The organism is Sphingobium sp. Ant17, from assembly GCF_000588875.1.
Lineage (GTDB): Bacteria > Pseudomonadota > Alphaproteobacteria > Sphingomonadales > Sphingomonadaceae > Sphingobium.
Map to the genome: position 1 here is coordinate 1 of NZ_JEMV01000005.1, position 55,235 is coordinate 55,235.

At 59.3% G+C, this 55,235-nt stretch carries 58 protein-coding genes and 7 pseudogenes (1 of these 65 running past the window's edge); 34 read left to right on the forward strand and 31 right to left on the reverse strand.

The window, feature by feature from the left end; genetic code table 11:
- Positions 1–517 (reverse strand): phage terminase large subunit (locus BF95_RS03550; RefSeq protein ID WP_200866872.1); only part of this gene is annotated, 517 nt, incomplete at its 3' end.
- Between the two features lie 330 nt (positions 518–847).
- Here BF95_RS03550 and BF95_RS03555 point away from each other — a divergent pair.
- The 7 genes from BF95_RS03555 to BF95_RS03585 all read left to right on the forward strand — a co-directional run bounded on the left by BF95_RS03555 (position 848) and on the right by BF95_RS03585 (position 5,573).
- Positions 848–1,207, forward strand: coding sequence for a hypothetical protein (locus tag BF95_RS03555; protein WP_043149424.1), 360 nt, complete (start codon positions 848–850; stop codon positions 1,205–1,207).
- Positions 1,208–1,310: 103 nt separating this feature from the next.
- Complete coding sequence (locus BF95_RS03560; protein WP_043149425.1) at positions 1,311–1,643, forward strand: endodeoxyribonuclease; 333 nt, start codon at positions 1,311–1,313, stop codon at positions 1,641–1,643.
- A gap of 373 nt (positions 1,644–2,016) precedes the next feature.
- On the forward strand, positions 2,017–2,955 hold the full coding sequence (locus BF95_RS03565; RefSeq protein ID WP_152542539.1) for a hypothetical protein: 939 nt from the start codon (positions 2,017–2,019) through the stop codon (positions 2,953–2,955).
- Positions 2,956–3,009: 54 nt separating this feature from the next.
- On the forward strand, positions 3,010–3,573 hold the full coding sequence (locus BF95_RS03570; RefSeq protein WP_043149427.1) for a hypothetical protein: 564 nt from the start codon (positions 3,010–3,012) through the stop codon (positions 3,571–3,573).
- A gap of 92 nt (positions 3,574–3,665) precedes the next feature.
- Positions 3,666–3,998, forward strand: a complete 333-nt coding sequence (locus tag BF95_RS27220; RefSeq protein ID WP_152542540.1) for a hypothetical protein — start codon at positions 3,666–3,668, stop codon at positions 3,996–3,998.
- A gap of 649 nt (positions 3,999–4,647) precedes the next feature.
- Entirely contained in the window at positions 4,648–5,262 is a 615-nt protein-coding gene (locus tag BF95_RS03580) for a hypothetical protein (RefSeq protein WP_043149431.1), read from the forward strand.
- Positions 5,263–5,306: 44 nt separating this feature from the next.
- Entirely contained in the window at positions 5,307–5,573 is a 267-nt protein-coding gene (locus BF95_RS03585) for a hypothetical protein (protein WP_152542541.1), read from the forward strand.
- 548 nt (positions 5,574–6,121) lie between these two features.
- On the opposite strand, the gene BF95_RS03600 is transcribed toward BF95_RS03585, so the two are convergent.
- Together BF95_RS03600 and BF95_RS03605 are read right to left on the reverse strand one after the other, a co-directional pair.
- Positions 6,122–6,598, reverse strand: a complete 477-nt coding sequence (locus BF95_RS03600; RefSeq protein ID WP_152542542.1) for a hypothetical protein — start codon at positions 6,596–6,598, stop codon at positions 6,122–6,124.
- Between the two features lie 176 nt (positions 6,599–6,774).
- A complete protein-coding gene (locus tag BF95_RS03605) occupies positions 6,775–6,981 on the reverse strand; it encodes a hypothetical protein (protein ID WP_043149438.1) in 207 nt (68 codons plus the stop codon).
- 911 nt (positions 6,982–7,892) lie between these two features.
- Here BF95_RS03605 and BF95_RS03610 point away from each other — a divergent pair.
- The gene (locus BF95_RS03610; protein ID WP_043149440.1) at positions 7,893–8,090 is read left to right on the forward strand and encodes a hypothetical protein; all 198 of its coding nucleotides are present in this window, start codon (positions 7,893–7,895) and stop codon (positions 8,088–8,090) included.
- Here BF95_RS03610 and BF95_RS03615 read toward each other — a convergent pair.
- A complete protein-coding gene (locus tag BF95_RS03615; protein ID WP_043149441.1) occupies positions 8,087–9,595 on the reverse strand; it encodes a KAP family P-loop NTPase fold protein in 1,509 nt (502 codons plus the stop codon). The two genes, BF95_RS03610 and BF95_RS03615, sit on opposite strands and share 4 nt — an antisense overlap.
- A gap of 102 nt (positions 9,596–9,697) precedes the next feature.
- Between BF95_RS03615 and BF95_RS03620 the strand changes: the two genes are divergently transcribed.
- The 3 genes from BF95_RS03620 to BF95_RS03625 are packed head-to-tail and all read left to right on the forward strand — an operon-like array spanning position 9,698 to position 10,540.
- Positions 9,698–10,033 (forward strand): hypothetical protein, encoded by a 336-nt coding sequence (locus BF95_RS03620; RefSeq protein ID WP_152542543.1) that lies wholly within the window; start codon positions 9,698–9,700, stop codon positions 10,031–10,033.
- A complete protein-coding gene (locus BF95_RS27830) occupies positions 10,030–10,203 on the forward strand; it encodes a hypothetical protein (RefSeq protein ID WP_161774209.1) in 174 nt (57 codons plus the stop codon). Before BF95_RS03620 ends, BF95_RS27830 begins: the two co-directional genes overlap by 4 nt.
- Positions 10,154–10,540, forward strand: coding sequence for a hypothetical protein (locus BF95_RS03625; protein ID WP_161774211.1), 387 nt, complete (start codon positions 10,154–10,156; stop codon positions 10,538–10,540). The genes BF95_RS27830 and BF95_RS03625 overlap by 50 nt, the downstream gene beginning before the upstream one ends.
- Before the next feature lie 246 nt (positions 10,541–10,786).
- Here the strand turns inward: BF95_RS03625 and BF95_RS03630 are convergent, their stop codons facing one another.
- From BF95_RS03630 to BF95_RS03650, 4 genes are all read right to left on the reverse strand, one after another.
- On the reverse strand, positions 10,787–11,335 hold the full coding sequence (locus tag BF95_RS03630; RefSeq protein ID WP_043149446.1) for a recombinase family protein: 549 nt from the start codon (positions 11,333–11,335) through the stop codon (positions 10,787–10,789).
- A 462-nt stretch (positions 11,336–11,797) separates the two neighbouring features.
- Positions 11,798–12,295, reverse strand: coding sequence for a hypothetical protein (locus BF95_RS03635; RefSeq protein WP_043149447.1), 498 nt, complete (start codon positions 12,293–12,295; stop codon positions 11,798–11,800).
- A 220-nt stretch (positions 12,296–12,515) separates the two neighbouring features.
- On the reverse strand, positions 12,516–12,884 hold the full coding sequence (locus BF95_RS03640; RefSeq protein WP_043149448.1) for a hypothetical protein: 369 nt from the start codon (positions 12,882–12,884) through the stop codon (positions 12,516–12,518).
- A gap of 458 nt (positions 12,885–13,342) precedes the next feature.
- Positions 13,343–15,151 (reverse strand): recombinase family protein, encoded by a 1,809-nt coding sequence (locus tag BF95_RS03650; protein ID WP_043149451.1) that lies wholly within the window; start codon positions 15,149–15,151, stop codon positions 13,343–13,345.
- A gap of 58 nt (positions 15,152–15,209) precedes the next feature.
- Here BF95_RS03650 and BF95_RS03655 point away from each other — a divergent pair.
- Together BF95_RS03655 and BF95_RS03660 are read left to right on the forward strand one after the other, a co-directional pair.
- A pseudogene (locus tag BF95_RS03655) lies at positions 15,210–15,410 on the forward strand (DedA family protein); the annotation flags it as partial.
- 61 nt (positions 15,411–15,471) lie between these two features.
- Entirely contained in the window at positions 15,472–15,861 is a 390-nt protein-coding gene (locus BF95_RS03660) for a BA14K family protein (RefSeq protein ID WP_051519834.1), read from the forward strand.
- Positions 15,862–15,868: 7 nt separating this feature from the next.
- On the opposite strand, the gene BF95_RS03665 is transcribed toward BF95_RS03660, so the two are convergent.
- Positions 15,869–16,762 (reverse strand): tyrosine recombinase XerC, encoded by an 894-nt coding sequence (locus tag BF95_RS03665; protein WP_043149579.1) that lies wholly within the window; start codon positions 16,760–16,762, stop codon positions 15,869–15,871.
- 221 nt (positions 16,763–16,983) lie between these two features.
- On the opposite strand from BF95_RS03665, the gene BF95_RS03670 reads away from it, so the two are divergent.
- From BF95_RS03670 to BF95_RS03695, 6 genes are read left to right on the forward strand one after another with little or no spacing between them, the layout of a single operon-like run.
- On the forward strand, positions 16,984–17,859 hold the full coding sequence (locus BF95_RS03670) for an MBL fold metallo-hydrolase (protein WP_043149454.1): 876 nt from the start codon (positions 16,984–16,986) through the stop codon (positions 17,857–17,859).
- Positions 17,844–18,563, forward strand: a complete 720-nt coding sequence (locus BF95_RS03675) for a DUF4230 domain-containing protein (RefSeq protein WP_043149455.1) — start codon at positions 17,844–17,846, stop codon at positions 18,561–18,563. Before BF95_RS03670 ends, BF95_RS03675 begins: the two co-directional genes overlap by 16 nt.
- Positions 18,564–18,593: 30 nt before the next feature.
- On the forward strand, positions 18,594–19,580 hold the full coding sequence (gene nadA / locus BF95_RS03680; RefSeq protein WP_043149457.1) for a quinolinate synthase NadA: 987 nt from the start codon (positions 18,594–18,596) through the stop codon (positions 19,578–19,580).
- Between the two features lie 28 nt (positions 19,581–19,608).
- Positions 19,609–20,928, forward strand: coding sequence for a DUF2254 domain-containing protein (locus BF95_RS03685; RefSeq protein WP_043149460.1), 1,320 nt, complete (start codon positions 19,609–19,611; stop codon positions 20,926–20,928).
- On the forward strand, positions 20,909–21,760 hold the full coding sequence (nadC, locus tag BF95_RS03690; protein WP_043149462.1) for a carboxylating nicotinate-nucleotide diphosphorylase: 852 nt from the start codon (positions 20,909–20,911) through the stop codon (positions 21,758–21,760). The genes BF95_RS03685 and nadC overlap by 20 nt, the downstream gene beginning before the upstream one ends.
- Positions 21,753–22,550 carry a ribonuclease T2 family protein gene (locus BF95_RS03695; protein ID WP_081764021.1) on the forward strand — a complete coding sequence of 266 codons (798 nt, stop codon included), beginning with the start codon at positions 21,753–21,755 and terminating at the stop codon, positions 22,548–22,550. Before nadC ends, BF95_RS03695 begins: the two co-directional genes overlap by 8 nt.
- A 3-nt stretch (positions 22,551–22,553) precedes the next feature.
- Here BF95_RS03695 and BF95_RS03700 read toward each other — a convergent pair whose 3' ends face one another.
- The 5 genes from BF95_RS03700 to rplJ all read right to left on the reverse strand — a co-directional run bounded on the left by BF95_RS03700 (position 22,554) and on the right by rplJ (position 26,328).
- Positions 22,554–22,976, reverse strand: coding sequence for a DUF4112 domain-containing protein (locus BF95_RS03700; RefSeq protein WP_043149463.1), 423 nt, complete (start codon positions 22,974–22,976; stop codon positions 22,554–22,556).
- 19 nt (positions 22,977–22,995) lie between these two features.
- A complete protein-coding gene (locus BF95_RS03705; protein ID WP_043149466.1) occupies positions 22,996–24,492 on the reverse strand; it encodes an ABC transporter substrate-binding protein in 1,497 nt (498 codons plus the stop codon).
- A gap of 347 nt (positions 24,493–24,839) precedes the next feature.
- Positions 24,840–25,190, reverse strand: a complete 351-nt coding sequence (locus tag BF95_RS25460; protein WP_051519835.1) for a hypothetical protein — start codon at positions 25,188–25,190, stop codon at positions 24,840–24,842.
- 174 nt (positions 25,191–25,364) lie between these two features.
- Positions 25,365–25,736, reverse strand: coding sequence for a 50S ribosomal protein L7/L12 (gene rplL, locus BF95_RS03715; RefSeq protein WP_043149469.1), 372 nt, complete (start codon positions 25,734–25,736; stop codon positions 25,365–25,367).
- A 76-nt stretch (positions 25,737–25,812) separates the two neighbouring features.
- Positions 25,813–26,328: a 50S ribosomal protein L10 gene (rplJ, locus tag BF95_RS03720; protein WP_043149471.1), complete on the reverse strand. Its 516-nt coding sequence runs from the start codon at positions 26,326–26,328 to the stop codon at positions 25,813–25,815.
- Between the two features lie 422 nt (positions 26,329–26,750).
- Between rplJ and BF95_RS03725 the strand changes: the two genes are divergently transcribed.
- A complete protein-coding gene (locus tag BF95_RS03725) occupies positions 26,751–28,235 on the forward strand; it encodes a DUF1593 domain-containing protein (protein WP_200866873.1) in 1,485 nt (494 codons plus the stop codon).
- A gap of 15 nt (positions 28,236–28,250) precedes the next feature.
- Here the strand turns inward: BF95_RS03725 and BF95_RS03730 are convergent, their stop codons facing one another.
- On the reverse strand, positions 28,251–30,356 hold the full coding sequence (locus tag BF95_RS03730; RefSeq protein WP_043149473.1) for a RelA/SpoT family protein: 2,106 nt from the start codon (positions 30,354–30,356) through the stop codon (positions 28,251–28,253).
- A 109-nt stretch (positions 30,357–30,465) separates the two neighbouring features.
- Between BF95_RS03730 and BF95_RS03735 the strand changes: the two genes are divergently transcribed.
- The 3 genes from BF95_RS03735 to BF95_RS03745 are packed head-to-tail and all read left to right on the forward strand — an operon-like array spanning position 30,466 to position 32,899.
- The gene (locus BF95_RS03735; protein ID WP_043149587.1) at positions 30,466–30,948 is read left to right on the forward strand and encodes a winged helix-turn-helix transcriptional regulator; all 483 of its coding nucleotides are present in this window, start codon (positions 30,466–30,468) and stop codon (positions 30,946–30,948) included.
- A gap of 44 nt (positions 30,949–30,992) precedes the next feature.
- A complete protein-coding gene (locus tag BF95_RS03740) occupies positions 30,993–32,099 on the forward strand; it encodes a sensor histidine kinase (protein WP_043149475.1) in 1,107 nt (368 codons plus the stop codon).
- Positions 32,096–32,899: a LytR/AlgR family response regulator transcription factor gene (locus BF95_RS03745; protein WP_043149477.1), complete on the forward strand. Its 804-nt coding sequence runs from the start codon at positions 32,096–32,098 to the stop codon at positions 32,897–32,899. The genes BF95_RS03740 and BF95_RS03745 overlap by 4 nt, the downstream gene beginning before the upstream one ends.
- 130 nt (positions 32,900–33,029) lie before the next feature.
- On the opposite strand, the pseudogene BF95_RS03750 reads toward BF95_RS03745, so the two are convergent.
- Positions 33,030–34,246: pseudogene (locus BF95_RS03750) on the reverse strand (dipeptidase).
- Positions 34,247–34,351: 105 nt separating this feature from the next.
- Between BF95_RS03750 and aat the strand changes: the two are divergent.
- Positions 34,352–35,101 carry a leucyl/phenylalanyl-tRNA--protein transferase gene (gene aat, locus BF95_RS03755; protein ID WP_043149479.1) on the forward strand — a complete coding sequence of 250 codons (750 nt, stop codon included), beginning with the start codon at positions 34,352–34,354 and terminating at the stop codon, positions 35,099–35,101.
- A 35-nt stretch (positions 35,102–35,136) separates the two neighbouring features.
- Here aat and BF95_RS30585 read toward each other — a convergent pair.
- From BF95_RS30585 to BF95_RS03780, 6 genes and pseudogenes are all read right to left on the reverse strand, one after another.
- Positions 35,137–35,544: pseudogene (locus BF95_RS30585) on the reverse strand (DUF2155 domain-containing protein); the annotation flags it as partial.
- A pseudogene (locus BF95_RS03765) lies at positions 35,541–35,938 on the reverse strand (NADH:ubiquinone oxidoreductase subunit NDUFA12). The pseudogenes BF95_RS03765 and BF95_RS30585, both read right to left, overlap by 4 nt.
- A 198-nt stretch (positions 35,939–36,136) precedes the next feature.
- Positions 36,137–36,661, reverse strand: coding sequence for a DUF192 domain-containing protein (locus BF95_RS03770; protein ID WP_043149482.1), 525 nt, complete (start codon positions 36,659–36,661; stop codon positions 36,137–36,139).
- A gap of 473 nt (positions 36,662–37,134) precedes the next feature.
- Positions 37,135–37,692: a hypothetical protein gene (locus BF95_RS03775; protein ID WP_043149484.1), complete on the reverse strand. Its 558-nt coding sequence runs from the start codon at positions 37,690–37,692 to the stop codon at positions 37,135–37,137.
- A 118-nt stretch (positions 37,693–37,810) separates the two neighbouring features.
- Positions 37,811–37,945, reverse strand: a complete 135-nt coding sequence (locus BF95_RS30280; protein WP_268747142.1) for a hypothetical protein — start codon at positions 37,943–37,945, stop codon at positions 37,811–37,813.
- Between the two features lie 302 nt (positions 37,946–38,247).
- The gene (locus BF95_RS03780) at positions 38,248–38,775 is read right to left on the reverse strand and encodes a regulatory protein RecX (RefSeq protein WP_043149588.1); all 528 of its coding nucleotides are present in this window, start codon (positions 38,773–38,775) and stop codon (positions 38,248–38,250) included.
- A gap of 185 nt (positions 38,776–38,960) precedes the next feature.
- Here BF95_RS03780 and BF95_RS03785 point away from each other — a divergent pair, with 185 nt between their 5' ends.
- Positions 38,961–40,697, forward strand: a complete 1,737-nt coding sequence (locus BF95_RS03785; RefSeq protein ID WP_051519842.1) for a fatty acyl-AMP ligase — start codon at positions 38,961–38,963, stop codon at positions 40,695–40,697.
- A gap of 117 nt (positions 40,698–40,814) precedes the next feature.
- On the forward strand, positions 40,815–43,112 hold the full coding sequence (locus tag BF95_RS03790; protein WP_043149589.1) for a putative bifunctional diguanylate cyclase/phosphodiesterase: 2,298 nt from the start codon (positions 40,815–40,817) through the stop codon (positions 43,110–43,112).
- Here BF95_RS03790 and BF95_RS03795 read toward each other — a convergent pair whose 3' ends face one another.
- On the reverse strand, positions 43,113–43,862 hold the full coding sequence (locus BF95_RS03795; protein ID WP_043149487.1) for a ParA family protein: 750 nt from the start codon (positions 43,860–43,862) through the stop codon (positions 43,113–43,115). It lies immediately after the preceding gene.
- 409 nt (positions 43,863–44,271) lie between these two features.
- Between BF95_RS03795 and BF95_RS28700 the strand changes: the two are divergent.
- The 4 genes and pseudogenes from BF95_RS28700 to BF95_RS27835 form a co-directional block, all read left to right on the forward strand.
- Positions 44,272–44,469 (forward strand): annotated as a pseudogene (locus tag BF95_RS28700) (TonB-dependent receptor plug domain-containing protein); the annotation flags it as partial.
- A 356-nt stretch (positions 44,470–44,825) separates the two neighbouring features.
- Complete coding sequence (locus tag BF95_RS28705; protein ID WP_235209553.1) at positions 44,826–45,449, forward strand: TonB-dependent receptor domain-containing protein; 624 nt, start codon at positions 44,826–44,828, stop codon at positions 45,447–45,449.
- A gap of 417 nt (positions 45,450–45,866) precedes the next feature.
- Complete coding sequence (locus BF95_RS03810) at positions 45,867–46,181, forward strand: hypothetical protein (RefSeq protein ID WP_043149491.1); 315 nt, start codon at positions 45,867–45,869, stop codon at positions 46,179–46,181.
- Positions 46,174–46,329 carry a hypothetical protein gene (locus BF95_RS27835; RefSeq protein WP_161774213.1) on the forward strand — a complete coding sequence of 52 codons (156 nt, stop codon included), beginning with the start codon at positions 46,174–46,176 and terminating at the stop codon, positions 46,327–46,329. Before BF95_RS03810 ends, BF95_RS27835 begins: the two co-directional genes overlap by 8 nt.
- Here the strand turns inward: BF95_RS27835 and BF95_RS03815 are convergent.
- The 4 genes from BF95_RS03815 to BF95_RS03830 all read right to left on the reverse strand — a co-directional run bounded on the left by BF95_RS03815 (position 46,326) and on the right by BF95_RS03830 (position 49,148).
- On the reverse strand, positions 46,326–47,201 hold the full coding sequence (locus BF95_RS03815; RefSeq protein ID WP_081764023.1) for an IS1 family transposase: 876 nt from the start codon (positions 47,199–47,201) through the stop codon (positions 46,326–46,328). The two genes, BF95_RS27835 and BF95_RS03815, sit on opposite strands and share 4 nt — an antisense overlap.
- A 44-nt stretch (positions 47,202–47,245) precedes the next feature.
- Entirely contained in the window at positions 47,246–48,307 is a 1,062-nt protein-coding gene (locus tag BF95_RS03820) for an XRE family transcriptional regulator (protein WP_043149493.1), read from the reverse strand.
- A gap of 34 nt (positions 48,308–48,341) precedes the next feature.
- Positions 48,342–48,887 (reverse strand): hypothetical protein, encoded by a 546-nt coding sequence (locus BF95_RS03825; RefSeq protein WP_152542546.1) that lies wholly within the window; start codon positions 48,885–48,887, stop codon positions 48,342–48,344.
- A 72-nt stretch (positions 48,888–48,959) separates the two neighbouring features.
- Positions 48,960–49,148: a hypothetical protein gene (locus BF95_RS03830; protein ID WP_200866874.1), complete on the reverse strand. Its 189-nt coding sequence runs from the start codon at positions 49,146–49,148 to the stop codon at positions 48,960–48,962.
- Between the two features lie 370 nt (positions 49,149–49,518).
- Here BF95_RS03830 and BF95_RS03840 point away from each other — a divergent pair, with 370 nt between their 5' ends.
- A complete protein-coding gene (locus tag BF95_RS03840) occupies positions 49,519–50,241 on the forward strand; it encodes a TonB-dependent siderophore receptor (RefSeq protein ID WP_043149500.1) in 723 nt (240 codons plus the stop codon).
- A gap of 42 nt (positions 50,242–50,283) precedes the next feature.
- Here BF95_RS03840 and arsC read toward each other — a convergent pair whose 3' ends face one another.
- The 4 genes and pseudogenes from arsC to aroQ all read right to left on the reverse strand — a co-directional run bounded on the left by arsC (position 50,284) and on the right by aroQ (position 53,028).
- Positions 50,284–50,628, reverse strand: a complete 345-nt coding sequence (arsC, locus tag BF95_RS03845) for an arsenate reductase (glutaredoxin) (RefSeq protein WP_043149591.1) — start codon at positions 50,626–50,628, stop codon at positions 50,284–50,286.
- Positions 50,625–51,976 (reverse strand): annotated as a pseudogene (gene accC, locus BF95_RS03850) (acetyl-CoA carboxylase biotin carboxylase subunit). Before accC ends, arsC begins: the two are co-directional and overlap by 4 nt.
- Positions 51,977–51,990: 14 nt before the next feature.
- Positions 51,991–52,470, reverse strand: a complete 480-nt coding sequence (gene accB, locus BF95_RS03855) for an acetyl-CoA carboxylase biotin carboxyl carrier protein (protein WP_043149501.1) — start codon at positions 52,468–52,470, stop codon at positions 51,991–51,993.
- Positions 52,471–52,587: 117 nt separating this feature from the next.
- Positions 52,588–53,028 carry a type II 3-dehydroquinate dehydratase gene (gene aroQ, locus BF95_RS03860; RefSeq protein WP_043149502.1) on the reverse strand — a complete coding sequence of 147 codons (441 nt, stop codon included), beginning with the start codon at positions 53,026–53,028 and terminating at the stop codon, positions 52,588–52,590.
- A 123-nt stretch (positions 53,029–53,151) separates the two neighbouring features.
- Between aroQ and thiS the strand changes: the two genes are divergently transcribed.
- The 3 genes and pseudogenes from thiS to BF95_RS03875 all read left to right on the forward strand — a co-directional run.
- Positions 53,152–54,153: a sulfur carrier protein ThiS gene (gene thiS / locus BF95_RS03865; RefSeq protein WP_081764025.1), complete on the forward strand. Its 1,002-nt coding sequence runs from the start codon at positions 53,152–53,154 to the stop codon at positions 54,151–54,153.
- Between the two features lie 82 nt (positions 54,154–54,235).
- Positions 54,236–54,945 (forward strand): annotated as a pseudogene (locus BF95_RS03870) (CoA transferase subunit A).
- 140 nt (positions 54,946–55,085) lie between these two features.
- On the forward strand, positions 55,086–55,235 hold the 5' portion of the coding sequence (locus BF95_RS03875) for a 5'-nucleotidase, lipoprotein e(P4) family (protein WP_043149503.1). Its footprint extends 693 nt past the window's final position; 150 of the gene's 843 nt are visible here — the first part of the coding sequence; the start codon lies at positions 55,086–55,088; its stop codon lies beyond the right edge, outside the window.

Sequence of the window (55,235 nt, forward strand, 5' to 3'; positions counted from 1 at the left end):
ATACTCCCTGATCGTCAGTGATCATCTGATGATAGGCATAATCCTCAGGGTGCTGTAATGGTGCCTTCGTGAGTGGATGAATGCCCAGCACGAACAGCTTGTAATCCCAGTCATCAAACGTGTCTGGGTTACAGTCGAAGAGCATACGATGCTTGAGTGGTATGCCGGTGGTTTGTGGTGGTRTCTCGCCATAGAGACGACCTCTAAGGAACTCTACGTCCTGATATTCGAACTCACTGACTTCGTTCATCCATATTGACTGATATTCACTTCCCAGTTCACGATCTCGGTTGTGTTCATCAAGGCCACCAAAGGATATCACAGAGCCGTTGGGGAACGTCACAGACAGCGCAGACTTGTCGATGCTCTTGCTGAGATAGCCCGATAGCCCAAGGGCATTCATGGCTTGGAATAGCGTCAGCTTGAACAGGTTACGTTCGCAGGCATTTCGATTGCGACGGAAAACGCCATGGCGGCTACCCGGATATTCCTCGCAGAGCAGCAAGATATAGATCATGTAGAGCCACGATTTGCCTACACGACTGGACCCGGCGGCAAGCACATTCGGGACGTTGCTCTGTAGCAGTTTGAGCAAACCCTCTTGAGGCTTTCTCAGTGTGAATGTCGGTGCCGCTGGTGCGGATGATGTCGCGGGCTTCGCGGTCTTTGTCGTTCTTGCCATCGGGTATTTACCGAGAGCAATGTGTCGTTCTGGATGCCTCCAAAGACTGTTAGTCTGTCAACATCAAAGAGGTGATATGTCTGGCGATAAATTGGATGATTGCCGCGTCAGACGACGCAATACAGTGTGGGCAGCGAGGTGCTGCTACACATTGGAGTAGATCAAATGACCAACTGGAAGCAGATCGTTAAGGCGGTAGATGGTTCGGACTTTTCCTCGTCGAACAAGGCCACACCCCGCGAACGCTTTATCGGCAATCTGCGCTCACAGCTTGCCCTCTTCAAAGATAGCGCGAAGGCCGGTAAGCGGCATTTCGATATCAAGGGCGAGAAGATCAAGTTCAGCGCTCGTATGGGAAACATGGCCGTCGAATTGCTGCCCGGCAAGCGCGAGGTCGTGATGGAGAAGAAGGAATTTGCCGCAGTGATCGAGGCGGTCATTGCCGATGTCGAGAAGGGAGATTTCGACACCCAGTTAAATCGCATTGCTGAGAATTATGCGGGGCGGCGTAAAGCGGCCAAATAAGCCCGCTAGACCACCAACCTACACGAGGGCGCCAACGTGCGCCCTCCTTTGTGACTACGCGACACGGGCATCAGAGGGGCGCTGTCGGCCCTGTAAATATGCGATGACCAAATATCGAAACACCTATGAGGCGCGCTGCGCTGCCCAGCTTGGCCCGGAATTCGCTTATGAGCCGTTGAAGCTGACCTACACGATCACCCATACCTATTTGCCGGATTTCGTCCATGTTGAAGACAAGCGCATCGTGGAAGCGAAGGGTTATTGGGACGCCGATGGCAGGCGGCTCATTCGCGCAGTCATGGCGCAGAACCCCGATTATAATCTGGAAATGTGGTTTCAGAACCCCGACCTGAAAATCAGCAAGGGCAGCGCCACGACATACGGGGATTGGTGCGACCGGCACGGCATCGCTTGGCGGAAAGGACCGGCCAAGTAGAGTAAAGCATCAGTCCATATTATGTGGAGTGGCACGATGCCGATATCTATTGGTAGAACGCAGCGCGGCATCTTGTCGTGTTAACCATAGATATTTGAAATCAGCAGTATTTCGTCATTTTTCCTGTTGACATGGGCGGTCTATTAGGTCATATGCCCCTTCACCGCAGAAACAGCGGCGCTCTTTTACATCGTCAGATAAGAAACAGCCGACTTACACAACCTGTAAGTCATGGCGTCGCGGCCTCGCGGGACTTTTTGCGGTCACTCCATCGCATCAGTCTAAACGGTTGAACTCCGTTTCTCGCCACCGATCGGCAAAAGTGCCGACATTCGGGTTTAGCAGAGCCTTATCTGCCGGAGTTCATGTTCAAATGCGTATTTGTAATCTCGCACAGGCAAGTCAGGCTGTTTCTTCCGCCCACCAATCCTATCTCGATTATCTGAGCAACGAGGAGGGGCATAGCAAGACATGGGCAGATGATAGCCGCACTCGGCGGTTTGCCATGCTCGGCGCACTTTATGCGACTTGCCTTGCGCTGGTCGATGATCGCGATTTGCTTGCCCAGTTGTGCGTCAAGGAAGGCGTTCAGGTTCCAGACGCGACGGAAAATCCGTTTGCGCCCACGATCCGTCTCGTTTGCCGCACCAAGGATAAAAAGGGAAAGCTCGTAGCTGCGAAAAACAGCACTTGGATCTATTCCAAGTATTTTCGTGCCGCGCAGTTTTTGGGTTGGGCATCTGATGAATTCGCTACCAACGTGGCGACCTACGAATTCGATGGCAAAGCGAAAAAGCAAAAGTGGTTGGCGGGCCTTGCTGCGCTCGACACGAAGGAATTTCCATCGCCCACATTCGATTTCGAAGCCCGAAAGGTCGAAGCCGCACGTATCTGGACTTCGCAGCTCGCCCCACATGACGGCACGGTCCAAGGCTTAAAGAGCGTCGAGGCACCGAAGCACGGTCAGATGATCGGCTTGATTGCCGAATGGAACGCCAAGTTATCTGTCTGGATCGTTCGTGGCGTCCATCAGGCCGACGACAAAAAAGCCTTTGCGCTGATCTCCAAAGTCCTCACCAAGGATTTCGAGAAGCATATCGCGGATGAAGCGGTGCTTGAGCAAGAAGCCTATTTGGCCAATAATCCGATTTTCACGGATGAAGCCGCACTACTCGATGCTGTCGCGGAACAGAACCGTGAGCAAGGCTTGGCCAATGACGGCACTAACGATCCTCACTTCCAGCGGATCGTCGTCGCCAAAGCCGGTCAGTCGAGTGCTGACACCTTCAACGCCGTTCAGGCAGCACAGTAAGGCTTGAGGCGCTGGGCAGGATAATTTCTGCCCAGCTTGCCCTTGGAGATATCCATGACATCGAAAAACAAAGACGCGGGGCTGCTGGCCCTGCTTGACCTCGCTCGTGCCAATAAGGTCCGACAGAGCCATGACGCCTTGCTGAAATCGAGCCTGAGCGTCGATGCGTTCGCGCGATACCGTGTTTTGCTTTCCAGTATCGCAGAAACGCAATTCAACCCGCGATACACCGAAGCGGTTAAGAAGGTGCCTGTTCCAAAAGAGGTGGACGCCTATGGCGCAGCGTTGGGGCGGGCTATGAAGGCCTATGACAAGGCTAAAGGCAAACGCGGCGTTCTACGGAAGCGACTGGAAAAAGCGGAAGCTATGGTGCGGTACGCCCAAGAGGAAATCGACAGCAACGACGCGGTGATCACCAGAGGCAAGCAACCCATGTGGGATCAGTTCGCGGCGCTCTCGCCGGAAGCTGTTGAATGGATCGTTCCCGGTTCTGGTGAGACAGGCTGGCCCGACAAGCGCATGGAGAAGCCTCCGATTGAGCAGGTTTTCCCCGGCGAGATGCTGCCGTGGTCACTAGCCCTCGCTGTCGTGGTCGAAGAGCTGCTCGGCGAACGCTGATCCACTCCACATCATGTGGAGTGGCCAAATGATCAATTTGAATATCGGAGCCGGGGCGACGCGTGTCGTCCTGGCCCTAAGGGCGTAGGAATATGAAGAAGAGCAATCTGCTACCCGGCACCTATCATGTCCACCTTAAGGGTCTTGATGAAAACACTGAAAATCCTTTGGTTTGGATCAAGGAAAATATCGATGGGCGGGTTGATGTATTCTGGCACCAGTCTGACGATCCGACCGAACACGTTCATTTCAGAGCAGTGGTGAGGGGCAATATCTCAGCGAACGCATTTTACTCCCTGTCAGACGACAACATGTTTGATTGGGAGGACGACCGAGACGATCCGGCATCCAACTGTACCGACCTCTATGCGTTCGAAAATCGCACGGAAGCCCTCCGGTTTAAGGTGATATTCGGCGGGGTCTAGGACGCCCGTGGAAGCCCTCTCAGCAGTTCCGTATCTCAGGGTTAGCTTGAGTGCGAAGATGTCGGGGTGGGCTTCCATGGGGCTGTGCGGGCAGGGCAGGGCGGGCCTCCCTCGGCGCAGCCAGTCCACTTCTTCATTTGTCCTGAGCGAAGCGAAGGGGACGAGCGGAGCGCTGGCTGTCGCAGACATCTGGGCCGACGGAGGCATCTGGGCCGTCGGAGACATCTGACTGAAAGAGCGGAGCGACCTGACTTCATGGAACTCGTCAGAGCAGATCATGTCGCTCATGATTTCATTTCATTTCCATTCATTTCATTGCGTCTCTGAGGCGCGCTCTCAGAGCGACTTACAAGGGTCTAGAGTGTGAAAACGGGATGAAAACGGGATGAAACAGGGATGAAAACGGGATGAAACAGGGATGAAAAATCTCTGTCACTTTCATCCCTTTTTCACACCCTGAATAATGACGCGGCCTTATCAGGGCTGTTATTACAGTATTTGATAAATAGGTATGAAGCATAGGCAGGGTTCGCAAGCTGCCGCTTCGGCAGTGGAATCCTGAATGCTTCGCTCCAACGCGAAAGAACTTGAACCCGCTGTCCAATGCGAACCCGGACAGCGGGTTCTTTCGTATATGGAGATTTAAATTATGTGGTTCAAAAAGATCAATGCGGTCCTCGCCACCATCGGCGGCGAATACGGCAAGGTGCCGGACAAGATGACCTACAACGTCATGGCGCGTGTCGTGAAGGACTTGATGGCAGGTAAAAGCATCGGCGGCACCCTTGCTACCAGCCTCGTCCAGAACATCGCAATCAGGGTCGGCCCCAGTGACTTCGCTTTTGAAGGCCCGATCAGCATCACCAAAAATCAGCGCAAATATGCCCGTAAGATGGGTTGGGGGACAATCGCTCCCTTCGAAGCCCTATACGGCCAGCCACAGTCTTCTGAGACGCATGATGCCGACTTTGCCCTACATGGCTTCTCCGACGACGACAGCGCGGTTGTGAGGGGCTTCCTCACCAAAGCGACAGCGGCGCAGCGCCAGCAACTTGTCGCGTGGATCAAGGCTCAGGACGAAGCGCCAACTGAGGAACTGGTCGAAACAGCGCCCGCGCCGGTGGCCACTGGGAAAGCGCCACGGATGCAGGACGCACTCACGATCTGGGTCAAGGAGAAGGCAGGCAAGATCAGGCAACCGGCAATCTCGACATTGCTGGCCAGAAGTTCAGCCTCATTTTCTCAGACTTCCATAGCGCGCTAGATCGCATCCCAGATACAGAGGACAGCAGGTCATGGCGCGCAATCATGGCGGGCGAGGTCGCAAACACGATCTTGCCCGTTGAACGAAATTCTGAGGGGATTGCTGCGCGTTCGACAATGAGCGGCCTTTTCGCAGCCGATGACACCAACGGATATAAGTCGCCGATCCGTTCCAGCACGGCGGTCATTCTGGAATGGGACGGCGCGAAACCAGTTTGCGCGCATGTCTATGACGGGTCAGACTACACCGCCGTTTCCATGGATCAGCAGACAAACGACCGCTTCAAGGGCGTGGTGAGGTTCGCAGCATGAAGCCCGCGAAGCCACGCCGACGCTTTACCGAGACCGAGGATGCCCAGTTGGAGAAATTGCGTGTAGCGGGGCTGTCCTTGGCCCAAATCGCCAATCAGATGGGCAGGGCCAGGTCGAGCATACAGATGCGGCTCGTCACGCTGGCCAGGTACGACGACGATGACGATGAGCGCTTTCCAATATGACGCTCAGGGGAATAGACCGGCTTTTCGGTCCATTCCTTTATTAATTTGCGGGCTGTCACTCATCTCGAATTTCGAGAGCACCAGATCCGAGGATCAGCATATTCCGCCGCATTGTCCGCACTTTCTATTTCCTCAAAGCCCGCACGAACGCACGATTGATAAGGCGAAAAATATAGGTGAACACCGAATATGAATATGATCGCACCAGCGAAAATAAGCGCGATCTTGACGCTATCCCTCATGTCTAAGTTCTCCAGCATCGTATCTTATCGACAGCCAAGGAAGCGATGCGATGATGACGTGCGCTTTCTAATATGACGCCCATGAAAATGGCCCGGAACGATGCTTCCGGGCCATTTTCCTTTATAGCGAGATTGCGTCCGCCTTGGTGTAGCTGAGTTCCCAACTGGACTTGCCCAGACCGCCGCCGCCGAACGCGCCGTTCTCGAACTTCTTAAAACGCATCGACACACCATCGGGGCGACCCCATACGGCGACCTTGCCCTGACGAGCCAATATGCTGCCGCCACTGCTATCCCAATTTGCGGGCTGGCCATACTTGGCAGACAGCGAGGTCAGGACATCATTGGAGCAGCGGCCACCCATTGAGGGGTTCCCAGCGATCATGACTTCCCGAACCAGCCCGGCATCATCGAACCGGATATTCGCTTCGGCGGCACATTTCTCGGTGATCTGAATGTCGCTGATTTCGATATTCTTGGGCTGATGGCTTACGCCTTTGCCCTTGGGATACAAGGCTTCAACTTGTGCGCGGGTCATGCCGAATTCGATGTTCTTCCAAACCGGTTCCGCGTTGGCCTGAGTTGCGATGCCCATCAAGAGCGCCGCCGCAATATACTTCTTCATTATTTCCTCCCTGTGGATGGAACCACGGCATAAAGTCGTTGGCCCTAACAGTCATCCTTATAAGCGACTGACAATGAGGAATTCTGAAACAGTAATTCCGGCACTGGACCACTCATGGGAATGGACCGACAAGCCGGTCCATTCCTTTTTCAGTTTGAGGGTAGGCCAGCCCGTTCAAGCAATTCGGGCGTTGCCCCTTCAAGCATTAGCGCAGCGGTGCGCAAGCAAGACAACATACCCTCTTGCTCATGCTCAGAGAGCGCGTCGAACGCCTCTACATCATCCTCCATCGAACCGATACACTGGTTCATGTCCTGTGCGGTGTTTTCCCACTTACAGTAGCTCATGTTTGCCATTCTCTAAACTCCTTCTGCGTTGTTCGCACAATCACAGTGCTGCCATTCAACTAGGCAGTCATCCAATCAATGACGCCTAGAGCGCCTTTCTGAACTTGACAGTCGAAGGCAGTGGATGGGCAGTTCTATAAATATGAGAAACATAAAAAGAGGCTGGATAGCGGCCCATAGGAGTAGCAGTGGCGAGAACAGTGAATGGCGTATGCCGAGATAACAAACCGGAATGGCAGGCTTGGAACAACGCGCGTCATCGCTGCCTGAGCACTAATAACCCGTTCTATCCCAAGTATGGCGGTCAGGGCATCACGATCTGTAACGAGTGGGCAGATGACTTTGCGACATTTCTCACGGATATGGGCAAGCGTCCTAGCCCCAAGCATGAACTTGGCCGCCTTGATAGCAAGCTGGGATATAACCCCTCCAATTGCGCTTGGATGACCCGTCAACAGATCATGCTGCGTCAACCACCTAGAACGAAACCCAATAGGCCCAATCGACCTCCCATCACATACAAGGGAGTGACCCGCAGTTTGAGGGACTGGGCAAAGCATCTGGGCATTGGCGAGACGGCTCTAGGGCATCGACTGTCAACTTACGGATGGACACTAGATGAGGCACTGGGTGGACAGCCGCGTTCGGTCAGTCGTGGATATCCCAAGAAGCACTACGTGGAGTGGAAGGGTGAGACACGGCATGTCAGTGAATGGGCAGAGCAAGCCGGTATATCGCGCTGTTGTCTCTTAGGTCGCATATTTCGTCTGGGTTGGACGATGGATCGAGCAATGACTGAACCCAAAGGGCAATACCACAGAAAGGCAAAGCCAGAAAAGTCACCAGAAGATCAATGAGTGGATGACGCGGCAGTCAGATGGCTATTGATAGAGCGGCACGAACTTGATGGAGTAAGTGCTATGTTTGTTGCCCTAGATGATCTCGTAGATGACCTGACCCGCTTTGTTGAACTCGACGCAGATCATTGGAGATCGCAAGAGGGCAGTTTCCAGTTCAATGACCTCGCGCTCTTCTACCGCAAGTTCGATGATGTCATTGAGTTTGAATGCGAGGGTGTCGTGATCGAAGCAGAGCGCTATGTTCTCATGCTTTGCTAGAGTGACACAGATTCCCTATTTCCGTCTTGATCCACCACCTCAACAAATCTCATTAACTCCCTCACGCGGTTACGGTATTCCGACCACGTTGGTAGCTGTTCTGTCGATCCGATACGATGGCTGCGATTGAAGCGAACTTGATACTCGTCTCCCAGAGTACGCGTCATGTAACCGTATAAGCCGTGATCTTCATTGTTACGGGATATCTGGTCAAGCGAGTTCTTAAACCCACGCTGATAAATTGGGAATAGCTCAGTGGATGTATGCTTGGTCACATTCCCTTCCCCGTCGCTGTCATACATTAAGAAGCGCAATTCAGGTGGGCCTAGGGTATCAACATGCGGTTCAAGCTCGTTGCCTCTGACGAGATTCAAAAGGAGGGCGAGAAGGAGGGGAAGTTCAATAGGAACTCGACCGTGATCCCAATTTGAGATAAAAAGTCGTAACGCATCTACTACAGCCTGCGCCTCTCTCGGCGTAGCCCTCCATTCGGACAGCAATAGCCCAGTGGCCTGCTCTGGTGTCAAAATCACGTGCTTGCCATCGACTTCAACGTCAGGGAAACTGAACTTAACCTCACTTGGAGGTATGTCGCCAAATAGGCCAATGACCAGTTCCGAAATCGACAGCCGCCTCAGTTCATAGTGTCTAGTAAAAAACCTGCGAAGGTATGCGGTGGCATCGAATTTAGCACCATATACTGCTTCAATGCTGGCCGTGAGTTGCCGTCCATGAAGGGCGATGACGAACACCACGCCGGGAACATCAAAAAGGTGCTTAATGCTTTCTAGCAGGGCTATGGCGTAATCAGGACGGCAGCGATCAAGTTCATCGACCACGACAAATATCGGTGCCTGGCGAGGGTCAACATCAGATTTCTCAATAGATGCTGCTAGTTTTTCGAGACTATCTTTGAACGACCTGCGAGAATTCTGGCGAACACGATATTGCTCAAGAAGGGCTTTTCCAGCGCTATCTACTACTTCGCTTACCTCTTCGGTCAGCTTATCGAATCCCGCTTCTATTACTTCCTCATTTCGTTTGGTTCTCGCAGCATCAATCGCAGCTTTTGCTTCCTTACCAATTTGATCACCAATGTAACGGGCAGCTAATCTGCCACCAGCCGATATGGCAGCTTTGCCGAGAATGGGGAGGGCGGCCCGTGTCAGATCACCAAGTCTGTTCTTGACCTTTTCAGACTTCAGAAATGGTTGAAGAGCCTCATCAAGAGCCGACATAATGGATACGAGAGGTTCATTGTTGGCGTCGTCAATCCAAGCGTCAACGAATGCGACAGGATGATTGATCGCCAACTGCTTCGCAAAACGGTCGAGAAACCAGCTTTTCCCTTCACCGTATTGGGCGTCGAGGGCTAATACGAATGACTGGGACCGACCTAATCGCTTTAAAGTGTCGGTCTCGTTCAGCAAAAATCGTTCGAGCAGGCGAGCTTCGGATCGGCGATCTAGCTTATCGCCTTCCCAGATTTGATCCAAATTCCGCATCTTGCCACCTCATTTCCGAGTTTGGATTTTCGGCCAAACTATACGCTCTGTTAACCGTCGACACATTAATCCGGCAATACATTTCATTACGGGGCCATGGTTTTGTCGAGCAAATTCAATATCCAGATCAACGTCGATCTCAAAGATATCGCGCCGGAACGCAAAGGCGAGTTCAACCCTGAAATCGCGGCAGCCGTTTTTCAAGACCTCATCTTGAGGGCGGCTCGGCTCCAGATGAAAACTCAAGTCGAGGCGACGAGAGCGCGGCCTGACCTTGATAGCGACGTGAAGACGATCAAGATGGCGGAAAACCTGCGCGGTATGATGCTGGGGATCATGGCAGAAGCCAATATGACAGTCACGGAACTCCCCGCAGATACGATCATCAGTACCGAGTTGCCTTTCGAGCGGAAATACGGGGACGGCGAAGCGGCATGATCGACAAAGAAGTTCAAAAGATCGTCAAACAGGCGACCTTACCCGCTCTTGTCAAACAGGGGCTTTTGGCAGAGTTTAACTCTCACTGGATCAAGGTAGAAGCAGCCAAGCAGAACGAAGGTGGCTTTGATGTCGATCTCGCGCCTACAAAAAGAACCCGGACGCTATGAGGTCAATCTAGGTGGACGAAATGGCGACCTGATAGTCGGTTTTATGGATGCTATCTATGTCGTCGCCGATGAATTGAAAAATGATGATACCGATGGGTTTCGCTCTTACAACGAGACGGTATCCGTCGCAGGAGCAATGATTGAACTGTTCATTGAAGGGGTAATGCCCTACTCGGCAGAAAAGCAATGGGCCACGGCAAATGGATATTCCTTCACGACATCGAGAGATGCGTTTGGCACTGTTTGGTATGTGGAGTTCACTGATCCCAAAGCGATATCGTTTGCGAAAATATCAGGTAACTTCAAAGCGCGGCAGGCAGTAACGGTCGATGAATAGGCGACTGAAAAATATCTCAGAGACGGTTGGTTTCTAAAACGTAGGAATAAAAATCTGGTCAGCAGATTGGTTTCTAGAACTGAGGAATTTAGTTTCTTACCCATGTAGCGCCTCAGCAGCAGGTCGATATACACCCCCAAGGGTCCGACCGCTTGCCCCCCTTGCTATCACTGATGCCCGTAGAAGCCCGCTCGCAGACCATCGGGATCGGCGGGGCAGTAGGTTAGCTCTACGGGGCCGCGGTGCTTATAGGTCGTCTGAGGGCATCAACCGATAAACGGACTGCCGAGAGATACCCATCGTTCGGGCTACCACGCTGGGGTTCATCCCCTCCAATAGCATCGTCCTTACCCGATGGGCGTCAATGCGGGTCTTTCCGCCCTTATACGCGCCAGCGGACTTCGCTTTGTCGATGCCCTCTCGTTGACGCTCTGCGCGCAGTCCAGTTTCGAACTCCGCGACACTGCCGAGGACACCCAGCATGAGCTTGCCGTGTGGGGTAGTGGTATCGACGCCAGCCTGATCGACGCATCGAAAGCCCACACCGCGACTGGCTAGCCGGGAGAGCATGTTATGGAGATCGACCATCGACCGAGCGAAGCGGTCAAGCCGGGTGACGAGCAGAACGTCGCCCTCACGCACAAAGTCCAAACAGTTCTGTAGCTCTGGACGATCAGCAGTTGTGCCTGACCTCTTTTCACTGAACACGCGCTCACACCCTTGGGAGGCGAGGCGTTCAAGCTGTATGGTCAGGTCTTGGTCAGTAGTGGATACGCGGGCATAGCCGACAAGCATGATGTGTCACCTCAGGTTCTAGACCCCAAGGGTATGTTGTCACATGACTGGGAGAGCAACCTATATGTGACACTCAGCCTGTCATACGCAGGTGTAGCCTCAGGGTTTAGTCTGTCGCTACAGCTAAGCCGAGCGCACGAGGCCGGAAGGAACTGCCCTTCGCGCCAGATGGGGTTGATTCAGCACGGCTTCATACTGCTTTGCGTGGCTGAGGTGAATGTCACGCACAGACGGCATCGTAGCAGAAGATGCCATTTCCAAAGACTTAGCGAGACGGGCTTCGTAGTAGGAGCGATCAAAGCTCTCATTCATTGTTGCCTCCCAATTTATCGAGTCGATTGGCTTTACAAGGATGCCAGCTTTACCCTGAGAGTCCAATACGATTTCGATACTTCATACCTGCCGTCAAATTAAGTAACTGATATTCCACAAGCTATTGATTTCCCGGCTAACTTCTCGATGCTAGAGTTTGTCTTCGTCCTTACCCTCCGGCTCCACATCGCTTATCTCACCCTCAATCACTGGCAAGCCGAACCCCTGAAACTGAGCAGGCAGGTTGATGACCGGCCTAGTGTCCGTGACCTCTATCTGCTGGCTGTCACCAAAGACCTTGCGGTTGTATTTTCCGGCAAGCCACATGAGCGCCTTGACCTTCAGTTCATCACGGCGAATGTCACCCGTGCTGAGACTGCCCCCTGATGCGATATTCTCGATGGCTTCACCGAAATAGCGCGCCTTCCATTTGTAGGCATCGTCTATGAACTTCTCGAACTCTGGATCGGCGGCCATCCACTTGGATATCGTGCCACGACCGGGCATCTTGGGGTCTTCGCATATCTCAATGAGTGAATAACCGGCAGCAAGCCTAGCCCAAATCTCTTCGGTCAGTTTCTCAGTTCGCTTATATGGCTGCTTCCTTGTGCGTTTAGCCTTAGCCTGTATCTCTCTACCGGCCGTCATCGCATTCACACTAAGGCTTTCGCACCATTCGGTTTTGGTGTTTTCGCCATTGTTTCTCCCGTTGTCGTCTGCTTCTCCATACGGCTATTTACCCACATGTGGGTTATCTCTTGGCTCTTTGCCTCTTTCTTGGCACCCAGTGGTAGTCAGCATTAATGCCGTTTTCTGACGGTTCTCATGCTATTGTGCTGCGTCTGTCGTGCTTTAACGGCTTATAGGTCTAATGAAGGATATCTCTCAGCGCATCTTTCAGCTTTAAGTCACACACGTAGATAGCCGCTATGTGTCGATAAGCCTTTATGTTGCCAGACGATACTTCGTCTCGTAGATGTCGTGTGACCACTTTTGTCATGTCTGGGTCATCAAGTTCTCTATCTAGGAACTTCCACTCGTATCCGCTCTTATGCTCTACTAGTATGTCCATTATGTCGCTTAGACGTTCTGTGTCATCTTCATCGTCTGTGGCTTGTATTACGAGCTTTAACGTGTCGAATGTCGAGGAGGGTTTGATGTCGATCCAGTCAGACATCTTGAGGATCAGTAGGGGTAGGGGATTGTCGCTCTGGACTTTCTTGAGGTTCTGGGTCATCAGGTATTTACAGAACCATCAGATGACATGTTGTGGAGGTCGTTATGCCTGTTGATTTTTCCGAGTTCGAAGTCTCCCCGGAAGAGGATGCGCTCTTCGATGTGGCCCCCTTCAACGTCGATGCTGGCCGTAAGAAGTTCATCAAGCGGATCGAACGGGCGATCAAGCACGTCGCTGGTGAGAAGGCAGGGCCGGGTGCTAAGGATTTTGAACGCGGCTACCACGACCTCATTCGCTACATGCCAACGCTCGACGACCAGCGCATTTATGTGAAGACCCAAGGGGAGGATTATTTCGGTGTCAAAGCCGGCAAGTTCCCTGCGTTCGCGGCTAAGTTGATCTCTGCTGTGGAAGCTGGTGAATTTGACGATCAGATCGAGGAAGCGTTGAGCGGGCCGTCAATCCCTCAGATGCCGTCGGTTCTTCGTTTTCGTGAGGGAACAAAGAAGGCTAAGGGATCAGGCAAAGCCCCTCCGGCTGATCTCGCGGCTATGAAGAAGAGTGTTGGTCGCTACATAGATGTCAACGGCTTGTCGGTCGAAGATACCCGTGCGACCCTTCTGGCTCGTGGGGCGGATGTCAAGCTGGTCGATACTGCTATTGCTGCTCGCGCGGCTCTGTAGGCTAGTGGGAGCGCAGGCTAGTGGTTGTTTGCGCTCCCTAGAGGCTTGTCCGCCGATCACTTTGCCCATGCGATCAAACTCCCAAACGGCAACGTCCATCACGAGCAGGGCCACACTACCATCCCGTGAGACGGTCAAGCTATCTATGAGGCGTCGGAAGGCAGCATTGGCACGAACACGGGCTTCAACTCTGGTGTCGCGATCCTCGCTGTTCAAGGCCGCATTTAAGGACCGTAATTCCTCCAGGTCATCAAAAGCACTAGGTTGCGCGGTTTGAACGAGAAGCCGCTTTTTCAAGATATCCAGTTCAACAAGCAAGCCCTCGTTATCGGCCTCCAATTTGGCGGCGCGTTCGGCACCTGATTTGCTACTGACCTTCTCCATGCTCTCCCAGATATTCGCAATCGTCATATTGTTCATTTCAATGCGATGTTCGACTGCGCTCATATCGGCTTTTAGCGCCTCCGCTTTGGGGTCGAATGTCGTCTCTTGAATTGTTGCCCACAAAAGCCGTTCGATCACTGCGCTTTCGAGCGTGTCGTAGCGCAGATGTAGTTTGTTATCGCAGCCGTTTTTGCGGCGGGCGTTATCGCAGATCAGGTAGGGTTTTACCGGGTTGTCATAGACGATCTTTTCACCGGCTTTGTTTACGTAGGTGGAGTTGCCACCAGTCCGTATGAAGCCCATCACACCTTCACAATGCTCACAACGTGCGATACCAGCAAACAGGTTATTGCCGATGTATTTTGACGAAACACCTATTCTGGTCTTCGTCAGTCGGATAGCTTCTGCGAGTTTGAACGTCTCAGGGTCGATGATCTGTGGATAGTAGAGTGTTGGGATATGTTTCCCGTTCTGGGTATAGAATTCACCCAGCACCGACCGATTAGACAGTATGTGGTTGACCGCGCTTTTGCTCCAACCCTTTGCGTTATCTCTGCCTGAGAATGTGGGTTCTTTACGATCGTTTAGGCGGCGAATGATGGTGTGAAGACCATCGCCCGCATTATACCAATCGAATATCTCACGGACGACCAGCTTGCGCCTTTCGTTTACGATGAACTCTTTGCGCCGGTTGACGGTCAGCCAAGCGGGGACCATTTTTGTTATCGCTTTGGTTGTCCCTGCTTCGATGGCGGCATACTTGGCTTCCCAGCTTGACAGCGCATAGGTTCGTTTTCGATCACTTTCGGATTTACCTCGATCACCGTTAAGCGATCCCGTGACCGTATTGGCGAGGTCGTTTGCGTCATCGAGCCGATAGATGCGCTGATCATCGAGCGTCGCAACGTCCACTCCCCAATCGTTCAGTTCCCATATGAGGCGCAAAGCTGCCCGTGCGCCCTGTCTCGTCAGTCGGTCGATATTTTCGACCACCAGCACGGCACCATTCAGGAAATGTCCTGCTTTCGCTTTCTCCTCGAATTCGTAAAGCGCGCCTCCCTCTTTACGATTTGTCCCATGGAAGCCTGACTTGCCTGCGTCGAGCAGTTCGCCAGCCAGCGTCCAGCCTTGTTCCTCGATGAATTTCCGGGCTGGGTTCGTTTGGCGCTCGTAAGAGCTGCCGTCAGCTTGCTGCGGGGTCGAGTATCTGATGTAGAGATATGCGGGCTTGCTGCCCGGTAAGATACGTTCCTGTTTCATGCCATTTCCCCTAACTTCTAAAGTGTTAGGAATTTGCTATACAGATGCGCGGACTAGCTTCCTGCTGTGGACGACCGGCGGGGCGCTGATCTGGAACATCATCCTGGCCTATGCGGGTTTCGTACTGGGTAAGAATTTCAGCGAGATCGACAAATATATCGGCCCGGCCGCGACAATCTGCGTCGTTGGGGCGGTAATCCTTTATCTGTGGCGTCTAGCAACATGGAAGCCCAAGGCGCCTGTTTGCGAGGATCGATAGCCAAAGCGCTTCGTTCGTCGGTCAGGCGCCTAAACCCGGCTGACTATCGGAGTTTGTTTTGATGTTGATAAAAACCGCGACACTATTGAGTGCCCTCTTTCTGGTGTTCACGCCTGCCGCCCTTCTGGCCCAGCAGGGTCCGCAATCGGGCAGCCATGCGACGCGGAAAGGCGATGATCGCGGAGCTCAGAAACAGGGTAGCGCAAAACGGGATGACCGTCGGACGCCCGGTGCTGGCCGAAACGACAAGGCACCATCGGTTGCTAAAAGCCGCCACGGCAATTGGGACAGTAAATGGGGCAGCCGCCCGTCTGACCCGCCGCGCAGTTGGGGCAATCGCAGCAACTGGTATCAGCATGTGCGCGCCTGCCAGCAGCGTTATCGCAGCTATAATTCGCGTACCGACCAATATGTCGTGCGTCGGGGCGTGAACCGCACCTGCACGCTCTGACGCCGCGTCAAGCCCGCGGATGCGCGTTGCGATAAACGTCCATCAAATGCGCTGCATCGACCTGGGTATAAACCTGGGTCGATGACAGGCTGGCATGGCCGAGCAATTCCTGCAAACTGCGCAGGTCCGCGCCGCGCCCCAGCAAATGGGTCGCGAAACTGTGGCGCAGCGCATGGGGCGTCGTGCGGTCCGACAGGCCCAGCCGGCCGCGCGCGCCCTGCACTGCCCGGCGAATGAGCGCAGGCGAGAGCGGCCCGCCGCGCGCGCCGCGGAACAGCGCTTCGTCGCGGGTCATTGGGAAAGGGCATTGGTCGACATAGGTCTCGATCGCCTGGCGCACCTGCGGCAGCAGGGGAACTTGACGGGTCTTGTTGCGCTTGCCGGTGACGCGCAACGTATCGGCGAGCGGCAGTGCCGCACCGGTCAGCCCCATGGCCTCGCCAATGCGCAGGCCGGCCCCATAAAGCAGCAGCAGCACCGCCCAGTCGCGCGCGCCGATCCAGGGCAGGCGCGCGGTTTCCGCTATGTCCTGCGCCAGCGCGACGGCTTCGTCGGGCGAGATGGGGCGGGGCAGGCCGCGCTTGACCCGTGGTCCCTTGAGCAGAGGTACGCGGGCATCTTCGCCGCCTGTAAAGCGCAGAAAGCCGCGCACGGCGGAGAGTTCGCGCGCCGCCGACAGATTGCCGATCCCATCCATCCGCCGCACCGTCAGGAAGGCGCGCAGGTCCGCCTGGTCGATCCGCGCCAGGCTGGCAGCGGTCACCGCCGCGCCATGATGGCCCTCCAGAAAGGCGACTAAACGCTCGGCCGTCGCAACATAGGCGCGTACCGTATGGGTCGATCGGCGGCGGTCGAGCGCAAGATGATGACGCCAGTGTTCGATGAGGTCGGGGGAGGGCATGGGGAAAGGATAGGGCAGGTTGGGGAAAATGGGAAATGCGGGATCGACTTCGCCAAAACGCAACAATTTTCGCCAATGCACAACCATCCTCCGTTCGCCCTGAGCCTGTCGAAGGGCTTTTCTTCGGGAAGAAAGGGGGGCTTCGACAGGCTCAGCCCGAACGGATGGAGATGGAGCAGCCCCCACCTTGAAATCTGGCCGGAAATGGGCACATGGGAGGTATGGCACCTCCTTTCGATCCGGCCGACCTGCCGACCGGCGTTCAGATGCCGCTATCCCCTCTGGTGGCGCGGGTGTTGGCACCCAATCCGTCGCCCTTCACCTTTACCGGCACCCAGACCTATGTGGTGGGATCGAACGACGTCGCGGTGATCGATCCCGGCCCGGACGCGCCCGATCATCTGGCGGCGCTGACGGCGGCGGTTGCGGGGCGGCCTGTCGTGGCGATCCTTTGCACCCACACGCACCGCGATCATAGCCCGGCGGCGCGACCGCTGAGCGAGGCAACAGGCGCGCCCGTGATCGGCTGCGCGCCGCTGACGCTGGAGGATGACGGGCCGCGCGCCGATGCCGCGTTCGATGCGGCCTATCGCCCCGACCGGGTGCTGGCGGATGGCGAGCGGGTCGCGGGCACCGGTTGGACATTGGAAGCGGTGGCAACGCCGGGGCACACCTCCAACCATCTCTGCTTCGCGCTGGCCGAGGAAGGCGCATTGTTCACCGGCGATCATGTCATGGGTTGGTCCACCAGCGTGATCTCCCCGCCCGATGGCGACATGGCGGCCTATATGCGATCGATGCAGCGGTTGCTGGAGCGCGAGGATGCGATCTACTATCCCGCCCATGGCGACCCTATCGACAATCCGCAGCGGCTGGTGCGCGGCATGATGGGCCATCGCAAGCAGCGCGAGGGGCAGATTTTGCGCTTTCTCGCGCGCAATGGCGACAGCCTCATCCCGGACATGGTGCTGGAAATGTACAAGGGCGTCGACCCGCGCCTGCATCCCGCCGCCGGGCGATCGGTGCTCGCGCATCTGATCGACCTGGATCAGCGTGGGTTGGTGACGGCGATGGAGGACCGATGGCAGATGCGCTGAAACGCTATGCCGGGCCGATTGCGGCGGCGGTCATCCTGTTGCTGGTCGGCGCGGCGATGCTGATCGGCTGGCAGCGCTACGACCGTGACTATGTGGTCGCGGTGGAGGAAGATGGCGTCGCCGTGACGAAGGTGATCGCGGCTAAGATCGCCGGGGTGAGCAGCCTCAAAGTCTCCGAACTGTCCGGCACGGTGCAGAGCACGGCGCAGGATGTGCGCGGTTTCGGCTTCCTCAAGTCCGATCAGGTGGTCAAAATGCCCTTCTCGGTCGATTATTTCGTCGATGTCGGCGGCCTTGGCGAAGGCGATCTGGAATGGAACGAGGCGACCCGCACGCTGATCGTCAATGCGCCCGACGTGAAGCCGGGCAAGCCCAATGTCGATGAAAGCCGCCGCACGCTGGTCCGCACCCAGGGCGTGTTCGTGACGCGGCAGGCCGGCGAAGAATTGAGCCGCCGCGTGTCCGCCCATGCGCAGAGCCGCGCCCAGCGGGAGGCGCAGGCACCCGAACGCATGGCACAGGCGCGCGATTATGGCCGCACGGCGCTGACCAAGCTGATGGCTGCGCCCCTGGCGGCGGCTGGCTATGGCGATGCGCGGGTGATCGTGACCTTTCCGCCCGAACGGGCCGGGCGCAACCAGGAACAGTGGGACGTGACCACGCCCGTCAACGAGGTACTGGCCAACCGACAGCGTCAGCGCTAGGGCGCGCGTGAGGACGAGGAGTTACAGGGTATGAACGCTTTTACCAGCATTCCGCAGGGCATCGACCTGCGCGGCGAGATCGAGCGGCTGCGCAAGGAGCGCAATGCCGTGATCCTGGGCCATTATTATCAGTCGCCCGAAATTCAGGACTTGTCCGATTTCGTCGGCGATTCGCTGGAATTGTCGCGCAAGGCGGCGGAGACGGACGCGGACGTGATCGCCTTTTGCGGCGTGCGATTCATGGCCGAAACGGCCAAGATCCTGTCGCCCGACAAGATCGTCGTGCTGCCCGACATGGATGCGGGTTGCAGCCTGGAAGACTCTTGCCCTCCTGCCCAGTTCAAGGCGTTTCGCGAAGCCCATCCCGACCATATCGCGCTTAGCTACATCAACTGCTCGGCCGAGGTGAAGGCGCTGTCCGACATCATCGTGACGTCCTCCTCCGCCGAGAAGATCCTGTCGCAAATTCCGCTGGACCAGAAGATCATCTTTGGCCCCGACAAGCATCTGGGCGGCTATCTCGCGCGCAAGCTTGGCCGTGACATGCTGCTGTGGCCGGGCGTGTGCATCGTGCATGAGGCGTTCAGCGAAACCGAATTGCTCAAGCTCAAGGCGCAGCACCCGGACGCGCCGGTCGCCGCGCACCCCGAATGCCCGCCCTATATCATCGACCACGCCGACTATGTCGGGTCGACCAGCGGCATCCTGGATTTCGCCAAGACGATGCCCGGCGACACGCTGATCGTCGCGACCGAACCGCATATCATCCACCAGATGGAAAAGGCGGTGCCGGACAAGCAGTTCATCGGCGCGCCGGGCGCGGACGGCAACTGCAACTGCAATATCTGTCCCTATATGGCGCTAAACACGATGGAGAAGCTGTACCTCGCGCTGCGCGACCTGCAACCGCGCATCGAAATGGACGAAACGCTGCGCCTGGGCGCGAAGAAGAGCCTGGACAAGATGCTGGAAATGGCGAGCGCCACGGTGGGGCTGGGCGACGTAGGTCCGCGGTGAAAAGGCCTGGGGTGAAGGCCGCACGGCAATGATCGCCCGGCTGCGCGCGCGCTGGCAGGAAACACGGGCCAGCTACTGGTTCTATCCGGCCTTGTTCACAACGCTGGCGACGCTGCTGGCCTTTGCCACGGTATGGGTCGATCGCCAGGGTGGGTCGGTCTGGCTGGCGCAGCACGACTGGATCGATATCGTCCGACCCGAAGGCGCGCGCACCATTCTCAACGTCATAGCCGGGTCGATGATCGGCGTGGCGTCCACCGTATTTTCGATCACGATCGCAGCCGTCGTCTATGCGTCGGGCAGCTATGGGCCGCGCCTCCTCTCCAATTTCATGGAAGATCGCGGCAACCAATTGTCGCTGGCAACCTTTATCGCGACCTTTGTCTATGCGGTGTTGGTGTTGCGCGTGGTGCGCGATGTGAAGGAGAGCATGGGCGACCCCGGTTTCGTGCCGCAATTGTCGCTGGTGATCGCGACGCTGCTGATGGGCGTATCGATTGCCATCCTGGTCTATTTCCTCAACCATGTGCCATCGAGCATCCGCATCAATGCGGTTCTGGAGGGGATTGGCGCGCGCTTGCTGCGCGAAGTACACGAACGTTTCCCCGATGATTGTATCGAGGAAAGCGTCGGAGACGCACCGCAGGGCGAACAGATCAAAGCCCATGGCACAGGCTATATCCAGATTGTCGATTTTGCCGGGCTGGACGAGATTGCGCGCGATGCCGGATGCCGGCTCGAACTGCGCCTGCGGCCGGGCGATTTCGTGCATCCCGGTATCGCGCTGGTAGGGGTCGTCGGTGCGAAGATCGACGATGCGATGCGCGAGGCTGTGCAGGACTGCTTTTCGACGGGGGTTATGCGCTCGCCTGCGCAGGACATAGAATTTCTGATCGACGAACTGGTCGAGATCGCCCTGCGCGCCTTGTCGCCGGGCATCAACGATCCGTTCACGGCGGTGACGGCCATGCATTGGCTGGGCGCGGCGACGGCGGCGATCGGTCAGCGCGACTTGCGCGGCGGGCCGGACCGGGGCGATTATGACTGGAACCGGGTCGTGCCGCTCAACGATGATTTCGATCATTTCGTGACACGCGGCTTTGGCGGCATCATGTCGGCCGCCGCAACCAGCCCGATCGCAGCGGCGCAGTTCCTCAATTGCCTGAAGGGTGCAGCCACGGCCGTGGCCCTGGACACCCGGCGTGCGCGGCTGCGCATGGAAGGCGCCCGGTTGATCGAGCAGGCGCGTTTGGCGCTGGACGGCCCGGCGCTGGGGGAACTGGAAGCCCACTATTGCGATTTTGATCGAGCCATGAAAGACGACGCGGATGAACGACTTTGCTCTTGATGGTTTCGACCTGAACGCCTTTGTGGCCACCACGCTGGCCGAAGACCTCGGCCCGGACGCCCGCGACGTCACTAGCGAGGCAGTGATCCCCGCCGACGCTATCTTCGACGGGGTCATGGATGCGCGCGATCCGGTGACGCTGGCAGGTCTGCCGATTGCGATCGCCTTTTTCCGGGCGCTCGACCCCGATGTCGAGATCGAACAATTGCGCCAGGATGGCGAACAGGTCGCGGCGGGGACCGACCTGTTGCGCCTTCGGGGACGGGCGCGGGCGATGCTGACGGCTGAGCGCTCGGCGCTCAACACGGTGCAGCATCTCAGTGGCATCGCGACGATGACACGAACCTATGTCGATGCGATCGAAGGCACCGGGGCGATCCTGCTCGACACCCGCAAGACCATTCCTGGCCTGCGCGTGCTGGAAAAATATGCGACGCGCATGGGCGGGGCGACCAACCATCGCATGGGGCTGTGGGATGCCGCGATGATCAAGGATAATCATGTCGCGGTGGCCGGGTCGGTCGAGCAAGCGGTGCGCCGCGCGGTCGATGCCGGGGTCGAACGGATCATCGTCGAGGTCGACCGGATCGACCAGATCGAACCGGCTTTGCGCGCAGGCGGCACCCATCTGCTGTTCGATAACATGGATGCCGCGATGCTGCGCGAAGCGGCTGCCTTGGTAGCCAATCGCGTCCCGACCGAGGCTTCGGGCGGCGTGACGCTCGACACGATCCGCGCGAAGGCGAGCACAGGCGTCACCTATATCAGCGTCGGGCGGCTGACCCAGTCGGCCCCGGCGGCGGATATCGGGCTGGACTTCGCTTATGCTTAAGGCGGCCGCCGCGTTGGCGTTGATTGCGCTGCCGGGAACCGCGCTGGCGCAGGCGGCGCAATGCCGACCGCCCGCGCAGATCGCCCGGCCCGTCATCGACGGGCCAAGCGACAAGCAGCCCAAGCGCGTTCTGCCGATCGGCAGTTATACGTTGGCGCTCAGTTGGTCGCCGCAATATTGTGCGAGCGCGCGGGGCGGGAAACAGACGCTGCAGTGTGGCGGCAAGACCGGGCGCTTTGGTTTTACCCTCCACGGCCTATGGCCTGACGGGTTCGGCAAGGAATGGCCGCAATATTGCCGCCCCGCCGATCTGCTGCCGCGAAAAGTGATTCGCGACAATCTCTGCACGACGCCGTCGGTGCAACTGATCCAGCATGAATGGGCCAAACATGGCACCTGCATGACGACCCGGCCGGAGCGATATTTCAACCTGTCGCGCACGCTCTACCAGTCGATACGCTATCCCGACATGACCGCGCTGGCGGCGACCGAAAATCTGACGGTGGCGAAATTTGCCGACGCTTTTGCGCGCGCCAACAAGGGGTTGCGGCCCGACATGCTACGCGTGACGACGACGCGCGGCGACTGGCTGAGCGAAGTGTGGCTGTGCATGGACCGGGCGATGCAGTTCACCCGCTGCCCAGTGCATCAGGGCGGAGCCGCCCCGGCCAGCTACCTGCGGATCGCACCGGGGCCGCGGATCGCCGATAGCCGACCCAGCCAGGCCCGTCCCGCCACCGCTGCGCTCCTGCGCCAGATGCAGCCGGAACGCGACGCCAGCGCGCCTTGAGGATCAGGCGTCGATCGTCGCAGTCGAGGGGTGATGCTTGTCCATATGCTTGCGGATGATCCGCAGATTCTTGGTGTTCGACTTATAGAGGAAATCGAACAGGTCGCCTGCAAAAGGGATGGCACCGATCAGCGTATCGACGCCGATATTGCCCGCCATGCGCGTCAACTGCCATTTCGACATGCCAAGGTTGCGGGCTTCCCACACGATCCAGGCACCCATTGCGGCGGTGGCAAGGTCGCCGACGACCGGGATCAGGCCCACAAGACTATCGAGGCCGACCCGGCGGTTGGTGCCGGGAATGACGAACAAGCCTTCCAGCATCGCTTCCATCGCCTCGATCCGGCGGCGTACCGATGCGGGATCGCGGCCAAAGCCGGGCATGTCCCGCACCACACGATCGAACTGGTCCTGCGATAACGCCATCTGCCTGTCTCCTTTCCCTTTAATTGGGGCGGCGGAACAGATGGTTCAATGGGTGGCGCGCACGGCGCGAGGATTGAAAGCCGTTCAAGCGTTTGGAGACCAACGACCAGCGGATCGGCGCGCCCAGCGCGATATAGCCATTATGGGCCTGCATCAGCGCTTCGGCCTGGGCGATATGGGCGATCCGGTTGGCGCTGTCGCTGGCGAGGCTGGCGGCCTGTAGCTCGGCATCGGCGGCGTCGCTGCAATGGACCGCACGGGCGCAACCGATGCGCCCCAGATACCAGAGCGCACTGTCATAGGGTGCAACCTCGTCGATCAGGCGCAGGTCCGCGTCCTTCTGTTTCATCGGCACGCGCTGTGCGGTCAGGCCGATCGCGGCAAGGTCGCGGCGCAGCAGGCCGAAGATCAGCGTCGCGCCCGGCCCCTGTGGCAAGGCGATGCGGAGCGGTGCCGGATCGCCATTGTCGGCGCGCCAACGGGTCATGGTGGCGTTGCCCAGCGCGCGACGCTCGTCGATCGTCTGCCCAGCCCAGGCGGGGGCGGTCGGCGACCGACCCAGATCGAGCGCGGAGGGCAGGATCTGCTCGCTCGTCGCCCAGCCGCCGAGCGGAAATAGCGCGGACAAGGCGCTCCGGTCGATCGTCATGTTGATGGCCGCACGAACATAGTCGTCGTTGAGCAGCTTGCCCCGCCCGGTGACGGCAAGCCCCAGCATGCCCTGGACCGGATCGGTCCTGACCGCGTCGCGCTCCACCCCGGCGGGCAGGAGCAGCGGCAGGTCGACAAAGCGACCGCCCAGGACCAGCGCGGCCCGTTCCTCGCGGAAGCGGATGATGGCGAGCGCGGCATTTTCGGCGCGCAGCACCCGCGTTTGCGACGGCGGGATCGGCTCGTCCTCATCGACATCCTCGTCGCTCGTCGCGCGGTCGATGGGGGTCAGGAAGAGGGCCTCGCCCTGTTGCGCCCGCCGATAGGGGCCGGTCCCGCCCTCGCGCGAGAGGATCGCCATTTGCGGCTGGGCGAGCATCTGGAGAAGGAAGGGGCGTGCGACGGCCAGTTTGATTTCGATCACTTCGCCGGTCATCGGCACCACGCTCTGCACCGCATCAAGCGGTCCGTCGGGATCAAGCCGCCGCTGCGCAACGATTCGCGAGAGCAGCATCCGGGCCACATCGCGCGCGGTAACGCGCGTACCGTCGGGCCAAAAGGCGCGGCGCAGACGGAAGATATAGCTGCGCCCGTCATCCTCGACGATCCAACGCTGGGCCAGCGCCGGCAGGATTTCGCCGCTGGCGTCGAAGGCGACCAGCCCCTGCGCGGTGGCTTCCAGGATCAGCTTGGCCGCCGGGTCGGGCAATTGCTGCAGCGGCTTGGTGACATCTTCGCGGTCGCCAACGACGCTGACGACGACCGGGCCGCTGCTTTTGCTGGAACAACCGCCAATCGCCAGGAGCGCAGCAAGGGCAGCGATCAGGGAGCGGTGGCGACGCAGCGGGGCGGGGCGGGCGGACATGGCCCTACAGACCTAGCCCGCTATCGCCCCGCCGCCAACCGTCATGGCGGCTGAGGGGAACGGTGGCGCGATTTTTCATAGGGGTAGAGATGGCTAGATGTGGGGGGCATGGTAACATGTGGTCATGCTAGCCATCATCGTCGCCCTATCCGCTGTCATCGCTCCGCCTGTTTCGCAGCCCTGCCGAGCCTGTAAGATCATAGCGGGGAAGCAGGTTTGTTCCAATGTGGGTATAGCCTGCCAACCGCCCGTGCTGGAAAACAAGATCGCAAAAGGCGGCTTGAAGAAGTCCGACCCCAAAGCCAAACGGCGTTAGGCATCCGTCACCTTACGACCATTTCCGCCGTTCAGGCAGAGCGACCGCGCGCTGCAAGCCAGCCTGTCAGCGCCGACAATGCTATGGTGGGAACCGCTAACATGCTCAGGAACAGCAACCCGACCGCCATCAACGGACCTGTTCCGCTGTTAAGCCATAGGATCGGAAGTTGCGAAAACGTGATTATGCCGCCCGCAAGCCAGCCGGTCTTCCTGAACGAAACCCCGGCAATCGCCGACAACAGGCAGGAAATGGGATACCAAAGATACCAGTAGGCATCGGCATCCCAGGGCTCGCGCGCGCCTGTCACCTGACACACCGCCTGCCAATATAGTCCGCCGACGATGAGCAGAATAAAAGCCCGCAAGGCCACCGCGTTCATACCCTGTGTTCTCCTATCGTGGCTCTTGGGCCAACACCTGCTGCCCATCCACGAAACGGCGCGCCTCCGTCCACGAAAAAGGGCGACCCCATAAGGAGCCGCCCGATATCGTCCGGTCGAAACCGGAGCGCTGTGCCCCGCATGTCCCGGATGGTCCGGGGCGGGGCACATCGATTACTTGAGTTCGACGGTCGCGCCAGCGGCTTCCAGCTGAGCCTTGACCTTGTTGGCCTCGTCCTTGTTGACGCCTTCCTTGACGGCCTTGGGAGCCGATTCGACCAGCGTCTTGGCTTCGGTCAGACCCAGGCCGGTGATGGCGCGGACTTCCTTGATGACGTTGATCTTCTTGCCACCGTCGCCGGTCAGGATGACGTCGAATTCGGTCTGCTCTTCAGCAGCCGGGGCAGCGGCAGCGGCCGGGCCAGCGACGGCGACGGCAGCAGCGGCGCTAACGCCCCACTTTTCTTCCAGAGCCTTCGACAGGTCGGCGGCTTCGAGGACGGTGAGGGCCGAAAGCTGTTCGACCAGTGCGTTGATGTCTGCCATGTGCAATATTTCCTTACTTTGGGGCCGTTTGCCCCGTCAGATTGTGAGTCAAACGAAAAGGGGTCGGGGGCAGCCCTTAGGCTGCGTCCTTCTCCGCATAGGCGTTGAAGACCCGCGCGAGCTGCGAAGCCGGTGTCTGAATGACGGTAGCGAGCTTGGTTGCCGGCGCCTGGATGAGGCCGATAATCTTTGCACGCAGTTCGTCCAGCGACGGCATCGATGCGAGCGCCTTGACGCCCTCTGCATCGAGCAGCATTCCGCCCATCGCGCCGCCAACGATTTCGATCTTGTCGTTGGTCTTGGCGAATTCGACTGCAACCTTGGCAGCTGCAACCGGATCGGCCGAGGTGGCAAGGCCGACAGGACCGGTCAGCATGTCGCTGAGGCCGGCATAGTCGGTGCCATCAAGGGCGATACGAGCGAGGCGGTTCTTCGTAACCTTATAGGTCGCGCCCGCTTCACGCATCTTCTGGCGCAGGACCGTCGACTGGGCGACGGTCATGCCAAGGTTGCGGGTCACGACGACCACGCCAACTTCTGCCAGCTCTGCGTTCAGCGCGGAAACGACCTCAGCTTTCTGATTACGATCCATGCCATTCTCCACTTTCTGTTCGCCGGAAATCCGACGAACGCTTAAAACCCGTGGGATAAGCCACGGGGCACTAAGTCCGAAGGGGAGAGATCGACTGGCCCGCATCCGTTTGACTGGAACAGGCAGACCCGAATCGGGCGCACGGCCCGTTCGGTAAAGAACTTTTCCCCGTCTAGGCTGGACATTAAGAAGGGCATATTCCCTTCACCAACTGTCTCGGACGGTGAACCCCGAAGGGTTCGCTACCGGGCCGTTAGCGGAAGGGGCGCACTTTGTCACGTGGAAACTGTACGACGGCGGTCTGATCATACCGTGCCTTCATGATGACGAAGCAGGGAGAGCCTGCGGAATGGCCAGGGCATTGACCAGCCTTGCCGCGATGGCCAAACGGAGACGAACGACCTGGATCGTAAGGGAGAGGCATGATGCGGACGAAGATGAAGCGGGCTGCGCGCGCGTTCCTGTGTGGCGGGCTGGCTATGGCTATGCCCATCCACGCCGCACCCGCCGCGCGATCGGCCCAGGATATCGCACGGCCCCGGTTGATCGTGCTGACCGATATCGGCAACGAGCCCGACGATTCGGAATCGATGGTCCGGTTGTTGACCTATGCCAATGAAATGCAGATCGAAGGACTGGTGGCTTCGACATCGCGCCATCTGCCGACCGGCCCGAATAAGGGTATGATCGAGGAAAGGTTGGCCGCCTATGGTCAATCTCTAACCAATCTGAAGATCCATGATGATCGCTATCCCAGCGTCGAGCGGTTGCGAGCAGTCACATTGTCGGGGAGCGCAGTCTACGGAATGCTCGGCGTAGGACCGGGCAAGGACAGCGCAGCATCGCGCCTGATCATCGAGGCGGTGGATCGGCCTGACCCGCGCCCGCTATGGATCGCCATTTGGGGTGGCGCTGCGGATCTCGCCCAAGCGCTCTGGACCGTGCGCGCAACGCGGACGCAGGCGGAACTCGACCGGTTCGTCGCCAAGCTGCGCGTTTATTCGATTTCCGACCAGGATGATGCTGGGCCATGGGCGCGGGCCTATTTTCCCAAATTATTCTGGGTCGCCAATATTCATGGCTTCACGCGCTATCGGCTGGCGACCTGGACCGGCATTTCAGCACCAGCGCCAGGTGCTGATCCAGAGCCGGTCAGCAAGGCATGGCTGAGCGCGAATATCGTCGCCAAAGGCCCGTTGGGGGCCAGCTACCCGCTGCCCGCCTACATCATGGAAGGGGACACCCCGTCTTTCCTGAACCTGATTTCCAATGGCCTTTCGGTTCAGGAACGGCCCGATTGGGGTGGTTGGGGCGGGCGCTACGAACGGCTATCGACCGATCTGGGGCTATGGACGACGACGGCGGACACGGTCGTCGGCACGGACGGGGCGTCTCATTCAACGCCGCAGGCAACGGTCTGGCGCTGGCGCGCGGCTTTCCAGAATGATTTCGCCGCGCGAATGGCTTGGTCCGTGTCGCCGCGCTATGCCGATGCCAACCATGCGCCAACGGTTATGGTGAATGGCCAGGAAGGCTTGGCCCCCGTCGAAATGACCGGGTGCGCGGGGGTGCCCGTGAGCCTCTCGGCCATCGGGTCGCGCGATCCCGACGGCGACGCACTGACATATCGCTGGTTCTGGTATCGTGAAGCGACAGGCCTATTTGCGCCAGACGTCACGCTGTCCACGCAAACAGGGACTGAGACGAAGGTTGAGGTCGGCAAGACCGTTCAGCTTGACCAGTTCACGCCGCCATCGACCTACAAGATTCACGTCATATTGGAGGTGCAGGATTCCGGCACGCCAAAGCTGACGCGTTATCGGCGGGCGATCATCACGGTTCCGGGTGCCAACCATGGCGACAAGGGCAATCCCTGCGCGGTGACGCCTAACCCGCCCGGCCATTAATCGCTACGGAAGGGGCTAAACCCTATCCGCCTGCACCACCACGTCGATCGCGCGCAGCGCTGACAATATCCGCATCAGATGCTGCGCGTCGGCGACTTCCAGGTCGATGACGTCGGTGTGGAACGGGCCTTCGCGGTTGACCAGTTGCAGGTTGAGGATATTCGCCTTGGTCGCGCCGAACACGTTGGCGACGGCGGCCAGCGCGCCGGGCTGGTTCTTGACGATGACCGAAAGGCGCGCGGTGCCGCCCTTGGACTTGCTGTCCCAGCTCAAATCGATCCAGTCGTCATCCTGCCCCGCTTCGAGCGCGCGGCAATCGATGGTGTGGACCTCGATCGGCTCGCCCGTCCGGCGAACGCCGACGATGCGGTCGCCTGGCACCGGGTGGCAGCAATCGCTAAGGTTATAGGCGATGCCCGGCGTCAGGCCGCGGATCGACACCGGGGCATGCTGGCGCGGATGGGTTTCCTCCATGCCGACCGCGCTGGTGGAGCCGGGGACGAGCGCTTCCATGACTTCGGAATCGAGCAGGCGATGCGTGGCGATCGCCACCATCAGCGCGGCGCGATCGTCGAGCTTCAGCCGCTTGAGCGCGCCCGTCAGTGCCTTGTTCCCCAATTCCTTAGCCAGGTCAGGCGAGAAGCGGCCGAGAATCTCGTCATAGAGTTTCTCGCCCAGCTTGATTTCCTCGCCGCGCTGCTTCTGGCGGATATAGCGGCGTATGGCGGCGCGCGCCTTGCCGGTGATGGCGAAGGTCAGCCAGCCGGGCTGCGGCTCCTGCCCGCCGGATTTGAGGATTTCGACCTGATCGCCATTTTCGAGGGACGTGCGCAACGGCACGACGCGGCCATTGACCTTCGCGCCCACGGTCTGGTTGCCGAGCGAGGTGTGGACGGCATAGGCGAAGTCGACTGGCGTCGATCCCTTGGGCAACTGATGCAGTTCGCCCTTGGGGGAGAAGGCGAAGATGCGATCCTGATACATCGCCATGCGCGTATGTTCGAGCAGTTCGTCGGCATCCTGGCTCTGTTCAAGGATTTCGACCAGGTCGCGCAGCCACGCGGCCTGTTGGTCGGTGGCGTCGCCCTTCTGCTTATAGGCCCAATGCGCCGCCAGGCCGAGTTCGGCGTGATTATGCATGTCACGGCTGCGGATCTGCACCTCGATCCGGGCATTGTCCTGATGGATGACCGTGGTGTGGATCGACCGATAGCCGTTGCGCTTGGGGGTGGAGATATAATCCTTGAAGCGGCCGGGCACCATTTTGTAGGTCTGGTGGATGACGCCGAGCGCGCGATAGCAATCTTCCGGGCTGTCGGTGATGACGCGAAACGCCATGACGTCGGTCAGCTGCTCGAAGCTGATGTGGCGCTCCTGCATCTTGCGCCAGATCGAATAGGGATGCTTCTCGCGCCCCGACACGGTGACCGGCAGGTCGCGGCTGCCCAGCAGCAATTGCAATTCCGCGCCGATGCGGTCGACCTTGTCATGGCCGCCTTCCTTCAACTGCTCCAGCCGCCTGGTGATGCTGTCATAGGCGTCCGGCTCCAACTCGCGGAACGACAGAAGCTGCATCTCGCGCATGAAGTCATACATGCCGATCCGCTCGGCGAGCGGGGCATAGATGTCCATCGTCTCCTTGGCGATGCGGCGGCGCTTGGTTTCATTCTTGATGAAATGCAGCGTGCGCATATTGTGCAGCCGGTCGGCGAGCTTGACCAGCAGCACGCGGATATCGTCCGACATGGCGAGCAGGAATTTGCGCAGATTTTCCGCCGCCCGCTCATTTTCGGACATGGCCTCGATCTTCGACAGCTTGGTCACGCCATCGACCATGCGGGCGACATCCTTGCCGAACGCGGCCTCTATCTCTTCATAAGTGACCAGCGTGTCTTCGATCGTGTCGTGCAGCAATGCGGTGACGATGGTCTGGTCGTCGAGATGAAAGTCGGTCAATATTCCCGCGACTTCAATCGGATGGCTGAAATAGGGGTCGCCGCTGGCGCGTTTCTGGCTCCCATGTTTCTGGACCGAAAACACATAGGCGCGGTTGATCATCGCTTCGTCCGCATCCGGATCGTAGCGCTTTACCCGTTCGACAAGTTCATACTGGCGTAACATCGTTTCCCGATTGTGTGGGAAGTGCCTTGTTACGCAACAAAAAAATCCCATTTGCCCGAATAAGGCTGCACTTTTGCAACGCCTGTGGCTTTGCGCTATATATATGATGATGACACAAAATCTGGCCCAGGATCTGGAACAATGCGCGCTGCCGAGCGCGCTGGAGATGATGGGCGAACGCTGGTCGTTCCTTATTCTGCGCGGCGCGCTGTCGGGTATCCGCCATTTCGAAGAGTTTCAGTCGACGCTGGGCATCGCCCGCAACATCCTGGCCAACCGCCTGTCGCGGTTGGTGGAAAATGGCATCATGCTGCGCCAGCCGATGCAGTGCGACCGGCGCAAGGTCGAATATCGTTTGACGCAAAAGGGCGAGGATCTGGCCCCTGCGATGATTGCGCTGCGTCAATGGGGCGAACGCTGGGGCTGTGGCACCGTGTCGTGCCAGGTGCTGGCCGACAGGCGCGATGGCCAGCCGATCCGCCGCATCGCCATACAGGCGCATGACGGGCGGGCGCTGGACCTGACCGATCTGATCTGGCTGTGCCCCGACGAAATCACGCCAATGGGCGAAGAACCGGCAGCGGCGGCCTGAACCCGGCTTCACCCCCGCGCGGAAATCGCCTAGTCTCGCGGGCAATGTCCGTACCTCGCATCCAGCCTCAGCCCTTTTTCGCTGACAAGAACCGCGCTTTTTGGAACCTGCAATCGCTCGGATGGGCTGGTGCCTTCCTGCTGCGCGGGTCGTCCACGATCGCCAATGGCCAGTCCTTCTCCAGCCTGGTGCCGGTGATGATCTCCACGGCGACCGGCTATTCGGTCACGCTGCTGATCGCGGTGATGTTCCGCTTCCTGCTGAAACAACGGCCGATCATCACCTGGGGCGTATCGATCGTCACCGTCCTGATCGCGGCGGGACTGGTCGCCTTCATCGACGCCTGGGTCTTTTCGACGCAGAATAAGGGCAGCGAGACGGCGGGCGTGCAATTGTTCCTGGGCGCCTTCTACCTGTCGGTGACGTTGATCGGGGCCTGGTCGGCGCTCTATTATGCGATCAACTTCTATCTGACGGTGGAGGAACAGGCCGACCAGCTGCTCCGGCTGGAGGCGCAGGCCGCGAACGCGCAACTGGCGATGCTGCGCTATCAGCTCAACCCGCATTTCCTGTTCAACACGCTCAACTCCATCTCGACGCTGGTGCTGCTCAAACAGACCGACCGCGCCAATGCGATGCTGTCGCGGCTGTCCTCCTTCCTGCGCTATACCCTGGTCAACGAACCGACTGCGCAGGTGACGATCGAACAGGAGATCGAGACGCTCAAACTCTATCTGGAGATTGAGAAGATGCGGTTCGAGGAACGGTTGCGACCGGTCTTCATCATCGATCCGGCGGTCGGCCATGCGCGCTTGCCGTCGCTGCTGCTGCAGCCGCTGGTCGAAAATGCCATCAAATATGCGGTCACGCCCAAGGAGGAGGGGGCGGAAATATCGGTCAGCGCGCAGCCTGCCGGTGAAAATGTGCGGATCGTCGTATCGGACACCGGTCCGGGATTGAACGAAGGTGGAATGAAGCCGCACATGATGATCAGCGAGGGCATGGGCGTGGGCCTGCCGAACATCCGGGACCGGTTAATTCAGGCTTTCGGGGAACGACAGCGCTTTGAAACACGTTCCAGCCCGAGCGGATTTTCGGTTATCATCGAAATTCCGCTGAACATGGAAGAAACATCGAAAGTGGCCGCATGACCATCAGAACAATCCTCGTCGATGACGAAAGCCTGGCCATTCAAGGCCTTGCCCTGCGTCTCCAAGCGCATGAGGATGTCGACATCATCGAGACCTGCACCAACGGCCGCGAGGCCATTCGTGCGATCAAGACGCACAAGCCCGATCTCGTGTTCCTCGACATTCAAATGCCTGGATTCGATGGATTTTCCGTCGTGCAGGGGATGATGGAGGTTGAGCCGCCGCTGTTCATCTTCGTGACCGCCTATAGCGACCATGCCATCCGCGCGTTCGAGGCGCAGGCGATCGATTATCTGATGAAGCCTGTTGAAGAAGGCCGCTTGGCCGACGCGCTCGACCGGGTGCGGCTGCGGCTGTCGGACAAGCGGCAAGTGCAGGAAGTGGAAAAGCTGCGCGGCGTGCTGGCCGAAGTCGCGCCCCAGGCGATGAGCGATTTTGCTGCGGGTGAAGAGGATGGGCCAGCGTCCAACCGCTTCGAAAAGCTCATCAACATCAAGGATCGCGGTCAGATTTTCCGGGTCGATGTCGATTCGATCGAACGGATCGACGCGGCGGGCGATTATATGTGCATCTACACCGCCGACAACAGCTTGATCCTGCGCGAAACGATGAAGGACTTGGAAAAGCGCCTCGACCCCCGCAATTTCCAGCGCGTCCACCGCTCCACCATCGTCAACCTGAGCCAGGTGAAGCAGGTCAAGCCGCACACCAATGGCGAATGTTTCCTGGTGCTGGAATCGGGTGCCCAGGTGAAGGTCAGCCGCTCCTACCGGGATGTGGTGGCGCGCTTCGTGCATTGAGGTGAGGCAGCTTTGGGCTGACGTGCAACATTGCCCTCTCCCGCCTTCGCGGGAGAGGCTACGAAGACTTGGCAGCTTGCTGCCTAGTCGCAGTCGGTGAGGGTCTTTCTTGCAGCAATCGGCAAGACCCTCACCCTCCCGCCGCAACCTCTTCCGCCGCCGCCATCACGCGCAGCACATTCTCACCCGCCAGCTTCGCGATATCCCTGTCGCTCCAGCCGCGCCGCATCAGTTCGGACAAGAGGGCCGGGTAGGTTTCGACGCCGCCCAACCCTTGTGGCAACGCACCCACGCCATCGAAATCGCTGCCGATGCCGACATGGTCGAAGCCTGCCACCCTGACGATATGGTCGATATGGTCGGCGACCTGCGCGATCGTCGTGACGGGTTCGGGATGCGCCTTTTCCCAGTCCGCCAGTGCCAGCGCCGCGCCCTCGGGGTCGCCGATGTGGAGGCCGCCAAAGGGCGGGGCGTTGTTGCGGGTGATTTCCGCGCTGCGGTCCGCGCCCCAGATGCGCCGGGCTTCGGAAACATATTGAGCGGCGAAATTGACCATCACCACGCCGCCATTGGCCGCGACCTCTCGCAGCACCGCGTCCGACACGTTGCGCGGCGTGTCGCACAGAGCGCGGGCGTTGGAGTGGGAGAAGATGACCGGCGCTTTCGTGACGCGCAATGCATCCATCATCGTCGCTTCGCTGACATGGCTGAGGTCCACCAACATGCCCAGCCGATTAAGTTCGCGCACCACATCTTCCCCGAACGGGGTGAGGCCGTCATGCTGCGGATTGTCGGTCGCGCTGTCGGCCCAGGCGATGGTCCGGCTGTGGGTGAGGGTGAGATAGGCCGCGCCAAGCTGGCGATAGCGCGCAGCACCGCAAGGCTGCCGTCGATCTGGCCACCGCCCTCCACCCCGATCAGCGATCCGATCCGCCCGGCCTTGTGCGCCGCGCGCAGTTGCGCTGCCGTGCGCACCAGCGTGATATGTTGGGGATAGCGGGCCGCGAGGTTGTGGACCATGCCGATCTGGTCGAGCGTATCCTTGACCTGTTGCACCTGCGGCAGGTCGGCCGAGACCCAGACCGACCAGAACTGCCCGCCGACACCGCCCGCGCGCAGTCGATCGAAATCGGTATGATAGGTGGCCGGATCGAGCCGGGTCAGGTCCATCGTCCAGCGGGTCTCCCTGGCCCTTTCCGCCAGCGCTTCGGGCCAATCATTATGGCCGTCGATCAGCGGGGTCGCCTTCAGGATGCGGGCAATGCGCGCCGCATGGGGATCGGGCGCGGCGTGGACGGGCAATGGGGTGAGCAGCAGCGATAGGGCCGCAAGGCGAAGGATGTTCATGGCATCGAGCCTATGGCGGCATGCCACAAGGTCAATCACGAAAAATCGCCCGCACCGCCCAAAGCGCTTTCGCGCGGTGTCGATTGTGCGCCATAAGGTCCGGTAATGATGATCGATCCGTTGATTTTGCTCCAAGCCTATTCGATCGGCGTCTTTCCCATGGCGGATGATCGCGACGCCGCCGAAGTCTATTGGGTCGAACCCAAGCAGCGCGCCATTCTGCCACTGGATGGCTTCCACCTGTCGAAATCGCTCGCGAAAACCATCCGCCGCGACCAGTTCCGCGTCACCGCCAATCGCGCTTTTCCCGCCATCCTGGCTCTGTGTGCGCAGCCCGCGCCGGATCGGCCCTCGACCTGGATCAACCGCGCGATCGAGGGGGCTTATCGCCACCTCCATGCGATTGGCTACGCCCATTCGGTGGAGGTGTGGGAGGGGGAGGAACTGGTCGGCGGCCTCTATGGCGTCGCACTCGGCCAGGCCTTTTTCGGCGAATCGATGGTGTCGCGGCGCACCAATGCGTCGAAGGTCGCACTGGCCTGGCTGGTGGCGCGGTTGCGCTTCGGCGGTTTCACCCTGCTAGACTGCCAGTTCATGACCGACCATCTCCATTCGATGGGTGCGGTCGAGATCAGCCAGCGGGACTATCTTCAGTTGTTGGGTGCGGCCGTCGGCGAACTGGCGCTGGGCTCCGGGGCCGGTGTGCTGGGGTCGGGGTCCGGCGTCGCGGCGGAACTGGCATTCGCCCCGCTGGCCGGACGCGCCGATGCCGGTTCGCCCTTGCCACCCAGCGTAACGGTCTCCGGCCCACTTTCGGGCCAGGCCATCGCGCAGCTTCTGACCCATATGTCATAGATCGGGTGCTGGACGACATTGCGGTCGGGCCGATCGCGGAACAGCCAGCCGGAAAAAGCGCGCCGCCATTTGCCATCGGCGCTGCTGCGCACGTCGAGCTGCACGAAGGCGCCGGTGTCCTGCACATTTTCCCACGGCGCGCTGGTTTCGCAGGCCTGCAGGCGCACGATGGCGTCGCCCACCCGCACGGCCTCGCCAGGTTTCAGGGTCAGGTCGCGGGTCAGGCCGTTGCGTTTATTGAGCAGGCCGATGACCGCGCTACGATCCGCCATCGGCGTACCCGGCAGGCTCGCTGCGTCACTCGACCGGATTGGCGCACTTTGCACCTTGACCGGCCCGGTCTCGTTCGCGACCGGCACTTCGCCATCGCTGCAGGCGGCGAGCGCGAGCAACGAGGCGCTGATCAGGATCGACGGGGCCAGGCCCGCCGCACGGCAGATCATGATGCGTCGGGGCTCCACGCCTCATAATCGCCGGTCGCCTTCTGGCGCTGGCCACCCTTTTCGAGCGCGCCGGACGGGCGATAGGCGTTGATCGTGCCGGTGGCATTGGGGGTGAATTCACGTTCCCAGATGCGCGGCGGCGGCAGGAAACTTTCGGGCGCACCCTCGATCGAATGGTGCAGCCAGCCATGCCATTCGGCCGGCACGCGGCTGGCGTCATTGGCACCATTATAGATGACCCAGCGGCGCGTCAGGCCATTGGGATCGACCCCGCCCTGATAATAGACATTGCCTGATGATCCTCGCCCACTTTGCTGCCCTTGCGAGCGGTGAAGAGCGAAGTGCCGATGGTCGCGCCATCCCACCAGGTGAAGATCTTGCCGAGGATTCCCATAGGCCAAGCGCTTAGCCGCTGGAACGGGGCGTTGGCAAGGCGGATATGCGAGAATCGCAAGCCTGATCGGGATGCTTCGCGACGGATACGTTACCCCCACCGCCGTTCGTTTCGAGCGAAGTCGAGAAACGCATGGCACAGCGCCAGGTGCTTCTCGACCACGCGCGAAGCGAACGGGCAGGAGGCGTGGTCTCGTCCTTAGGGCGCGGAAGGACAGAAATTGAGGCGGCTCGCCACCGCCTCCTGCGGCACGGCGCAACCGCCCCACGCGACGCGGTCGCCTTCCGCGATGCCCAGCGCCGCCGCGCGTCCCCCCGCCAGTTCCAGTACCGCTGCCACCGGTACGCCGGCCGACACCGGCACGCGCGAATAGGGTTCGGTCTCGGCCTGCAGGAAGGCGATCGTCCCGTCGGTGCGGATGAAGAGCATGTCGAGCGGGATCAACGTATCCTTCATCCAGAAACTGGCGGTGCGCGGCGGGTCCATCGGAAACAACATGCCGGTCGTGGGGCCAAGTTCCCGGCGGAACATCAACCCCTTGGCCTGCTCGTCCCGCGTGATTGCAACCTCCACATCGAAGCGATGCGCGCCCTTGGCCGTGCGAATGACGACCGGCAGCAGCGCGGGCGCGGCCTGCACCTGCGCGCTATTGTCGGGTGCGGCTTGCGGGCTGGAACAGGCGGCGAGCAGGCCAAGGGCGAGGAGCGTGGTAATGCGGATCATGGCACCGTGCCTAAAGCGTTTCGTGGAAGATGGGGAGGGGCATTGACCGTCTTTTTGGAGGAGACGACGATGACTCACGCCGCCCGGACCCCATATGCCAGTCCCTTCTCCCCATCGGGGGAGAAGGATACGAAGCCTTACCGAACGCAGTGAGGATAGGCGCAGTTGGATGAGGGGCTCGATGCCAATGCTGCGCGCTTCCGGTAGGCTCCGTTTTGCGTCGCCCCAGCGAAAGCGGGGGTCTCAGGCGATGGCGCGATAGGCTTGAAACAAGCGCCACGGACTCCCGCCGCCCGCCGCCGCCGGAGATGCCAGCCTGCGCTGGCACGACGCGAGAAGTTGCAGTCGGTCTTTGATGCACCCGACCGAGACAGCAGCAAAGGCGGAGGAAAAGGACAGACCGTTAACGACCAAAAGGTGTTACTCAACGCCTACTTGTTGCCCCCCAATAGCGGCCGTTGTTAGGACGGTTCTCAGCCGTGTATGGTCGATACTCCTCTTTCGCCGCCCAATTCCTGCCATTGCGGGAACAGAGCTTGGCGACCAATTTTCGAAACTAATGCAGAGAAATCCGACGAGGCAGGATGTAGCAAGCCTGCAAGATCGTCGAACTTTTCAATCGGCATTTCCAATCCACCCGCATGGACCACGCCGCCCTTGTGATCATAGAGCCGGAACGCGATGATCCGCTTTCCTTGATTGTTCAACTTGGTCGCCATCAAACCGTGCGCAAGAAAGTGCCGATCTTCTTCAAGCTGGACAAACAGACTCACCATGGACCGAAGTTCGCCTGCGAATGCTTTCACCGGGCCGTCCATGTCGAGAATCGTTTCCAGCCGCTTCAGCTTGGAAGGTAGCTTGAAAGGCAGATTACCTAATGAATTATAGTCGGGATGTTGGCGGCACATCATTAAGAGGTGAGTGACTGAAAACTCCACTGCCGCGTAACGCTGTATGAACAGGCCACGAAGATAGATGCCTCGTTCATACAGAGCAATATGCTCATCCTCGGAAGGTTCGGTTCGGTCCATAGATGTCAGCCTACCAGGCAAAATCCGCTGGCGCGAGCTATGGCCAAATTTTACTCATAAGTCTGCTACTCCAGTTTCGCCGTCCGAAACCCGACCTTCCCCTTCTCACCCCTCTTCGTCATTCCCGCGAGCCGAAGCGCGGCCGCAGGCCGACGCGGGAACCCATCTCCTGCACCCACCCCACGCACAAGGCTGTTGAGATGTCGTCCACGTCGCCCTGCCGTTCGAGGGCATGGCGGGATAGATGGCGCATGCCCGCCCACCCAAAACCCTCTTCCAAAATAGGATTTCGTCTGGTCTATCCTTGCCGATGGAACCCCGATCCCGCCGCCGATCCGCCCGCGCCACCCTCCCGTCCCACGACCCGGCAGCCGCGTCACTGATGCGCGGGTGGCGCGTCCCTGTGACCCGACAGGCGCCGCATTGTGACCCAACAGGCGCGTCGCCAAGGCTTCGGCGTTACTTTCCGCGCGCTTATGCCCCATTTTTCCGCGCAAAATCATGCCAGCGACGGTGTGAACTTGCAGGCTGTGACCCTGCCGCGACCCTGATCCCCTATTCCTCCTCCTCCGCCAACGCCTCCCCCGGCGCGGCATTCACCCAGCGTCGCGCGAGCGCATAATCATGGCCTGCCCGCAAAAAGGCGGCGATCGCCTTCTCCCGCTGCTTGGGGTCGAGCGGGCCGGCGGCATAGGGGCCGACCCGCTTGCGCCGGGCAAAGCGATCCGCCGCTGCCCAAGCTGCGGACGCGGTCTGCGCGTCCGCTTGCACCCGGTCTTCTTCGCCGATCCCGGCCGCGCGCAAATCCTGGTCGATCCGCCGCGCGCCATAGCCGCGGTTGGCCAGCGCCGCGCTCTTCATCACCGCATAGCCCGCATCGTCGATATAGCCCAGATCCACGAACCGGTCGGCGAGCGCTTCGGGGTCGGCGGGCTGTTCGCCACCCCAGCCGCGCTCGCGCAATTTGCGGCGCAGATAGGTGAGCAGCTTGCCCCGGCTGGTCGCGAAGCGGGCGACATGGCGTAACGCCATGTCGCGCATCATTGCCTCATCGAGCGGGGGAGGGAGGCGTTTGCCGGACATATTCGCTTTCATGGGCCATGCGCCATGTTTATGCCACAGTCGGGCCGGAATTTTACCGTTCCTCGTCCGCTAAGAGGGAAAGCTGGAATGCAATATCCGGTGCATGTCGCAGTCAAAGATGATAGCGGCCGCGCTTTCACGATTTTTAGGCCATATGGTCAGACAATATGACGGGTTCGCAACAGATGATGGCACCAACGCCGACCACCGATGACCTGCCGCGCCGCTTCTCGGATTTCGAGACGCTGGGCGAGGCGCTGGACTATGCGGCGCGGGGTAAGCGAGGCCTGAATTTCCATGATGCGCGCGGCAATCTGGCGCGGCCCTATCCGTTCAGCGCACTACGCGCCGATGCTATCGCCTGCGCGCATCGCCTGATCGCCCATGGTGTCAAGCCGACCGATCGCGTCGCACTGGTCGCCGAAACCGGGGCGGATTTCGCACAGCTTTTCTTCGGCATCGTCTATGCCGGGGCGTGGCCGGTGCCACTGCCGCTGCCAACCAGCTTCGGCGGCAAGGACAGCTATATCGACCAGCTCAATGTCCAGCTGACCAGTTGCGACCCGATGCTGTTCCTCTTTCCCCGTGAACTGGCCGACATGGCGGGTGAGTCCGGTCGGCAGATGGCGGTGGAGAGCATCGCGTTCGAGGATTTCATCGCGCGCGACGCCATGCCCTGCGCCCTGCCGCAGGCGCAGAGCGACGAGATCGCCTATCTGCAATATTCGAGCGGATCGACCCGCTTCCCCCATGGCGTCGCGGTGACGCATCATGCCCTGCTGTCCAACCTGTCGGCGCACAGCCATGGGATGCAGGTGCAGGACAGCGACCGCTGCATCAGCTGGCTGCCCTGGTATCATGACATGGGCCTTGTCGGCTGCTTCCTGTCGGTCGTCGCCAACCAGGTGTCGACCGATTATATGAAGACCGAGGATTTCGCCCGCCGTCCGCTGGCCTGGCTCGACCTCATCAGCCGCAATGACGGCACCTCGATCAGCTATTCGCCGACCTTCGGCTACGATATTTGCGCGCGCCGCATGTCGAGCCAGACGAAGGCGCAGGATCGCTTCGACCTGTCGCGCTGGCGGCTGGCGGGCAATGGCGCGGACATGATCCGCCCCGATGTGATGCAGAGTTTTGTCGATGCCTTTGCCGATGCGGGCTTTTCGCCCAGTGCCTTCCTGCCGAGCTATGGCTTGGCCGAAGCGACGCTGGCGGTGACGATCATGCCGCCGGGCGAAGGGATCATCGTCGAGCTGGTCGAGGAAACCGACCTGTCCGGCGGCGCCGCGACCGAAGGCCGGCCGCAGCGCTTCCGTTCGATCGTCAATTGCGGCAAGCCCGCCAAGGATATGGTCGTGGAAATCCGCGACGAAGATGGCGGTCTGCTGCGCGAGCGGCAGATCGGCAAGGTCTGGACCACCGGGCCGAGCCTGATGGTCGGCTATTTCCGCGATCAGGCGGCGACCGATGCCTGCATGGCCCCCGATGCATCTGGCCGCGTCTGGCTCGATACCGGCGACATGGGCTATTTAAGCGACGGCTATCTCTACATTGTCGGCCGCGCCAAGGACATGATCATCATCAACGGCAAGAATCATTGGCCGCAGGATATCGAATGGGCGGTCGAACAATTGCCCGGCTTCAAGCAGGGCGACATCGCCGCCTTCGCGATCACCACGCCGGGCGGCGAGGAAGCCCCCGCCGTGCTGGTCCATTGCCGCACGTCGGACAATGAGGAACGCTCGCGCCTGCGCGACCAGATCCGCGAACGGGTCCGCGCCATCACCGGCATGAACTGCGTCGTCGAACTGGTCCCGCCGCGCACCCTGCCGCGCACCAGTTCGGGCAAGCTCAGCCGTTCCAAGGCGCGCAACCTCTATCTGACCGGGGAAATCCGCCCCTACGACATCGCCGCCTGAGTCTTCTGAAACCAGAGTTACCGAATGATAACGCATTGCCGCTATCGCGGCAGTGTGGGCAAGAGGGATCATCAGACAAGCGAACCGGAGCGCCGGGAACGGACCTATCTCCGGGCGATGACGGGTTTCGGCGATATCGCCGACGACGCCCAGCATCGCGTGCTGGAAGCGCAGTTTCAGGCGGCCGATGGCGTCGCGCTGTTGCGCCATGTGATGAATCTTCTGGGTCTGATCTTCGTCTGGCAGGTCTTTGCCCATTGTTGCTCACCCGTCTTGTTGGGGGCGTGGAGCGCCGCGCTGCTTTGCAGCATGCTGCTTGGCTGGTGGCTGGCCCGGCCCCGTCGCCGCGCCGACAATGCTGGCTTGTCGGCACGGGATTTGCGTCGCCACGGGATAGGAGCCTTTGTGCTCGGCCTATCCTGGGCGGGATGTATGATGATCGTGTCCCATGCGGGCGAAACCGAGGAACTGGTCGCGCTCTGGACGCTGGTCAGTTGCATGATGGTCTGCGGTGCAATCAGCTATGCCGCCACCCCGCTGGCCGCCGCCGCCTTCCTGCTGCCCTGCATCGGAGGTCTGTTCGCGATGTTCGGCGATGGCCTGCAATTGCCGCTGCATGGTCTTGCGACGAGCTATGCCCTGTCGCTGCTCGCAGGATGCATCATCTATGCGCGGACCTTCGCCCATCAGCATAGCAGCACCGCGCAACTCGCGGAGAAATCCGAAGTGGTGAGCCTGCTGCTGCGCGAATATGAGGAGGGTGGCTCCGACTGGTTGTGGCAAACCGACAGGCTGCGCCGTATCAATGGCGCATCCAAGCGGTTTGCCGAGACGATGGGACTGACACTAAGCGAGCTGGAAGGCGCGCCGCTGGTGCAGATTTTGGCGGGTAGCGCTTGGGAAGGCGGGCGGTTCGCCGCCGGCTTGCACAGTCTGGCCGATCACCTCAAGCGGCGCGAGAGTTTCTCCAACCTCGTGCTGCCGGTCGAGGTGGCGGGCAAGACGCGCTGGTGGGAATTGTCCGCTTCGCCTCGGCATGACGATAATGGCGCGTTTCTGGGTTTTCGCGGGGTAGCATCTGACGTCACGCTGCAACGCGAATCCGCGGATAAGATCGCGCAACTCGCCCGTTTCGATCCGCTGACCGGCCTACCCAACCGCAGCCATTTGCGCGAAGTCCTGGATCAGGCGGTGGCGGCCGCAGGGGTGCGCAGACCTGGCTGCGCTTTTCTGATGGTCGATCTCGATCGGTTCAAATCGATCAACGATACGCTGGGCCATCAAATTGGCGACAAATTGCTGAGCGAAGTCGCACGTCGGTTGAGCCAGGCTTGCCGGGGCCAGGAATTTTGCGGACGGATTGGCGGTGACGAATTTGCGGTCGTCGTCCCGGCTGCGCTCGACAATCATGCCATCGCCCAATTGGCCGACAGCATCATCGCCATATTGTCGGCCTCCTATCAGATTGACGGCCATATCCTCTATATTGGCGCATCGATCGGATCGGCGCTGTCGCCGGTCGATGGCCGCGACTCCGAATCCCTGATCCGCAGCGCTGACCTGGCGCTATACCGCGCCAAGGACGATGGCGGTGGGGTGCATCGCGCGTATGAACCGCAACTCCATGCCAAGGCTGAAGAGCGCCGCCTGCTGGAACTGGCGTTGCGCGAGGCGTTGGAAAAGGACCAGATGCACGTCCTCTATCAGCCGGTCGTGCAGGCCGATAGCGGCCGGGTTGTCGGATTCGAGGCTTTGGCGCGCTGGACTCATCCTGAAATGGGGCCAATTTCACCCGCGAAATTCGTACCGGTGGCTGAAGAAGCACGGCTGATTGCGCCCATTGGCGAATGGGTGTTGCGCACCGCCTGCATGGAAGCGCTGAACTGGCCCGACGACGTGCGTGTCGCCGTCAATGTTTCGGCGGAGCAGCTTACCCATCCCAGCTTCGTCGCGACCGTGATGTCGGCGCTGGCCCAGAGCGGGCTGGACGCCCGGCGGTTGGAATTGGAAGTCACCGAAAGCGTGTTCATGAACGAGGATGCCGGTGCGTTGCGCGTGCTGGATCAGTTGCTGGGGCTGGGCATCCAGCTTTCGCTGGATGATTTCGGCACCGGCTATAGTTCGCTGGGCTATCTCAGCCGCACGCGCTTCACCACGATCAAGATCGATCGCAGCTTCGTAGTCGGCGCGTCGAAGGATGTGGCGGAAAGCCTGGCGATCATTCGTGCCGTTGTTACGCTGGCCAATAGCCTGGGCATGGCAACGACCGCCGAAGGCGTGGAGACCGAAGCGGAACTGGCAATGGTGTTGGAATTGGGTTGCAAGAAGGTGCAGGGCTTCTATTTCGGGCGGCCCATGGCCGCTGGCGACGCCACCGCTCTGTTCCCGGCGGCACCCGAACGGCTGATCGCCTGATCAGCCGCCTCGGAGCAATCGTTCAACCGTAGTCCACAGCGCAGCAAAATCCTTGGCGGGCGGCGAATTCGGCGCAAAGGCACCAAGCGGTTTGCGGCGCACTGTCATCTGCTCGATCATGCTTGCCATGGGGATGGCGGGCCAGCCGGGCTGTTCGTCCAATGCTTTGCGGTGCAGGCTGCGCCGGCGATCGACCATCGAATAGACCGGCAAAATCGGCGCATGCGCCCCGCCGCGTTCGACCAGATAGCGCGCGACTTCGCCCATGGCCCGCTGCGACAAGGGGGAGGGGATGACCGGAATGACGATGAGGTCGGCGGCGCGCAGCACTTGTTCGCTGGTTTCGGTCAGACCCGGCGGGCAATCGAGAATGATGCGGTCATAATCCTTGCCCAGGCTTTCGATCAGTTTGGACAGCCGCTTCTTCTTGTCCATCTCCCGGAAGAGATGATCGAGACTGCGCAACGATGTGTCCGCCGCGATCAGGTCCAGTCCCGGCACGGTCGATGGCTGAATCAGCTTCTTGACCTCGACATCCTTGCTGAAGATCGCCTGCGCGGCATCGCGGCTCTTGCTGTCGGTGGACACGAGCCAACTGGACGCCGCCTGTGGATCGAGATCCCACAATAATGTGCGCCGCTTCGATATACTTGCCGACGCCCAGGCGAGATTGATTGCGAATGTGGTTTTGCCCACGCCCCCTTTGAGGCTGTAGACAGCGATGGTCGCCAATGCCGGTTCCTTTGCCATGATGCGCGAAGCTACGGCTTCCGGCCGCCAAAGCAAGCGCTCAAATCATCCCATCGGTACGCCATGGTGCCAGTGACGCAGTCCGAGCCGATTGACAGTCCTGGCCGAGAAACGCATATGGCTATCGCGAATCATTCGCAATATCAATATAACTAAGTCATCGGGGGGCATCACCATGCCAAAGTCGCACGCCATTCTTTTGTCCATCACGGCATCGCCGCTTGCGCTGCTGCTCGTTGCGCCCGCGCAGGCGCAGGCGCAGGCCACCGCACCGGTCGATGCGACGGAAACGGACCAGATCATCGTGACGGGTTCCTACACCACCAATGAAAAACTGGGTTCAGCGACGGGACTGGGCCTGAGCATTCAAGAGACGCCCCAGTCCGTGACCGTTATGACGGCGCAGCGCATGGAGGATCAGGCGATCCGAACGCTCAGCGATGTGATGAACAATGCGGCGGGTGTTTCGGTCAAGGCGCTGGACAGTTCACGCAACGGTTTTTCGGCGCGGGGCTTCGACATCAATATCTATCCGATCGACGGCATTCCTGTGCAGTGGGACCAGGGATTCAGCGCGGGCGAATCCAATCTGGACGTGATCATCTATGAACAGGTCGAAATCGTGCGCGGGGCCACCGGCCTGCTAACGGGCGTGGGCAACCCGTCGGCCTCGGTCAATCTGGTGCGTAAACATGCCGACAGCGACCATCTGACCGGAACGCTGACCGCATCGGTTGGGCGGTGGAACAATATCTTCGTCATGGGCGATATCAGCACCCCGATCACCGCCAACGGGGCGGTGCGCGGTCGCGTGGTGGCCAAATATGAGGAGGGCGACAGTTTCATCGACCGCCTGCATAATAAAAAGCTGGTGCTTTATGGTGTGATCGACGCCGATGTCACGACGGACACACATGTGCGTCTGGGCGCGAGCTATCAGGATCATGGGGCTAGCGGCACGCAATGGGGCGGCTTGCGACCTGGTTTGCCGATGGGTCGCGCACCAATTGGAGCCGGTCCAAGAGCATCGGGGCTGACTGGACGACCTGGCCGGCGAAAAATACGACCTTCTTCGCCGATGCGACGCAACAACTGGGCGAGCGGTGGCAGCTGCGCGTCTATGGCAATTATACGATCAACAGCAGCGACATGCGGCTGCTGTTCCTGTCGGGGCAGCCCGACGCGGACACAGGCCTTGGCATGTCGGCCTCCCCCAGTCGATTTGATGCCCGACGCAAACAGTTCGACGCGGGCATCCGGTTGAACGGCAGCTATACGCTGCTGGGCCGTGATCATGAACTGATGCTGGGGGCCAGTTATGCCAAGCAGGATATGGACTTTTTCGGCTATGCGCGCAGCAATGTCGCGACGCCGGGTAATTTCCTGACCTGGGATGGCAGCTATGCCGAACCGACCTGGGGTGCGCGCAGCCATCAAGTGGACCTGGCCACCAAGCAATGGGGTTATTTTGCATCGACGCGGGTCAATCTCGCGGATTCGCTCAAGCTGATTCTGGGCGGGCGACTGAACAGCTGGGATCGCACCGGCGGCTATTATGGCATGGCAATCGATTACGGCATCCGGTAGTGTCTCAGTTTGAAATTTAGCGCTTATGCGCCTCCAGCATTTTCTCGATTGATCTTGATGTTAGATTGCGAGAGGAAGTGTCTAGGGGGAAGCCAGCATGGATGGAACAGGTGTAGCTGGCGAGGTCGTCACAGCCGGAACGGCATTGGCTGGTCTCATTCTGATATACATCGGCAGTCTAGTTACCGCGTACGGTGGATATGCCGCGACAGAGCAAAAATCGGTAAAATTGCGGTTTCTAGGGCGCGCATGGGTTTCGTTCGTCGGATTTTTTCTGGCGTTGCTCGCTGCCGGTTTGGGAGTGCTAGGTAAGTGGATCGCAAGCCCATGCACGGGAAACGTGTCAGTCTGGGTTCTCCTTCTAGCCTTCGGTTGGGCGATTTTTGCAACCGTTCAGGCGATACGGGAGATTAAATAGTGGCACTGACTCTTGAAGCCGAGCAAAGCATGCGCGATGTTGGCCTCATCGGATTCTACGAGGAGGATCAGGATGGATGGCTTGCGACGGTTAGGGACACCAAAGCGTTTTTGAAGGCCAAGTTTCCGCCCAACTCGCCCATAAGGCGAGATGATGTTTCCAAGGGGCTTGTGACGGTTCTGGAAGTCCACGAGGATTTCAAAGACTATCGGAACGAAAAGAAGCTTCGAGCAAAATACTGGATCAAGCATTTTGCCGATCTACTCGTGGACCGCGCATGGGACACGATTGAGCAGGAGGAAGTAAATGGCTAAAACTGAAGAAAATATCAAAAGTAGCGAGGATTTCATCCGGGGCGTCCTCGAGCGGAATTTCAAGCAAAGCGTTGATCCAGAGGCCCTACGCGCGGCAGCCGAAAAGCTTTGCGCTGCCCTGCCGGAACGCCAGCGCGAAGCAGCTTAGGCCACCCGCTTCTTGTACGGCCCCCGCTTCGCGGGCGCGGGGGCCATCTCATCAATTTTAGCAACAACATCATCCAGCGACCAAAGGCGGTCAGTGATGCCAGCGGCCATCGCGGGCGACATGCGCAGCGTTTTGTGAATGCGCGTGAAGTTGTAGAACACGAAGTAGAGCGCCAGCGCGTGAATGTGGTTGTCCAGTTTCTTTGAGAATGCGTTGGTGAGGCGAGTGAAGCGGCGCATGGACATGCGCATGGTGAGGTTCTGGCGCTCCACATAGCTGGTCGAGACATGTTTGATGTCAGGGTTTCCTTCCACGCGGATTTTCTTGATCCCGGTGCATTCAGCAGGGCTGTAACGGCCCGGCGCGGTGATCGTGGGGCCATACAGCTTCACAAGCTGGGCGAAGTCCACGTCTGCGCCGAAAGCGCCTTCTACGGCCTCCAGATAAGCCTTGTGGCCATCGGTCGTTAGCTGAACGCGGTTGGCAAGGCGGCTGCGCAGATCGTCCATAAGGTCCATGGCATCTTCGCCCGAACGACCGCCAACATTGAACGCGACGATCAGCTTAGTATCGGCGTCGATCGCGGTCCACGTCCACACGTCGCCAGCGCCTTCCGGTGCAGCCTTGGCCGTCGCGACGTTTTTTTGTTTGGCATGGCAGAACGACCAGATTTCATCGCACTGGATACGCGACGCCTTCACGTTGCGGACCATTTCGTCATGGATGGCAAGAGCTGCTTCCCCTGCCTGTTCAAGAAGCTTCGTAACCGTGTTGATCGACACGTCTGCAACGCGGCTGATCGAACGCATGGACGACCCTTCGCAGAGCATTGCGAGGATTTGGATGCGCTTGGCGTGAGGAAGCTTGTTCATACTCATTTAATATGAACTTTTATGCTTAGTGTCAAGAAAATAGTTCAGTTTACAAGGCGGAGCGATGGCCTCGCTACAGTTTCAAAAGCGTACATCCTTTGAAATTCCGGTACAGTCATGCAGAGCAAGTTGGCGAGATCACTGTCGCTATAGCCCAGAGATTTGCGATGGAATTCGACCATGCGTTTAAGCATCTGCGGCGTCTCACGCGGAGGCTCATTCGGTTCACGCTTGCGATAACCCAATTTCCCCATCTCAATCCAAAACATCTTGTTCTGATAATCAGAGATAAGCTTCAGTCTATGAGCGCGAACTGCAATAGACGCCATAGAAACCTTCCAATAAGCTTTCATATTAGCAAGATGCGGTAGATCAAATCTCCGTAGCTGCTTGCGCACTTCATCAGATGGAAGCAGAAACGCCCCAGCGAATTCATCTGCCTCACGCTCCATTTCCTCGTCACCTTTAAAGGCCGTAGTATGCAGCACCATATGCGCCAATTCATGACATAATGTGTGACGAATACGGTCGCTTGGAGCATTTGTATTTATGAAGAACAAGACTGGAAGCCCATCTACGCGCTGACTCATTGCGTCCAACAGATCGGTGCCAAAATCGCATGGCACAACGATTCCGCCATTCTCCTCAATGATCTCCACCACGCTTTCAATTGGTCCATTAGGAAGCATCCAGCTTTCACGAAGGGAGCGTGCTAAATCATCGATCGTCACAGGAGCCTTCGTTCGGCCCTGAAATTCATCGACATCGATTTCAGGGATGAACCGGTTGGATTGCAATTGAAACGAGGTCGTGAACTTGCGGACGTGCATCCTGCGGATATTCATTTCCGCAACGATCTTGCCCAATGCTTTTGCGGATAGCTTTTTGCGACGGCGGTAATGAAAGGGAGGAAAGCCGTAAGGTTGCCCCGCCTGAAAGAAGAATGACGCTGGATAGTTTAGAGCGCGCCCAGCCTCATCTGCAAATTCATCTGGCGCAACCAAGACGCCGGTTTCATATTTGGAGAGGGTGCCTTGACCCATGCTCAGAAGGCCAGCCAACTGGGCTTGCGTAACGCCTCGGGAATCCCGGGCGAGAATCAGCATATGGTGATTAAACCGTTGCACGTTGCACCAAAATTTAGAGGGCGCGGGCCTGCCGCGTCACATCAACCCAGCCATAGCTGCGGTCGATATCATCTGTCGTCGGAACGATGGCGGCGCACCAATCAATCATGCGACCCATCGGCTTTGATACTTGGACTCTGTCCACCACTGTACCGGTAGGATCAGGGAGATAGCCCACAACCAAATTCAAAGGTGGATAGGGAATACCCGGCAACGCAATCTGCCGATCAAAATCGCGCTGTTGTTCTGTCGGATTATTCGTCCAGCGCCCGTCTTCGTCCATTTTCTTGAAACGGATGGTGGCGCGTTCGCCTAGAATCCATACCTTAAGACCACGGATATTCTTGAATACGACGCCGGGTCTATCAGTCAGTTCAGCATCAGCCAGAGCGACCATGTGGGCATAAATGCAATTGGCTGCGGCGCGGCCATCATGATCAATCAGGAACTGCGGAGGATATTCACGATACCGAGCCAAGCCGCCGCGACAGATAAGGTCCAGAGTCTCGAAATGTGGTTCGAGTTGGCTCATTGCCTCAACTTGCGTCCACTCGGTCATATCACACCCTTAATTCCGTGTTTAAGCAGGTTAGCAAAATTCGACCAACAATCAAGAAAAATATTCCCAAAATTATTCCTCGCCTTTCCCCCACCGTTTAGCCGCCGCTTTCTGCGCAATCTCCTTGCGCCGCTCTGGCGTCATATTCTCAGCCCGCTTCTTGCCACCTGCCCGGCCCATTTCCGCCGCCGCGCTGGACAGCTTCTCGTCGCGCTCGTCCTCGACCTCGCCAGTGGCGATCTTGCCGATAAGGACGGCCAAGCCGATCGCGTCGGCTGGGCGCTTCTCTCCGCGTGGTCCTTTAGGCACGAGGTGTCTCAAACATGCGATCGACTAAAGACATTAAAGCGCGATGCGACGCCAGTCCTCCAGCCGCCAAAAACTCGTTGATGGGCTTCCGCCAGGTTTCTCCTCTGTCCATCTCATCCTCATACCGGACGTGAAGCGAACCATCGTCATCTTGCTCTAGAATCCAGATCGCGTCGCGCTTGCTTGACTCGTGCTGGTAAAATACATTGACCCGACCCATACAACCTCCATGCTTTCCGCTAAGCATATAGGAAGCGGCAGCCGGATGCGACAGGCGATCGGCTAAATTTCAAACTGAGACACTACCGGCATCCGCGACAAGTTGACGCCCTATGCCGGGTTGCTGTACGATATCGCACCGGGCCATACGCTTTATGCCAGCTATACCGACATTTTCCAGCCGCAGCAGATACGGAACCGTAACGGCCAGTTCCTCGATCCGCTATCGGGCAGCACCTATGAGGCCGGGCTCAAGAGCAGCTTCTTTGGCGGGCGACTGAACACCGCGCTGTCGGTTTTCCGCATCGAGCAGGATAATTTCGGCGTGTTGGACGGCGATATCCGGGTGCCGGGTACGGAAAATGAACAAGCCTATCGGGCGATCAAGGGCGCCAGAAGCACCGGATTCGAAGTCGAGGCGAATGGCGAAGTGCTGCCCGGCTGGTCGGTCAGCGGCAACTACACCCAGTTTCGCGCCAAAGATGCGAACGGCGCGCGTATCAACACGCTTTATGCGCAGAAGTTGTTGCGGCTATTCACCACCTATAAGCTGAACAGCCTGACCGTAGGCGGCGGGGTCAATTGGGAAGGATTGAGCTATACCGACGCGGTCAATCCGGTGACGGGCGTGGCGGAACGGTTGGAGGTCAAGCCCTATGCGCTGGTCAACCTGATGGGCCGATATGAGTTCAAGCTCGGCCTTTCGGCTCAGGTCAATGTCGAAAATCTGTTCGACAAACATTATTATTCGCAGATTGGTTTCTACAACCAACATGCCTTCGGCGAGCCACGCAACGTCACGCTGACGCTGCAATATCGCTTTTGAGAAGGCGGAGGGCAGGCACATCGCCTGCCCTCCGCTCCAGCGTCACAGAACGTCACGCGCCTTTTCGGGCGGCCGCGCAATGACCGCGCCCTTTTCCGTGATCACAATCGGGCGCTCGATCAGGATCGGGTGCGATGCCATTGCATGAAGTATGTCCGAATCGCTGTCCGTATTGAGGCCAATATCCTTGACCGCGGCCTCGCCCTTGCGCAGCGCCTGCGCAGGGGTGACGCCAGCCTTGGCGAACAGCGCTTCGAGTTCGGCACGGCTCGGAGGGGTCTTGAGATAGTCGACGATCTCAACCTCCAAGCCCGGCGTTGCTTGCAGGATGGCGAGCGCCTCGCGCGATTTTGAACAGCGGGGATTATGCCAGATGCTTGCCTTCATGGCTGGCCGTCTCGCGCCAGCCACTCCTCCAGCCACTTGATGGTATAGTCGCCATTGAGGAATTCAGGGTCGCGCAGCAGCTTCTGGTGCAGCGGGATGGTGGTTTTCATCCCTTCGATCACATATTCCTCCAGCGCGCGCTTCAGGCGCATGATCGCGCCTTCGCGGGTGCGGCCATAGACGATCAGCTTGCCGATCATGGAGTCGTAATAAGGCGGCACCTTATAGCCCTGATACAGGCCGCTATCGACGCGCACGTGCATGCCGCCGGGGACGTGATAGCTGGTCACCGTGCCGGGCGAGGGGGCGAATGTGCGGGGATCTTCGGCATTGATGCGGCATTCGATCGCATGGCCCGAAAAGACGACATCCTCCTGCGCGACTGAAAGCGGCCTGCCTTCGGCAATGCGGATCTGTTCACGCACCAGGTCGATGCCGGTGATCATCTCGGTCACGGGATGTTCGACCTGAAGCCGGGTGTTCATCTCGATGAAGTAGAATTCTCCATCTTCCCAAAGAAACTCGATCGTGCCCGCGCCGCGATAGGCCATGTCGGCCATCGCCTTGGCGCAGATGCCGCCGATGCGTTCGCGATCGGCTTGGCCCAGCACCGGGGAGGGGGCTTCCTCCAGCACCTTCTGGTGACGGCGCTGGAGCGAACAGTCGCGCTCGCCCAGATGGATGGCATTGCCCTTGCCGTCGCCGAACACCTGGATTTCGATATGGCGGGGATTAGCGAGATATTTTTCGAGATAGACGGTCGCATCGCCAAACGCGGCTTTTGCTTCGGATCCGGCCTGCTGCATCAGCGTTTCCAGATCGTCGGGCGAGGTGCAGACTTTCATGCCGCGACCACCGCCGCCTGACGCCGCCTTGATGATGACAGGATAACCGGCCTTTTCCGCGATCGCCTTGGCTTCCTCCAGGTCGCTGATCGCGCCATCGGAGCCGGGGACAAGTGGCAGGCCGAGCGCGCCAGCGGTACGCTTCGCCTCGATCTTATCGCCCATGGTGCGGATATGTTCGGGCTTTGGCCCGACGAAGGCGATGCCATGCGCTTCCACGATCTCGGCGAATTTGGCGTTTTCGCTCAGGAAACCATAGCGGGATGGATCGCGTCCGCGCCGGAGATTTCGGCGGCCGAGATGATCGCTGCGACGTTCAGATAGCTGTCGCGCGCGGCGGGCGGCCCGATGCAGATCGCCTCGTCGGCGAGCCGCACGTGCATGGCGTCGGCGTCGGCGGTGGAATGGACCGCGACCGTCTTGATGCCCATTTCATGGCAGGCGCGATGGATGCGGAGCGCGATTTCGCCGCGATTGGCGATGAGCAGCTTTTCAATGGCCATGGGGTATAGCGGCCTTATTCGATCACGATGAGCGGCTGGTCGAACTCGACCGGCTGGCCATTGTCGACGAATACCGCCTTGACCGTGCCCGATATCGGGGCGGAGATCGCGTTCATGACCTTCATGGCTTCGACAATCAGCACGGTTTCGCCAGCGGAGACTTGCGAACCGATGCGGGCAAAAGGCGCAGCACCCGGTTCGGCAGACAGATAGGCAGTGCCGACAATCGGCGAGCGGACCAGCGTTCCGGCAGGCATCGCGGGTTCAGCGGCTGCCGATGCGACCGGTGCGGAAACCGGTGCCGCTGCAACAGGCGCGGCGGGGGGGGCTGCATAGACGGGGGCCATGGCTCCGGCCTTGCGCGCGACGCGGATCTTGCGGTCGCCATCCTCCACTTCGATTTCAGTCAGGTTGGTGTCGTCCAGCAGCGCGGCCAGTTCGCGCACCAGGGTAACGTCCACCTGCATCGCGCCCTTGTCTTGCTTGTCGTTCATGGTTGACCCTTATTTGCCATTCTAACATGTCTGTGGCGGCCAGCGCCTATGCCGGTTTGCGCCAAAGCGCAACTTTGTAACGTCCAGCCGATCCGGCGCAACGCCACATTGTGGACGCTATAGTTCCAGCGCCGCTTCGAGTGCGAGCATGTAGGAGAGGGGCCCAAAGCCTGCGATCGTTCCCTTCGCCGCCATGCCGACATAGCTTTTGTGGCGGAAAGGTTCACGCGCGTGGGGGTTGGACAGGTGAATTTCGATCACCGGCACGCTGATCGCCTTGATTGCGTCATGCAGGGCGACCGACGTGTGGGTCAGGCCGCCAGGATTGATGATGACTGCATGCGCGCCTTCGCCATGGGCCTCTTGCAGCCAGTCGATCAGATGACCTTCATGGTTGGACTGGCGGAAATCCAGGACGACATGGGCGCGGGTGGCGGCGTCCTCCATCCGTTCGGCAATGTCGTCGAGCGTGTCATAGCCGTAGATTTCGGGCTCGCGCGTCCCCAGCATGTTGAGGTTGGGACCGTTCAGAACATAGATTTTGCGACTATCCGCCATAGCGATCCCCCTTGCATGTTGCGGCTGGGGCGATGCGACCCCTATATGCGGCATGATCCTTAGCCCCTCGTGTCGCGCCAAGTCGAGACACGTTTCCTTTTTGCAAGAACGGGACCGCATATCGTGAGCGTCGACGGCACCATATCCATCCACATCAATGGCGAGCATAAGCGCGTGCGCGAAGGGCTGACTCTGGCCACGCTGGCGAGCGAACTGGGCTTCGTGCCGGAAAAGGTGGCGGTGGAACGCAATCTGGAAGTGGTGCCGCGCTCGACGCTTAAAGACGTGCTAGTCGAGGATGGCGACGAGCTGGAAATCGTGCATTTCGTTGGCGGTGGTGACATTGCTTCGGCAGCGGACGATAGTTGGAGCGTTGCTGGAAAGGCATTCCGCTCGCGGCTGATCGTCGGCACGGGCAAATATAAGAGTTTCGAACAGAATGCAGCGGCGGTCGCGGCGTCGGGGGCAGAGATCGTCACCGTCGCCGTGCGCCGCGTCAATGTGTCGGACCCCAAGGCACCGATGCTGACCGACTATATCGACCCCAAGGTCATTACCTATCTTCCCAATACGGCCGGCTGTTTCACGGGAGAGGACGCCATCCGCACGCTGCGCCTGGCGCGTGAGGCGGGCGGCTGGGAGTTGGTGAAGCTCGAAGTCCTGGGCGAGGCACGGACGCTGTATCCCGATATGGTCGAAACGCTGCGCGCGACCGAAATATTGGCCAAGGAAGGCTTCAAGCCGATGGTCTATTGCGTCGATGATCCGATCGCGGCCAAGCGGCTGGAAGATGTCGGCGCGGTGGCGATCATGCCGTTGGGTGCGCCGATCGGGTCGGGGCTGGGCATCCAGAACCGGGTGACGATCCGACTGATCGTGGAGGGCACCAAGCTGCCAGTGCTGGTCGATGCTGGGGTCGGCACCGCGTCGGAAGCGGCGCAGGCGATGGAATTGGGCTGTACCGGCGTGCTGATGAACACGGCGATCGCCGAGGCGAAAGACCCGGTGTTAATGGCGGCGGCGATGAAGGCAGGCGTCGAGGCGGGGCGCATGGCCTATCGCGCAGGGCGCATGGGCAAGCGTATGTATGCCGACCCGTCCAGCCCACTCGCCGGGCTGATCTGACGCGTTTTCGCGATCGCAGTAAATTGACCGGCGGCCCGCTTGTCCCCTATGGGCAGGATCAAGTTGAGGAGGAGAATAAGCGATGGTGAACAAGCTCTACCCTGATGCGGCATCGGCTCTGGAAGGCCTCCTCTTCGACGGGATGCAGCTATGTGCGGGCGGGTTTGGCCTGTGCGGCATTCCCGAAAGGCTGATCGATGCTATCCGCGATTCGGGCGTCAGGGATTTGACCATCGCCTCCAACAATGCCGGGATCGACGGCGAGGGGCTGGGCAAGCTGTTGCGTACCCGCCAGGTCAAGAAGATGATCTCCTCCTATGTCGGCGAGAATAAGGAATTTGAGCGGCAATATCTGGCAGGCGAGTTGGCGGTGGAGTTCTGCCCTCAGGGGACGCTGGCCGAACGTTGTCGCGCAGGGGGCGCTGGCATTCCCGGCTTCTATACCAAGACCGGCGTCGGGACGGCCGTTGCCGAGGGCAAGGAAGTCAAGAGTTTCGACGGGCAGGATTATATATTGGAACGCGGCATCTTCGCCGACGTGGCAATCATCAAGGGCTGGAAGGCCGACGAGAGCGGCAACTTGGTCTTCCGCAAAACCGCGCGCAATTTCAACCATCCGATGGCGACAGCCGCAAAGATCTGCATCGCCGAGGTTGAGGAAGTGGTGCCGGTAGGCAGCCTGGACCCCGATACGATCCATCTGCCGGGCGTTTATGTGAAGCGGATGATCGTCGCGCGCCCTACGACAAGAAGATCGAATTTCGCACCGTAAGGCAGCGGGAAGCGGCGTGAGGTTTTTGGCTCCCCTCCCATTCAGGGGAGGGGCCGGGGGTGGGGGCGTGCAGCCCGTGCCTTCGATGGCCCCCACCCCAACCCTTCAAACGAGTCACGTGCCTCGTTTGAACCTGAAGGGGAGGGGCTCTAGCTTGTGCATGGTGTTAGCATTGCTCGCCGCCTGTGCGCCCAGCCCGCAGACAGTAAACCCGCCGCCCGCCAATCCGCCCGCCGGGATGCAATATCTTTACGGGTCGGGTGAGGCGGCGGCCCTGTCGGTGCAGGCCTTCGCCATGCTGGCATCCCAT

Excerpts from the sequence above, each read along its gene's own strand:
- BF95_RS03795 (WP_043149487.1), bottom strand. The coding sequence starts at position 43,862 with ATGGCAAAGGAACCGGCATTGGCGACCATCGCTGTCTACAGCCTCAAA.
- nadA (WP_043149457.1), top strand. The coding sequence starts at position 18,594 with ATGAACGCTTTTACCAGCATTCCGCAGGGCATCGACCTGCGCGGCGAG.
- rplL (WP_043149469.1), bottom strand. The coding sequence starts at position 25,736 with ATGGCAGACATCAACGCACTGGTCGAACAGCTTTCGGCCCTCACCGTC.
- BF95_RS25460 (WP_051519835.1), bottom strand. The coding sequence starts at position 25,190 with ATGAACGCGGTGGCCTTGCGGGCTTTTATTCTGCTCATCGTCGGCGGA.
- BF95_RS03790 (WP_043149589.1), top strand. The coding sequence starts at position 40,815 with ATGACGGGTTTCGGCGATATCGCCGACGACGCCCAGCATCGCGTGCTG.
- BF95_RS03820 (WP_043149493.1), bottom strand. The coding sequence starts at position 48,307 with ATGCTGATTCTCGCCCGGGATTCCCGAGGCGTTACGCAAGCCCAGTTG.
- BF95_RS03660 (WP_051519834.1), top strand. The coding sequence starts at position 15,472 with ATGTTGATAAAAACCGCGACACTATTGAGTGCCCTCTTTCTGGTGTTC.
- BF95_RS03570 (WP_043149427.1), top strand. The coding sequence starts at position 3,010 with ATGACATCGAAAAACAAAGACGCGGGGCTGCTGGCCCTGCTTGACCTC.
- BF95_RS03695 (WP_081764021.1), top strand. The coding sequence starts at position 21,753 with ATGCTTAAGGCGGCCGCCGCGTTGGCGTTGATTGCGCTGCCGGGAACC.
- BF95_RS27830 (WP_161774209.1), top strand. The coding sequence starts at position 10,030 with ATGATCGACAAAGAAGTTCAAAAGATCGTCAAACAGGCGACCTTACCC.
- BF95_RS03740 (WP_043149475.1), top strand. The coding sequence starts at position 30,993 with ATGTCCGTACCTCGCATCCAGCCTCAGCCCTTTTTCGCTGACAAGAAC.
- BF95_RS03730 (WP_043149473.1), bottom strand. The coding sequence starts at position 30,356 with ATGTTACGCCAGTATGAACTTGTCGAACGGGTAAAGCGCTACGATCCG.
- BF95_RS03815 (WP_081764023.1), bottom strand. The coding sequence starts at position 47,201 with ATGAACAAGCTTCCTCACGCCAAGCGCATCCAAATCCTCGCAATGCTC.
- BF95_RS03825 (WP_152542546.1), bottom strand. The coding sequence starts at position 48,887 with ATGACCGAGTGGACGCAAGTTGAGGCAATGAGCCAACTCGAACCACAT.
- aat (WP_043149479.1), top strand. The coding sequence starts at position 34,352 with ATGATGATCGATCCGTTGATTTTGCTCCAAGCCTATTCGATCGGCGTC.
- BF95_RS03770 (WP_043149482.1), bottom strand. The coding sequence starts at position 36,661 with ATGATCCGCATTACCACGCTCCTCGCCCTTGGCCTGCTCGCCGCCTGT.
- nadC (WP_043149462.1), top strand. The coding sequence starts at position 20,909 with ATGAACGACTTTGCTCTTGATGGTTTCGACCTGAACGCCTTTGTGGCC.
- BF95_RS03635 (WP_043149447.1), bottom strand. The coding sequence starts at position 12,295 with ATGACGGCCGGTAGAGAGATACAGGCTAAGGCTAAACGCACAAGGAAG.
- BF95_RS03670 (WP_043149454.1), top strand. The coding sequence starts at position 16,984 with ATGGCACCTCCTTTCGATCCGGCCGACCTGCCGACCGGCGTTCAGATG.
- BF95_RS03675 (WP_043149455.1), top strand. The coding sequence starts at position 17,844 with ATGGCAGATGCGCTGAAACGCTATGCCGGGCCGATTGCGGCGGCGGTC.
- rplJ (WP_043149471.1), bottom strand. The coding sequence starts at position 26,328 with ATGGATCGTAATCAGAAAGCTGAGGTCGTTTCCGCGCTGAACGCAGAG.
- BF95_RS03745 (WP_043149477.1), top strand. The coding sequence starts at position 32,096 with ATGACCATCAGAACAATCCTCGTCGATGACGAAAGCCTGGCCATTCAA.
- BF95_RS03640 (WP_043149448.1), bottom strand. The coding sequence starts at position 12,884 with ATGACCCAGAACCTCAAGAAAGTCCAGAGCGACAATCCCCTACCCCTA.
- BF95_RS03685 (WP_043149460.1), top strand. The coding sequence starts at position 19,609 with ATGATCGCCCGGCTGCGCGCGCGCTGGCAGGAAACACGGGCCAGCTAC.
- BF95_RS03705 (WP_043149466.1), bottom strand. The coding sequence starts at position 24,492 with ATGTCCGCCCGCCCCGCCCCGCTGCGTCGCCACCGCTCCCTGATCGCT.
- BF95_RS03605 (WP_043149438.1), bottom strand. The coding sequence starts at position 6,981 with ATGGCAAACATGAGCTACTGTAAGTGGGAAAACACCGCACAGGACATG.
- BF95_RS03775 (WP_043149484.1), bottom strand. The coding sequence starts at position 37,692 with ATGGACCGAACCGAACCTTCCGAGGATGAGCATATTGCTCTGTATGAA.
- BF95_RS28705 (WP_235209553.1), top strand. The coding sequence starts at position 44,826 with ATGGGGCGGCTTGCGACCTGGTTTGCCGATGGGTCGCGCACCAATTGG.
- BF95_RS27220 (WP_152542540.1), top strand. The coding sequence starts at position 3,666 with ATGAAGAAGAGCAATCTGCTACCCGGCACCTATCATGTCCACCTTAAG.
- BF95_RS03785 (WP_051519842.1), top strand. The coding sequence starts at position 38,961 with ATGATGGCACCAACGCCGACCACCGATGACCTGCCGCGCCGCTTCTCG.
- BF95_RS03650 (WP_043149451.1), bottom strand. The coding sequence starts at position 15,151 with ATGAAACAGGAACGTATCTTACCGGGCAGCAAGCCCGCATATCTCTAC.
- BF95_RS30280 (WP_268747142.1), bottom strand. The coding sequence starts at position 37,945 with ATGCGCCATCTATCCCGCCATGCCCTCGAACGGCAGGGCGACGTGGAC.
- BF95_RS03580 (WP_043149431.1), top strand. The coding sequence starts at position 4,648 with ATGTGGTTCAAAAAGATCAATGCGGTCCTCGCCACCATCGGCGGCGAA.
- arsC (WP_043149591.1), bottom strand. The coding sequence starts at position 50,628 with ATGAAGGCAAGCATCTGGCATAATCCCCGCTGTTCAAAATCGCGCGAG.
- BF95_RS03735 (WP_043149587.1), top strand. The coding sequence starts at position 30,466 with ATGACACAAAATCTGGCCCAGGATCTGGAACAATGCGCGCTGCCGAGC.
- BF95_RS03615 (WP_043149441.1), bottom strand. The coding sequence starts at position 9,595 with ATGCGGAATTTGGATCAAATCTGGGAAGGCGATAAGCTAGATCGCCGA.
- BF95_RS03555 (WP_043149424.1), top strand. The coding sequence starts at position 848 with ATGACCAACTGGAAGCAGATCGTTAAGGCGGTAGATGGTTCGGACTTT.
- BF95_RS03725 (WP_200866873.1), top strand. The coding sequence starts at position 26,751 with ATGATGCGGACGAAGATGAAGCGGGCTGCGCGCGCGTTCCTGTGTGGC.
- BF95_RS03630 (WP_043149446.1), bottom strand. The coding sequence starts at position 11,335 with ATGCTTGTCGGCTATGCCCGCGTATCCACTACTGACCAAGACCTGACC.
- BF95_RS27835 (WP_161774213.1), top strand. The coding sequence starts at position 46,174 with ATGGCTAAAACTGAAGAAAATATCAAAAGTAGCGAGGATTTCATCCGG.
- aroQ (WP_043149502.1), bottom strand. The coding sequence starts at position 53,028 with ATGGCGGATAGTCGCAAAATCTATGTTCTGAACGGTCCCAACCTCAAC.
- BF95_RS03610 (WP_043149440.1), top strand. The coding sequence starts at position 7,893 with ATGTTTGTTGCCCTAGATGATCTCGTAGATGACCTGACCCGCTTTGTT.
- BF95_RS03780 (WP_043149588.1), bottom strand. The coding sequence starts at position 38,775 with ATGTCCGGCAAACGCCTCCCTCCCCCGCTCGATGAGGCAATGATGCGC.
- accB (WP_043149501.1), bottom strand. The coding sequence starts at position 52,470 with ATGAACGACAAGCAAGACAAGGGCGCGATGCAGGTGGACGTTACCCTG.
- BF95_RS03665 (WP_043149579.1), bottom strand. The coding sequence starts at position 16,762 with ATGCCCTCCCCCGACCTCATCGAACACTGGCGTCATCATCTTGCGCTC.
- BF95_RS03700 (WP_043149463.1), bottom strand. The coding sequence starts at position 22,976 with ATGGCGTTATCGCAGGACCAGTTCGATCGTGTGGTGCGGGACATGCCC.
- BF95_RS03560 (WP_043149425.1), top strand. The coding sequence starts at position 1,311 with ATGACCAAATATCGAAACACCTATGAGGCGCGCTGCGCTGCCCAGCTT.
- BF95_RS03585 (WP_152542541.1), top strand. The coding sequence starts at position 5,307 with ATGGCGGGCGAGGTCGCAAACACGATCTTGCCCGTTGAACGAAATTCT.
- BF95_RS03565 (WP_152542539.1), top strand. The coding sequence starts at position 2,017 with ATGCGTATTTGTAATCTCGCACAGGCAAGTCAGGCTGTTTCTTCCGCC.